Below are 57,671 nucleotides of genomic sequence, written 5' to 3' on the forward strand. Positions count from 1 at the left end.
GGTGCATTTGCCGACCCCGGATCGGGTCACGCGAATCGACGTGGTCAGCGCCCGCGACATGCTGGCGGCCTGTGAGGCAGCCATTCCGTGCGACCTTTTCATCGCCTCGGCGGCGGTTGCGGACTACCGCCCGGAAGTCGTCGCCCCGCAAAAGCTCAAGAAAGACCCTACGAGCGGTGACGGCCTGCTCCTGCAAATGGTGCGCAACCCGGACATCCTGGCCACCATCGCCACGCGTCCGGACCGTCCGTTCAGTGTCGGCTTCGCCGCCGAGACCGAGCACTTGCTGGACTACGCCGCACGCAAATTGAAAGACAAAAACCTCGACCTGATCGTTGCCAATGATGTCGCCAACCCGAGCATCGGCTTCAACAGCGAGGAAAACGCCTGCAGCGTGATCGACCGCGACCTGCACGCCACCCTTTTCGCCCAGACCAGCAAGGGCAAGATTGCCCGCCAACTGATCTCTTTTATCGCCCAACGGCTGAACCAGGTTTAATTTCCATGCACGCTTTGCAAGCCAAGATCCTCGATTCACGCATCGGCAACGAATTCCCACTGCCGGCCTACGCCACCCCAGGCTCCGCAGGCCTCGATCTGCGCGCCATGCTCAAGCAAGACACTGTCCTTGAACCGGGCCAGACCATTCTTATTCCGACCGGCTTGTCGATCTACGTAGGCGATCCTGGCCTGGCGGCGCTGATCCTGCCGCGCTCGGGCCTGGGCCACAAACACGGCATCGTGCTGGGCAACCTGGTCGGCCTGATCGACTCGGACTACCAGGGCGAATTGATGGTGTCGTGCTGGAACCGTGGCCAGACCGCGTTCAACATCGCTGTCGGCGAACGCATTGCCCAGTTGGTACTGGTGCCAGTGGTGCAGGCGCACTTCGAACTGGTACAGGAGTTTGATGAAACCCAACGCGGCGCAGGCGGTTTTGGGCATTCCGGCAGTCACTGACTAAGCTGAATCCGGCCGGGCGCCTTTGCCCGGCTCGACGCCACCGCAAGGCTTTTCAGGACGAAGAATGCGCGGACCTTATCAGCGAGATTTCCCTATTGAAATCAAAGCATTAAGCAGAAAGAAAAGCAGCGCCAGCACGCCGATGGCACTTTTGCACCACGAACTCTCTGCCGAAAACACCGTCATACCCTTCAGTTTGAGCCTGCCGGTCAGCCACATTAAGGCCAGCCTTGCCCCCTTCAGATGGAGTTTCCCCCCGCGATGAGTACCGCAGCCCGAGTAGCCCCGACATTCCCCGACAGCATTTTCCGCGCCTATGACATCCGTGGCGTGGTGCCAAAGACCCTGACTGCCGAAACCGCCTACTGGATTGGCCGCGCCATCGGCGCACAGAGCCTGGCCCAGGACGAGCCAAACGTGTCGGTCGGCCGTGACGGTCGCCTGTCCGGCCCGGAGCTGGTTGAGCAACTGATCCAGGGCCTGGCCGACAGCGGTTGCCATGTGAGTGACGTGGGCCTGGTGCCGACGCCGGCACTGTACTACGCGGCCAACGTACTGGCCGGCAAGTCCGGGGTGATGCTCACCGGCAGCCACAACCCGTCCGACTACAACGGTTTCAAGATCGTCATCGCCGGCGACACCCTGGCCAACGAACAGATCCAGGCCCTGCACGACCGTCTGAAGAACAACGACCTGACCAGCGGCAAGGGTACCGTCACCAAAGTCGATATCCTGCAGCGCTACTCTGACCAAATCACCGGCGACGTGAAACTCGCGCGCCGCCTGAAAGTGGTGGTGGACTGCGGCAACGGCGCAGCCGGCGTGATCGCCCCGCAGTTGCTCGAAGCCCTGAACTGCGAAGTGATCCCGCTGTTCTGCGAGGTCGACGGCAACTTTCCCAACCACCACCCAGACCCAGGCAAGCCGGAGAACCTGGTGGACCTGATCGCCAAGGTCAAAGAAACCGGGGCTGACGTGGGTCTGGCCTTCGACGGCGACGGCGACCGCGTGGGTGTGGTGACCAACACCGGCGAGAACGTATTCGCCGATCGCCTGCTGATGCTGTTCGCCCGCGACGTGGTGGCGCGCAATGCCAACGCCGAGATCATCTTCGACGTGAAGTGCACTCGCCGCCTCACGCCGCTGATCAAGGAATACGGCGGTCGCCCGCTGATGTGGAAGACCGGTCACTCGTTGATCAAAAAGAAAATGAAGGAAACCGGCGCCCTGTTGGCCGGCGAAATGAGCGGCCACGTGTTCTTCAAGGAACGCTGGTTCGGCTTTGACGACGGTATTTACAGCGCCGCTCGCCTACTGGAGATCCTCAGCAAGGAAAAATCCACGGCCCAGGAGCTGTTTCAGACCTTCCCGAACGATATTTCGACGCCAGAGATCAATATCCATGTGACCGAGGAGAGCAAATTCAGCATCATTGACGCACTGAAAGATGCGCAATGGGGCGAAGGCGCCAACCTGACCACCATTGATGGTGTGCGAGTCGATTACGCCAAAGGCTGGGGCCTGGTCCGCGCGTCCAACACCACACCGGTGCTGGTCCTGCGTTTCGAGGCGGATACCGAGGCTGAGTTGCAGCGCATCAAGGACGTGTTCCACGCCCAGTTGAAACGTGTTGCCCCTGATCTCCAATTACCGTTCTGATTTTTTACCGGAGCCCTGAATGACCCTCGAACGCGAAGCCGCTGCCAACACTGCCAAGGTCCTGTCCGAAGCGTTGCCTTACATCCGACGCTACGTCGGCAAGACGCTGGTGATCAAGTACGGCGGCAATGCCATGGAAAGCGACGAGCTGAAAACCGGCTTTGCCCGCGACATCGTGTTGATGAAAGCCGTGGGGATCAACCCGGTGGTGGTGCACGGCGGCGGCCCGCAAATCGGCGACCTGCTCAAGCGCCTGTCGATCGAGAGTCACTTCATCGATGGCATGCGCGTCACTGACGCGCAGACCATGGACGTGGTGGAGATGGTCCTCGGCGGCCAGGTCAACAAGGACATCGTCAACCTGATCAACCGCCATGGCGGCAGCGCCATCGGCCTGACCGGCAAGGACGCGGAGCTGATCCGCGCGAAAAAGCTGACGGTGACCCGTCAGACACCGGAGATGACCCAGCCGGAAATCATCGACATCGGCCAGGTGGGCGAAGTGGTAGGCGTCAACACTGACCTGCTGAACCTGTTGGTCAAGGGCGACTTCATCCCGGTGATCGCGCCGATCGGCGTGGGCGCCAATGGCGAGTCCTACAACATCAACGCCGACTTGGTAGCCGGCAAGGTGGCCGAAGCCCTGAAGGCTGAAAAGCTGATGCTGCTGACCAACATCGCCGGCTTGATGGACAAGCAAGGCAAGGTGCTGACCGGCCTGACCACCCAACAGGTGGACGACCTGATCGCCGACGGCACCATCTACGGCGGCATGTTGCCGAAGATCCGCTGCGCGCTGGAAGCGGTGCAAGGCGGGGTGGGTAGCTCGTTGATCATCGATGGTCGAGTGCCGAATGCGGTACTGCTGGAGATCTTCACGGATACCGGCATGGGTACGCTGATCAGTAATCGCAAGCGTCCCTAAACACTGAAAACAAAAAGGCCCCGCTCAATATGATTGAGCGGGGCCTTTTTTATGCACGCTGCTCCCCTGTGGGAGCGGGCTTGCCCGCGAAGGCGGTGGGTCAGACGCCAAACTGCTCGCGATATGCACGCACCGCCGGCAGGTGCTGCTTGAGCTGCGGATCATCTTCCAGGAACTGCAACACCTGGTTCAACGACACGATGCTCACGACTGGAATGCCGAAATCGCGCTCCACTTCCTGGATGGCCGACAACTCACCGTTGCCACGCTCCTGGCGGTTCAGCGCGATCAGCACGCCGGCGGCCTTGGCGCCGTCCTGGGAAGCGATGATCTGCATGACTTCGCGGATAGCGGTGCCGGCGGTGATCACGTCGTCGATGATCAGCACGTCGCCCTTGAGTGGAGCCCCGACCAGGCTGCCGCCTTCACCGTGGGCCTTGGCCTCTTTACGGTTAAAGCACCAAGGCAGGTCCTGCCCGTGATGCTCAGCCAGCGCCACGGCGGTCGCGGCCGCCAGGGGAATACCCTTGTAGGCCGGGCCAAACAGCACATCGAAGGAAATACCGCTTTCAACGATGGCAGCCGCATAGAAACGACCCAGCTGAGCCAGGGCCGATCCCGAGTTGAACAGGCCCGCATTGAAGAAGTACGGGCTGGTGCGCCCTGACTTGAGGGTGAACTCACCGAAGCGCAAAACCCCGCGATCGATGGCAAAACGAATGAAATCGCGTTGATACGCCTGCATGAAAAAAGCCTCAGATACCACGGATTTAGCTAATTAGGTAGACGGCGTGTATCATACACGCACGCGATTTTTGGGGCCATTTATGCGGATCATCAGTGTGAACGTTAATGGTATTCAGGCTGCAGTCGAGCGTGGTTTGCTCAGTTGGCTGCAAGCCCAGAATGCCGACGTCATCTGCCTGCAGGATACCCGCGCCTCCGCCTTTGAACTGGACGACCCAGCCTTCCAACTGGATGGCTACTTCCTTTATGCCTGCGATGCCGAAGTGCCCACCCAAGGTGGCGTGGCTTTGTATTCGCGGTTGCAACCCAAGGCGGTCATCAGCGGCCTCGGCTTCGAGACAGCCGACCGCTACGGGCGCTACCTGCAAGCCGATTTCGACAAGGTCAGCATCGCGACCTTGCTGCTTCCTTCGGGGCAGAACGGCGATGAAGACTTGAACCAGAAGTTCAAGCTAATGGACGATTTCGCCCGTTACCTGGATAAACAGCGACGCAAACGTCGCGAGTACATTTATTGTGGCTCGCTGTACGTGGCGCAACAGAAGCTGGATATCAAGAACTGGCGCGACAGCCAGCAATCCCCGGGTTTCCTGGCGCCGGAACGGGCCTGGATGGACGAGATTGTCGGCAACATGGGCTATGTGGATGCCCTGCGCGAAGTCAGCCGCGAAGGCGACCAGTACAGCTGGTGGCCGGATAACGAACAGGCTGAGATGCTCAACCTGGGCTGGCGCTTCGACTACCAACTGCTGACCCCGGGCCTGCGCCGGTTCGTTCGCAGTGCACGCCTGCCGCGCCAGCCGCGATTCTCGCAGCACGCGCCGCTGATCGTGGACTACGACTGGACATTGACCATCTGAGGTCTTTTCCCAGGCACAAAAAAACCGACATCGCTGTCGGTTTTTTTGTGCCTGTTCACTATTTGATCACTCGCCAGGTCAAGGGGTAGCGGTAAGCGATCCCCTTGTTGGCCTTGATGCTACCAATGATGGTCAGCACCACCGTGGCGATTGCCAGGGCAACCATCAGGAAAAAACCGATCACTGCGAAGGCCAGCACAATGCAAGCGATCCAGGCGATGGCGACGGTGATCTGGAAGTTCAGGGCTTCCTTGCCCTGATCATCAATGAACGGGTCCACTTCTTTCTTCATCTGCCACAGGATCAGTGGCCCCACGACGCTGCCGAAGGGGAACACGAAACCCAGAAACGCCGCGAGATGGCACAACATTGCGCCCTGGCGCACTTCGTAGGAAGGCGTCGGCACAGGCATTTGGCTGCTGTCATTCATGGCGCTTCTCCTTGAGGTGGGCTCAGTCAGCCAGGGCGGCGTTCTGCAGTTCGAAGATCTCTGTCATGCCTTTCTGGGCCAGGGCCAGCATCGCGTTCAATTCAGCCGGCTGGAACGGGGCGCCTTCGGCGGTGCCTTGCACTTCGATGAAACCACCGGTGCTGGTCATCACCACGTTCAGGTCGGTCTCGGCGGCCGAGTCTTCCAGGTAGTCCAGGTCCAGCACTGGCTCGCCCTGGTACATGCCCACCGAAACAGCGGCGATCATTTGCTTGAGCGGGTCACCGCCCTTGAGGCCGCCACGCTTCTTGATCACTTTCAGCGCGTCAACCAGGGCCACCATGGCACCGGTGATGGACGCAGTGCGCGTACCGCCGTCAGCCTGAATCACATCGCAGTCGACGTACAGGGTCACGTCGCCCAGCTTGGACATGTCCAGGGCGGCGCGCAGTGAACGGCCGATCAGGCGCTGGATTTCCAGGGTGCGGCCGCCTTGCTTGCCACGGCTGGCTTCACGCTGATTACGCTCGCCGGTGGCGCGCGGCAGCATGCCGTACTCGGCGGTCAGCCAGCCCTGGCCCTGGCCTTTAAGGAAGCGCGGCACGCCGTTTTCGACGCTGACGGTGCAGATCACCTTGGTATCGCCAAACTCGACCAGTACGGATCCCTCGGCGTGTTTGGTGTAGTTGCGGGTGATGCGGATCGAGCGGAGCTGATCGGCAGCGCGACCACTTGGACGTTTCATAGGGAACACCTGTACTGAGGACGAAAAACTGCCGAGCATTATAGAGCCGCGGGCCGATTCGGGGCACTGCTAAAAAATCCAGTTACGAATGCCCGGGTTTGGGCGCACTCGCCCCACTGCGCTACAATCCTGCGCCTTCCCAATCATCAGCCCGCATTTAAAGGGCTGCAACGCGAGGTACCTCCATGGTGCACAGCATGACCGCCTTTGCCCGCGTCGAAAAAGCCGGCGCACAAGGCACCCTGAGCTGGGAACTGCGCTCGGTCAACAGCCGCTACCTGGAGCCGCATCTGCGTCTGCCGGAATCGTTCCGCGACCTCGAAGGCGCTGTGCGTGAAGCGCTGCGCCAGGGCATTTCCCGCGGCAAGCTGGAATGCACCCTGCGCTTTACCGAAGAAACCACCGGCAAGCCGCTGCAGGTTGACCGCGACCGCGCCGCGCAATTGGTCGCCGCCGCCGAAACCATCGCCGGTCTGATCAAGCAGCCGGCCGCGCTCAACCCCCTGGAAGTGCTGGCCTGGCCCGGCGTGCTGGTGGCCGACGCCACCGACCCGCAGGCGCTCAACGCCGAAGCCCTCGCCCTGTTCAATCAGGGTTTGAAGGAGCTCAAGGCCGGCCGCGAGCGTGAAGGCGCCGAGTTGGCCCGCCTGATCAGCGAGCGCCTGACCTCGATCGAAGAAGACGTGGTCACCCTGCGCGAGTTGGTCCCGCAGATGCTTGCCACCCAGCGCCAGAAGGTCCTCGACCGCTTCACCGACATGAAGGCCGATCTCGACCCGGTGCGCCTGGAGCAGGAAATGGTGCTGCTGGCGCAGAAGAGCGATGTGGCCGAAGAACTGGACCGCCTGAGCACCCACATCCTCGAAGTACGCCGCGTGCTCAAGTCCGGCGGCGCCGCCGGTCGGCGCCTGGACTTCCTGATGCAGGAACTCAACCGCGAAGCCAATACACTGGGCTCCAAGGCTTTCGATCCGCGCAGCACCACGGCGGCGGTCAACCTCAAGGTGTTGATCGAGCAGATGCGCGAACAAGTACAGAATATTGAGTAAGGCAACCTCCATGACCCACAGCACCGGCACCCTTTACATCATTTCCGCGCCTTCTGGCGCAGGCAAGAGCAGCCTGGTCAAGGCCCTGACCGACGCTGACGAGCAGCTCCGCATCTCGGTCTCCCACACCACCCGCGCCATGCGCCCGGGCGAGGTGAACGGCGTGCACTATCACTTCGTCGAGCGCACCGAGTTCGTCAAGATGATCGAACACGGCGACTTCCTGGAGCGCGCCGAAGTGTTCGGCAACCTCTATGGCACTTCGCAAAGCCACTTGCAGCAGACCCTGGACGAAGGCCACGACCTGATCCTGGAAATCGACTGGCAAGGTGCCGAACAAGTGCGCCAGCTGATGCCCAAGGCACGCTCGATCTTTATCCTGCCGCCGTCGCTTGAAGCCTTGCATCAGCGCCTGACCAACCGCGGCCAGGACAGCGACGAGATCATCGAAGGCCGGATGCGTGAAGCCGTCAGCGAAATGAGCCACTACGTCGACTACGACTACCTGATCATCAACGACGATTTTGCCCACGCGCTGGACGATTTGAAGGCGATTTTCCGCGCCAATCAGCTCCAGCAAAAGCGTCAGCAACAGCGTTTCGGCAAATTACTCGCCGAACTGCTCGGTTGATTGGCTCTTCCCAAAACCGCTGCAAGGGCTTTACATTGGCGCTTGTAGCGGTTTTGCGAGGGCCTGCGAAAAATCAGCGCTTCCCTAAACGCTGGTGATTTTTTAAACTGTTTAGTCCGCTCGCCCAACCGGGCAGCGCGCATCTTGCATTCGCTCCGAGGAATACCATGGCCCGCGTAACCGTTGAAGACTGCCTAGAACACGTGGATAACCGCTTTGAGCTGGTCATGCTCTCTACCAAGCGTGCCCGTCAACTGGCCACTGGCGGCAAAGAGCCCCTGGTCCAGTGGGAAAACGACAAGCCTACCGTTGTGGCCCTGCGTGAAATCGCCGAAGGCCTGATGAGCTACGAGTTCATCGCCAACGCTGAAATCGTTGAAGACGAACCGCTGTTTGCAGCGTTCGAGGACGAGTCCAACGAGGCCGTCTAAGCCTATGCCTGGTCGACGTAGCACGGCGCGGGGTCACAGCCAACGGCAGGAGTTCACACTTTGCCGAGCATAGACGCCCTCGCCGATCGCTTATCGGCCTACCTCGGCCCAGACCAGGTCAACCTGGTCCGCCGAGCGTATTTCTACGCCGAACAAGCCCACGACGGCCAACGCCGCCGTAGCGGCGAGGCGTATGTCACCCATCCCCTTGCGGTGGCAAACATTCTTGCCGACATGCACATGGACCATCAGAGCCTGATGGCCGCGATGCTGCATGACGTGATCGAAGACACCGGCATCGCCAAGGAAGCGCTCAGCGCGCAATTCGGCGAAACCGTGGCCGAACTGGTCGACGGGGTCAGCAAACTGACCCAGATGAACTTCGAGACCAAGGCCGAGGCCCAGGCGGAAAACTTCCAGAAGATGGCCATGGCCATGGCCCGCGATATTCGCGTGATCCTGGTCAAACTGGCCGACCGGCTGCACAACATGCGCACGCTGGAAGTGCTGTCCGGCGAAAAACGCCGGCGCATTGCCAAGGAAACCCTGGAAATCTACGCGCCCATCGCCAACCGGTTGGGCATGCACGCCATACGTATCGAGTTCGAAGACCTCGGCTTCAAGGCCATGCACCCGATGCGTTCGGCGCGCATCTACCAGGCAGTCAAGCGCGCCCGGGGCAACCGCAAGGAAATCGTCAACAAGATCGAAGAGTCGCTGAGCCATTGCCTGGCGATCGATGAGATCGAAGGCGAGGTCAGCGGCCGGCAAAAGCATATCTACGGCATCTACAAGAAGATGCGCGGCAAGCGCCGGGCCTTCAACGAAATCATGGACGTGTACGCGTTCCGGATCATCGTCGACAAGGTCGACACCTGCTACCGCGTGCTGGGCGCTGTACATAATTTGTACAAACCCCTGCCGGGCCGTTTCAAGGATTACATCGCGATTCCCAAGGCCAACGGCTATCAGTCGCTGCATACCACGCTGTTTGGCATGCACGGGGTGCCGATCGAGATCCAGATCCGCACACGCGAAATGGAAGAGATGGCCAACAACGGCATCGCCGCCCACTGGCTGTACAAGTCCAGCGGCGACGAGCAGCCCAAGGGCACTCACGCCCGCGCCCGCCAGTGGGTCAAAGGCGTGCTGGAAATGCAGCAACGCGCCGGCAACTCCCTCGAATTTATCGAAAGCGTGAAGATCGACCTGTTCCCGGACGAGGTCTACGTGTTCACGCCCAAAGGCCGGATCATGGAGCTGCCCAAGGGCTCCACGGCGGTCGACTTTGCCTATGCGGTGCACACCGATGTGGGCAACAGCTGTATCGCCTGCCGGATCAATCGTCGTCTCGCACCGCTGTCCGAACCGCTGCAAAGTGGCTCCACGGTCGAGATCGTCAGCGCCCCGGGCGCACGCCCGAACCCGGCGTGGCTCAACTTCGTGGTCACCGGCAAGGCGCGCACGCACATCCGTCACGCGCTGAAATTGCAGCGCCGCTCCGAGTCCATCAGCCTGGGCGAACGCCTGCTGAACAAGGTGCTCAACGGTTTCGACAGCGCCCTCGACAAGATCCCGCAGGAACGCGTGCAAGCGATGCTCCACGAGTACCGCCAGGAAACCATCGAGGACCTGCTGGAAGATATCGGCCTGGGCAACCGCATGGCCTATGTAGTCGCCCGCCGCCTGCTCGGCGAAGGCGAACAGTTGCCAAGCCCGGAAGGCCCGCTGGCGATTCGCGGCACCGAAGGCCTGGTGCTCAGCTACGCCAAGTGCTGCACGCCGATCCCGGGCGACCCGATTGTCGGCCACTTGTCCGCAGGCAAAGGCATGGTGGTGCACCTGGACAACTGCCGCAACATCACCGAAATCCGCCACAACCCGGAAAAATGCATCCAGCTCTCGTGGGCCAAGGATGTCACCGGCGAATTCAACGTCGAGTTGCGGGTGGAGCTGGAACACCAGCGCGGCCTGATCGCCCTGCTCGCCAGCAGCGTCAACGCAGCCGACGGCAATATCGAAAAAATCAGCATGGACGAGCGCGATGGCCGCATCAGCGTGGTCCAGTTGGTGGTCAGCGTACACGACCGCGTGCACCTGGCCCGCGTGATCAAGAAACTGCGAGCCTTGACCGGTGTGATCCGCATCACTCGCATGCGCGCCTAACCCACATTACAAGGAGTCATTCATGACCAAGACCGTTATCACCAGCGATAAAGCCCCTGCCGCCATCGGCACTTACTCCCAGGCGATCAAGGCGGGCAACACCGTCTACATGTCCGGCCAGATCCCGCTGGACCCGAAGACCATGGAACTGGTGGAAGGCTTCGAAGCACAGACCGTACAGGTCTTCGAAAACCTCAAGTCGGTGGCTGAAGCAGCCGGTGGTTCGTTCAAGGACATCGTCAAGCTGAACATCTTCCTCACCGACCTGAGCCACTTCGCCAAGGTCAACGAGATCATGGGCAAGTACTTCGAACAGCCGTATCCAGCCCGCGCCGCCATCGGCGTTGCCGCCCTGCCAAAGGGTGCGCAGGTCGAGATGGACGCGATCCTGGTCATCGAGTAAAACACCCGGCGCAGCCCCCACAGGCTGCGCCGACTTCGTTTCAGAAGGATTTCATGATGCGCAAAGCGCTTGTAGCCTCATCAATGCTCGCCCTGTTGCTCGGCGGCTGTGCCAGTAACCCTGCCGACAGAGATGTGAGCGGCACCTGGATCAACCAGGTCGCCATCGATGCGGCAGCCAAGGGCGGCCCTTTGCGTGAAGCCCTGCAGAGCTATGGCCCGAACCTCGAGTGGGAGGTCAATACCAAGGCTTCACAGGCCCGCTACTACAACGGTTTTGAAGTAGCGGAAGGCAAGTTGCTGGGTGAACAGTCCGGCGCGTGGAGCGTGGATTTCTACGGCAGCTCCGCCACCGAACTCAAGCGCAAAGGCAAGCAACTGCTGCAAGTGGCCAACGACAACGAGCCCGAACAGCTGTTTGCCCGCGCCAAAGACCCGGCCCCGGAAGGTGCACCTTTGGGTGCCAACTTCGAGCGAGCGCTGTACGGAGCCTACCTGGGCGGCGACTGGAAGATCAGCGACGGCTTCGGCAGCGGCGCCATCGTGCAGTTCCAGGCTGACGGCAAGGTCGCCGGCCTGCCCAATGTGGACCGGTATTCGCTGTGCCTGGCCGGTGATTGCGCCTCAATGAGCGGTGGCTACGACAGCATCTGGCTGCAGCTCAACGGCCAGGGCAACCCGTGGATCTTTACCCGCAAAGGCAAGCAACTGGAAATCTTCCAGGCGATCAACACCGCGCAGGCGGATGAAGTGCCCTCGTTCACACCAGGCCCACGCCAATGGCTGCTTGAAAAGCAATAAGCAACCAAACATAGATCCAAATGTGGGAGGGGGCTTGCCCCCGATGGCGGCGCATCAGCCACTACAACGGTGTCTGACACACTGCTATCGGGTTTTGAGTTTCAGCCTTTGAGAATTGCTGCGTAGCCTTCGCGGAAGGTCGGGTAAGTCGGCGTCCAACCCAACGCCTTCACCCGAGCATTGCTGCACTGCTTGCTGCCCGCTCGCCGCACACTCGCATCCTCAGCCCACTCAGTCACACCCAGGTATTCGTGCAACCAGCCCACCACTTCGGCCAGTGGAGCAGGTGCATCGTCGACACCGATGTAGACCTTGTCCAGCGAGCCGCCCTCTTCCACATGGCGCAACAAAAAGGCGAGTAGCCCCGCCGCGTCGTCCGCATGAATGCGATTGCCATATAAAGGTGGATCGATTGCCACGCGATAGCCTTGGCGAACCTGGGTCAGCAGCCGTTCGCGACCAGGACCATAGATGCCGGTAAGCCGCACGACACTCGCCGGGATGCCGCTATTGAGCGCCACTTGCTCGGCTTCCAGCATCACCTGCCCGGAATATCCTTTCGATTGAGTCTCCGACGTTTCGTCGACCCACTCGCCATTCTGCTGCCCGTAGACGCTGCTGCTGGATACGAACAGCAGGTGCTTGGGTTCCTGGCCGTAGTCACTCAGCCACTCCAGCACATGTTTCAGCCCTTCTACATAAGCGGCGCGGTAGCCCGCCTCGTCGTGATCCGTCGCAGCCGCGCAGTACACCAGGTAATCCACCCCGCCAATCGGCCAGGTGTCGGGGCAATCCTTTTTGAACAGGTCACCGGCAATGCCGATCACGCCGTCGGGAAGCCGCGAAATATCACGGCGCAGGCCATATACCTCCCATTCCGAGGCAAGCAATTGGCTGGCCAGCCGGCTCCCCACATCGCCACATCCGGCAATCACAACAGAAGGCGCTGACATCACAAAACTCCGCACAGAAAGGTCTAGGTTAGCCTTCGCAGATGACAGACGGCCAGAAAAAGCACAAATAAAGTTACTGTATTACTTCTGTTAACAAGAATTACTTGCAATAATAACCACCCATTTGTCCTCGACCCCTGGGTCTGGAAGGACGATCACTCATTTTTTTACTCAGGTCCGGCCAGCATGACACGTAATACAACCCCCGCTTCGCCAACCAAGCTTCACAGCCCATCCCGCGCCTGGCGCGCGATTGCTGCGCTGCTGTTCAGCGTACTGCTGGCACCGACCGCCGCCTTCGCTGATGCCACCGCACCAGCCACCCCTGCGGCTGCCGAGCACAACACCGCGGCACCGGCAGCACCTGCCGCAGCACCCGCTGCCACCGACCCGGCCCAGGCCGCTGACCCTGCCGCCGCCGACGACACCGGCGTAGTGCTGGAAGAAGACAACACCCTGGGCATGGCCCACGACCTGTCGCCCTGGGGCATGTATCAGAACGCTGACGTGGTGGTAAAAGCCGTGATGATCGGCCTGGCCATCGCCTCGATCATCACCTGGACCATCTGGATCGCCAAAGGCTTCGAGCTGCTGGGCGCCAAGCGTCGTCTGCGCACCGAAATCGTCCACCTGAAAAAGGCCACCACCCTCAAGGAAGCCAGCGAAAGCGCGACCAAGAAAGGCACCCTGGCCAACACCCTGGTGCACGACGCGCTGGAAGAAATGCGCCTGTCGGCCAACACCCGCGAAAAAGAAGGCATCAAGGAACGTGTGGCCTTCCGCCTGGAGCGCCTGGTGGCAGCCTGCGGTCGTAACATGAGCAGCGGCACCGGCGTGCTGGCGACCATCGGTTCCACCGCGCCCTTCGTCGGTTTGTTCGGTACCGTGTGGGGCATCATGAACAGCTTCATCGGCATCGCCAAAACCCAGACCACCAACCTCGCCGTCGTTGCCCCAGGCATCGCCGAAGCCCTGCTGGCCACCGCCCTGGGCCTGGTTGCCGCGATTCCTGCGGTGGTGATCTACAACGTCTTTGCCCGTTCGATTGCCGGCTACAAGGCCCAGGTATCGGACGCGTCGGCGGAAGTCCTGCTGCTGGTCAGCCGCGACCTCGATCACCTGCCTACCGAGCGCAGCTCGCAACCGCACATGGTGAAAGTGGGGTAATCGGCCATGGGCCTGCATTTGAATCAAGGCGACGACGAACTCGTCGAGAACCACGAAATCAACGTCACGCCGTTTATCGACGTGATGCTGGTGCTGCTGATCATCTTCATGGTGGCGGCACCGCTGGCCACCGTGGACATCAAGGTCGACCTGCCCGCGTCCAGCGCCAAGCCAGCGCCACGGCCGGAGAAACCGATCTTCCTCAGCGTCAAGGCGGACCAACGCCTGTTCCTGGGTGAAGAAGAAGTCAAGGCTGAAACCCTGGGGCCGGTGCTCGACGCCAAGACCCAGGGCAAGAAGGACACGACGATCTTCTTCCAGGCTGACAAAGGCGTGGACTACGGCGACCTGATGAGCGTGATGGATGCCCTGCGGGCAGCCGGCTACCTCAAGGTAGGCCTGGTCGGACTCGAGACGGCAGCCAAGAAATGATCACGACGCGCCACAAACTGACGCGTTATGGCACCAGCCTCGCCGTCGTACTGGGCGTGCATGCCATCGCGATCGCTATCGCGCTTCACTGGTCGGCGCCGCGCACGGTGCAGTTGCCACCGGCTGCCATGGTCATCGACCTGGCACCGATGCCAGCCCCACCGCCGCCGGCACCGCCCAAGGTGGTCACGCCGCCGCAACCGCCTGCACCGGTGGAAGAGCTGCCCCTGCCGAAACTGGCCGAGGCACCCAAGCCGACGATCCAGGTGCCCAAGCCGGTCAAGCCCAAGCCCAAACCGCAGCCGCCCAAGCCGGTGGAGAAGAAAATCGAGCCGCCCAAGGAGAAACCTTCCGAGGATCCGCCGAGCGACGCTCCGCCGACCCAGGCACCGGCTGAAAAATCAGCCCAGCCCGTTCCTGGCCCATCGCCGCAACAGATCGCCGCCAAAGCGTCCTGGGAAGGCACCCTGCTGGCTCACCTGCAGAAGTACAAGAAGTACCCGCCAGGTGCCCAGGCACGTGGCAAGGAAGGCCTCAACCGCCTGAAGTTCGTGGTGGATGCCGAGGGTAACGTGCTGTCCTACGAGTTGGTGGGCCGCTCCGGCAACGCCGACCTGGACCGCGCCACGCTGGACATGATCCGGCGTGCCCAGCCGCTGCCCAAGCCGCCGGCAGACATGCTCAAGGGTGGCAGTATCGAGATCGTTGCACCGTTCGTGTACAACATCGAGAAACGTCGTCGCTGAGCCGCTCCCAATGGGCACCCTCGGGTGCCCATTGCATTTCCCCTCCCCCGTATTTCAAGCCTTGCAGGCCCGCAAGCTGAACCGTGACTGAATGTGAAACCAATGTCATGGTTCTTCACTTGTAACACTTCAATACACCACCAATCATGCGCGAACAATTCTCATTTGAGAGGCCTTTCGCCATGTCCTGCCCTCCCCGCCTGACGCTTGCCCTGCTCGCAATCGCTGGCGCCCCCTGCGCAGCCCATGCGGATCAACTGGTCAGCCTGACCGTGCAGAACCACACCTTCACGCCGGCCAGCTTCACCGTGCCGGCCGGCGAGCGCTTTCGCATCCAGCTCACCAATAACGACGACACCGTCGACGAATTTGAAAGCTACGACATGAAGTTCGAAAAGATCGTCGTGCCCGGCAACACTATTACCGTCTTCGCCGGCCCTATGCATCCAGGCACCTACAGCTTTTTCGACGACTACCATCCCGACCAGGCCAAAGGCACCGTCACCGTCGTCGCGGCCAAGGAGTAAGTCATGCTGGCCTGTCTGCTGATCGTGTTTCGTGAAGTGCTGGAAGCCGGCATCGTCATCGGTATCGTCATGGCCGCCACCCAGGGGCTGGCGCGGCGCAGTACCTACATCATCGGCGGCATCGCTGCCGGTGTTGGCGGCGCGGCGATCCTCGCGCTGTTCACCGGCGCCATTACCCAGGCCCTGGACGGTTTCGGCCAGGAAATCTTCAACGCCGCCATCCTTATCGTCGCGGTGTGCATGCTCGGCTGGCACAACCTGTGGATGAGCAGCCATGGCCGCGAACTCGCCACTCAACTGCGCGAAAGCGGCGCCGCGGTGCAACGCGGCGAGAAGACCCTGTGGGCACTGGCCATCGTGATCACCGTTGCCGTGCTGCGCGAAGGCTCGGAAATCGTGCTGTTCCTCTATGGCATCGCTGCATCCACCCACACCGAACCCCTGACGATGCTCATCGGCGGCATGCTCGGGATTGCCGGCGGCGGCGTGCTGTCGTGGCTGCTGTATCGCGGGCTGGTGGTGATCAGCCTCAAGCGTCTGTTCTCGGTCACCACGTGGATGATCGCCGTACTCGCGGCGGGAATGGCCGGCCGCGCCGCCGCGATCCTGGCCGGTATCAACCTGATCCCGGCCTGGGGCTACGAGTTGTGGGACACCTCCTGGCTGGTGTCCGACGCAAGCCTCACCGGTCGGGCGCTGCAAGCGCTGACCGGCTACACCGACCGCCCCCTGGGCGTTCAACTGTTTGCCTGGGTGACCACCCTTACCCTGTTGGTACTGGGTAGCCGCCTTGTGCAGTCGCGCACCACTCAATCGTCGTCACCCACCCTGGAGCGTCACCCATGAAACACCTGCACAAACCTGTGGCCGCTGCATTGGTCCTGACCAGCACCCTGGCTTTTTCTGCCTTCAGCCAAGCCCGTGAATACCCCATCGGCGGCCCGGTCCAGACCCACGACATGGAAATCGCCTCCTCGTACCTCACCGGAATCGAGATGGCGCCAATGCCACCGGGCATGGTCATGGACAAGGACTCGGTGCACCTTGAAACCGATGTGCATGCCACCGCTGACAACAAGTACGGACTGTCCAACGGTGAATGGGTACCTTACCTGAGCATCTCCTATTCCCTGGTCAAGGAAGGCGCTCCGGACTACAAGCAAATCGGCACGCTCCTGCCGATGGTCGCCAAAGACGGCGCCCACTATGCGAATAACGTGAAGATGGACGGCCCAGGCACCTATACCGTGGTGCTGCGCTACGAGAGCCCGCAGATCAATGGTTTCTTCCACCACGTCGACAAAGAAACCGGCGTACCCGAATGGTGGGGTCCTTTCACCGAGACCTTCACCTTCAAATACCCGCAGAAATAACCGGCAAAACACCTGCGGCACCCGATTAGCCGGTGTCGCAAACCCCATCGTGTCTGATAACGTGCGTCTATCGATTGCAGCCGGTATGCTTGGCCCGCAACCTCATGGACGCCCGCTATGACTCTTACAGAATTGCGCTACATCGTTACCCTCGCCCAAGAGCAGCACTTCGGCCACGCGGCCGAGCGTTGCCATGTCAGCCAACCGACGCTGTCGGTGGGCGTGAAAAAGCTTGAAGACGAACTCGGTGTGCTGATTTTCGAGCGCAGCAAGAGCGCCGTGCGCCTCACACCGGTGGGCGAAGGCATTGTGGCCCAGGCCCAGAAGGTACTGGAGCAGGCGCAGAGCATTCGCGAACTGGCCCAGGCCGGCAAGAACCAGCTGACCGCGCCGCTCAAGGTCGGCGCCATCTACACCGTCGGGCCTTACCTGTTCCCGCACCTGATCCCGCAACTGCACCGCGTCGCGCCGCAGATGCCGCTGTATATCGAAGAAAACTTCACCCACGTGCTGCGCGACAAACTGCGCAACGGCGAGCTGGACGCTATCATCATTGCCCTGCCGTTCAATGAAGCCGACGTGCTGACCCTGCCGCTCTACGACGAGCCGTTCTACGTGCTCATGCCGGCCTCGCACCCGTGGACACAGAAAGACACCATCGACGCTGGCCTGCTCAACGACAAGAGCTTGCTGCTGCTCGGCGAAGGCCACTGCTTCCGCGACCAGGTCCTGGAAGCCTGCCCGACCCTGACCAAGGGCAATGACGGCGCCAAGCACACCACCGTGGAATCCAGCTCCCTGGAAACCATCCGTCACATGGTCGCGTCCGGCCTGGGCATTTCGATCCTGCCGCTGTCGGCGGTGGACAGCCATCACTACGCCCCCGGCGTGATCGAAGTGCGCCCACTCACGCCGCCGGTGCCGTTCCGCACCGTGGCGATCGCCTGGCGCGCCAGCTTCCCACGGCCCAAAGCGATTGAGATCCTCGCCGACTCGATCCGCCTGTGTTCGGTCGCCAAGCCGACTGCCGCGAGCTAAGCCAGGGTATGACTGAGCTGTCGCAGGTGTCGGTGACGGCACTCAAGGGTGTCGGTGAAGCCATGGCCGAGAAGCTGGCCAAGGTGGGCCTGGAGAACCTCCAGGACGTGCTGTTCCACCTGCCCCTGCGCTATCAGGACCGCACCCGCGTAGTGCCCATCGGCCAGTTGCGCCCTGGGCAGGACGCAGTGGTCGAAGGCACCGTCAGCGGTGCCGATGTGGTGATGGGCAAGCGCCGCAGTCTGGTCGTACGCCTGCAGGATGGCACTGGCGGCCTGAGCCTGCGCTTCTACCATTTCAGCAACGCGCAGAAGGAAGGCCTCAAGCGCGGCACCCGCGTGCGCTGCTACGGCGAAGCGCGACCCGGCGCATCCGGCCTTGAGATCTATCACCCGGAATACCGCGCCATTACCGGTGACGAACCGCCGCCGGTCGACACCACGCTCACGCCGATCTACCCGCTCACCGAAGGCCTGACCCAGCAACGCCTGCGCCAACTGTGCATGCAGACGCTGACCATGCTCGGTCCGAAAAGCCTGCCTGATTGGCTGCCCCAGGAACTGGCCCGCGACTATCAACTGGCGCCGCTGGACGATGCGATCCGCTACCTGCATCACCCACCCGCCGACGCCGATGTCGACGAACTCGCGCTCGGTCATCACTGGGCCCAGCATCGCCTGGCCTTCGAAGAACTGCTGACCCATCAACTGTCCCAGCAACGCCTGCGCGAGAGCATGCGCTCCCTGCGTGCACCGGCAATGCCCAAGGCCACGCGCTTGCCTGCGCAGTACCTGGCCAACCTGGGTTTTGCGCCAACCGGTGCCCAGCAACGCGTCGGCAATGAAATCGCCTATGACCTGAGCCAGCAGGAGCCCATGCTGCGGCTGATCCAGGGCGATGTGGGCGCAGGCAAGACCGTGGTCGCCGCCCTCGCCGCCCTGCAAGCGCTGGAGGCCGGCTACCAGGTGGCGCTGATGGCGCCCACCGAGATCCTCGCCGAGCAGCATTTCATCACGTTCAAGCGCTGGCTCGAACCGCTGGGCCTGGAAGTGGCGTGGCTGGCCGGTAAGCTCAAGGGCAAGAACCGCGCGGCGGCACTGGAACAGATTGCCGGCGGCGCACCGATGGTGGTGGGCACCCACGCGCTGTTCCAGGACGAAGTGCAGTTCAAGAACCTGGCCCTGGTAATCATCGACGAACAGCACCGCTTCGGCGTGCAACAGCGCCTGGCGCTGCGCCAGAAAGGCGTCGGCGGGCGGATGAACCCGCACCAGTTGATCATGACCGCCACACCGATCCCGCGCACCCTGGCCATGAGCGCCTACGCCGACCTCGACACCTCGATCCTCGACGAACTGCCGCCTGGCCGTACGCCGGTCAACACCGTGCTGGTCACCGACACCCGGCGTGTGGAAGTGATCGAACGCGTACGCAGCGCCTGTGCCGAAGGGCGCCAGGCGTACTGGGTATGCACGCTGATCGAAGAGTCCGAAGAGCTGACCTGCCAGGCCGCCGAAACCACCTATGAAGACCTCACCAGCGCCTTGGGCGAACTCAAGGTCGGCCTGATCCACGGGCGCATGAAGCCGGCTGAAAAAGCCGCAGTCATGGCCGAATTCAAAGCTGGCAACCTGCAACTGTTGGTGGCCACTACCGTGATCGAAGTCGGCGTGGACGTGCCCAACGCCAGCCTGATGATCATCGAAAACCCCGAGCGCCTGGGCCTGGCGCAACTCCACCAGTTGCGTGGCCGGGTGGGCCGGGGCAGCGCCGCCAGCCATTGCGTGCTGCTCTACCACCCGCCGCTGTCGCAGATCGGTCGCCAGCGCCTGGGCATCATGCGCGAAACCAACGACGGGTTTGTCATCGCCGAAAAGGACCTGGAACTGCGCGGTCCCGGCGAAATGCTCGGCACGCGCCAGACCGGCCTGCTGCAATTCAAGGTCGCCGACCTGATGCGCGACGCCGACTTGCTGCCTGCCGTGCGCGATGCCGCACAGGCACTGCTGGAGCGCTGGCCGGACCACGTCAGCCCGCTGCTCAATCGCTGGCTCAGGCACGGGCAGCAATACGGCCAAGTGTGACGCCTGACGCACTTAAGCGACCAACAGTTGTACCAAGCTGGTTATACTTCGATGACTGTAAGAAATTGGATCAGGCCATGTCAGAAGTTGCCCTCGCCACAGCCCCACTGACCGCCCCGCCGGTCATTCGGGCTCTGCTCGCAAAACTCGCCATCCCCTACACGGAAGTCGCCGACCTCCCGGGCCTGAATCCTGCGCAGAAGGTCCAGGCAGTGCTGCTGGAAGATGCGGTAGGCGCCCTGATGGTGCTGTTCCCGCAGAACCAGTTGCTCGACCTCAACCGCCTCGCCGAACTCACCGGCCGCCGCCTGACCGCTGTATCGCCGGATCGCGTCAAGCGCATGCTCGACAAACATGACCTGAGCCTGTTGCCAGGTTTGCCACCCCTTACCAGCTCGCCCTGCCTGTACGAAGGCAGCCTGCTCGACGAGCCGAGCCTGCTGGTGCATTCGGGTGAAGCAGGCCTGTTGCTGGAGATTCCCAGCGACGCCTTCAAGACGATGCTCACCAAGGCCAGCGCCGGCCACTTCGGCGAGCCGTTGAGCAATATCCGCCCCAACCTCGACCGCCCCAACGATGACCGCGAGGAAATCACCCAGGCAATGCAGGCGTTCACCGCCCGCCGTATCCAGCAGCGCCTGGAAGCGACCATCGAGATTCCGCCCCTGGCCGACACCGCGCAGAAGATCATCAAGCTGCGCGTCGACCCAAACGCCACCATCGACGACATCACCGGCGTGGTCGAGACCGACCCGGCCCTGGCCGCCCAAGTGGTGAGCTGGGCCGCGTCGCCGTACTACGCCTCGCCGGGCAAGATTCGTTCAGTGGAAGACGCCATCGTGCGTGTGCTGGGCTTCGACCTGGTGATCAACCTGGCGCTGGGCCTGGCCCTGGGCAAGACCCTGAGCCTGCCCAAGGACCACCCGCACCAGTCGACGCCGTACTGGCACCAGTCGATCTACACCGCCGCCGTGATCGAAGGCTTGACCCGCGCCATGCCCCGCGCACAGCGCCCGGAAGCCGGCCTCACCTACCTTGCCGGCCTGCTGCACAACTTCGGTTATCTGCTGCTGGCCCACGTGTTCCCGCCGCACTTCTCGCTGATCTGCCGTCACCTGGAGGTCAACCCGCACCTGTGCCACAGCTATGTCGAGCAACACCTGCTGGGCATCAGCCGCGAGCAGATCGGTGCCTGGCTGATGCGCTACTGGGACATGCCGGACGAACTGTCCACCGCCCTGCGCTTCCAGCACGACCCGACCTACGACGGGCAATACGCCGAGTACCCGAACCTGGTGAGCCTGGCGGTGCGTTTGTTGCGTAGCCGCGGGATCGGTTCCGGGCCGGATGAAGCGATTCCGGATGCGCTGCTGGAGCGCCTGGGCTTGAGCCGTGACAAGGCTGAAGAAGTGGTGGGTAAAGTGCTGGATGCTGAAGTGCTGTTGCGCGAACTGGCGTCACAGTTCAGCCAGGGCTGAATCGATCGCCTGTCAGACCGCTATCGGGGGCAAGCCCCCTCCCACACTTGAAATGCATGCCCATGTGGGAGGGGGCTTGCCCCCGATGAATCCACCACGCTCTATTTCTTTTTCTTCGGCTTCAAGTACTTGGTCAACCCCTGGAACCAGATCACCAGCGCCGGGTTGCCCTTGATCTGGATCGACTTGTCCTGGATCCCCGTCATGAACGCCAGCTGCTTGTTCTTCGCCTGCATCGTGGCGAAGCCATAGGCGGCGTCTTTGAACGCGATGGCAAACGCCGGCGCCGGGTGAACACCCGAGCGGCTGGTGATGCGCTGGTCTTTGACGATGAAGTGACGGGCAACCTTGCCGTCGAGGGTCTGCAACTGGAACGCCAGGTCTTTATCGCCCAACTGTTGCTGGAAGGCAGGATTGGTGCGGCTGGCTTTGCCCATCATCAGGCCCAGCACCCACAGGAGAAGACGGAATTTCATGCACACGGCCTCGGTGTAATTATTGAGTGGCCGCAGCAGTTTAACGATTTGCAAAAAGAACGCCACCGATCTTGCGCATTAGCGGAAGATCGGCTGGCGTTTGACGCTTATAGCAGCATATTACTTAAACGTTTGGGCAAGGAACCGGCGCCCAGTCGGCCAGGTTCGGATCGCGGCAGCTGCCTTCGAGCTGAGCTTTACCGGCGCTGGCGACCTGCTTGCTTTCAGCTTGCTTGACCTGGGCAGTCTGGAAGGTCTTCTCGGTGCTCACCGCTTCTGTGGGTACGGTTGGCAGAACCGGCTTTTTCGGCGGTTTGGTGCCTGTGCCTTTCTTCTTGCCCGATGTCACAACAGGTGTTGTGTCGGCCTTGGCCACGGTGACCACGTCAGTACGCTGTACGCCAACCTGTTGCAGGTCTTTCTCGTAGGCCTGGGTGTAGTTGTTCAGGTCTTCGGCGGCTTTACCGTTGACCGCAACGATCAGGTCATTGGATTCCTTCAGGCCCGAGACGATTTCCGCCAGGCGCTTGCGGCCTTCGGTGTCGTTGACGGTCTTGGCTTTGCGATCAGCCACCAACTTGGTGAACGCGCTCTGGTAGCACTGCTGGGACGCCTTGGCGTACGCCGTGCTGCGGTCGATGTCGGAGACGCTTTTGTTCACATCAGCCGCATATGAGGCAATACGCTGGTTGTCATCGGCGATCTGCTTCTGACGTTCGGTGTAGTAACCCGCTGCACCGCCGGCCAGGGCGCCGCCCGCAGCACCGATGGCCGCATTACGGCCACGTTTTTCCTTGTCGCCGGTCAGGGCGCCGAGCAGGGCACCGCCGGCAGCGCCGATGGCCGCACCGGTCACGACCGACTTGGTCATGTTCGAGTCGGTGGCGCGCAGGTGCTGCACGGGCTCATAGCAGTTGGGGTAGTACTCGACCTTGGTGCTCGACGCGACCTTGGAGGCCGGCGATGTGGCGCAACCGGTCAGCACAGTGCTGAAGCCAGCCGCGATCAGCAGCAAGTGACGCTTGGAAACCGCCTTACGGGAAAAAAGCATAGGTGTGTTCTCTTTTAAGTTTGACTTGCCCAGCACGGCCCACCGCCGCCTGAGTCCCTTCCAAGCTCGCTATACAGCCAGCGCTCATCGCTGACCGCTCGCTGCGAGCAATTCCTTCAAGATCGTTGCCGGGTCGGCCCGCTGTTGCTTGCGGTAGTTGCCGACATGGCGAACGAACAGTGTTGCGCGCGTCACCAGGCTCTTGCCGAGCACCGGCTTGCGATCCAACTCTTCCTTGATCCGTTGAAACTGCGCCTGGATCACCGCATCGGTGTAGCGCGTGCCGGTGGCCAGGTTGTCGATATAGATCGCCACTGCGCCGTCGAGGGCGCTGCGGCCATTGGTAATGGCCATCTCGAACAGTTGCGCGCTGGCCGCGTCCTTGTTGTCCAGGGCCTGCTGGCGACTCTTCTGCAGGTTGGCCAGGCGGATGTTGTAGTTGGCGATGGTCTCGGCCACCAACGCGGCCGACTGAATCAGGTTGCCCGCCGCTTCTTCGCGTTGCTGGGCGATCAGCGAGACGTTGCGCTTGAGCTCTTCGTTGACCAGCCCCAGCTCGGCTTGCAGTTTGGGATCGACGCTGGCGGCGATGATGCTGTCCAGGCGCTTGGTCGGGTCCTGGGCGTCGTCGATGGCGTCGGTCAGCGAGGCCAGGCGGCCCTCTTTCTGCCATTGGGCGAACAGCTCCTTGTAGCGCGAACGTGGCGCCGACAGCGCGCCGATCGCCACGCGGAAACCAGTGGTCTCGTTGCTCTGCTCGGTGCCATCGGCGGCAAACAGGGGGTATTCGCGGCGCATGCCGGTGAACAGCGTGCCCTCGCCTTCCAGGTAGTTGCCGCCCTTGACCACAAAGCCACCGTAGGTGCCCTGGCGGCGCCCGGCGTGGACCAGTTGGAACGATTCCTGGACCATTTCCGCGGCGTTGCCGATCACGTCGAACATACCAATCGGATTGGGCAATTTGGTACCAATGGGCATCAGGCGCGCAGCCTGGCCGGTACCACCGGCGACCTGGTTGAACACCGCGTAATCACTGAGCGGGCCGTCGCTGTCGCTGCCGTCGACACGGCGCGGGAACAGGCGCCCTTCCAGGTCCTGGCGGCTCACCGCATGACCGCCGCGCGCAGCGAACTCCCACTCCACTTCGGTGGGCAGGCGCACAAAACCCAGTCCGCCGTCATCCGCCGAGGAACCACGGCCACTCACCGGCAGCAAGTCGCGGTGGTATTTCATCAGCCAGGCGCTGTACACCGCCGAGAAGCGCTCGGCTTCAAAGCGCGACAGTTTCACCTTGGGCAGGCGCCCGGCCATGCCGGTCGGCGCATCGCACGCCGGCGCCGGTTCGCCACTGGCCAGGGACTGCGCCTGGGACATCACCTGGGCGTACTGGCGCGCGGTCACCTCGTACTTGCCGATGAAGTACAGCATGGGCTTGAGCGGAGTCTTGGCGTCGGTCTTCGGCATCAACGGCGCGATGACTTTGTTCCAGTCCTTGGGCAGGTCCTTGAGGGTGAACTGGCCATTGATGAAGTCGCGACGGTAGCCGGAAATAAACGATTGCTGATAACCCGCCTCGCCTTCGGCAAAGGGGTAGCCGAGGCTGATCTCGCGGTCATCCAGGGTGCCCTGGGCCAACACGTAGGCGTAGCGGAACACCATGTTGCCTTCACAGGGCAACGGCAGGCTGACGTCGCCTTCCAACGGCTTGGGGTTGTCGAGCTTGTCACTCGCCTCATCGGCCCAGGCCATCGAGGCCAGGGTCAGCGCCACACAGGCGCCCAGCAACTTATACATCTCTGATTCCTTCAGAAGCCTGGATCCGCGCCACTCGCCAACCACCACACGCCGCCGCCACGGCGCTGACGCCGAGGACTGCAACCAGGGCCAGGCCGTAATGGCGCGCCAGCAGGTGGCTGGCGTATTCGCCCGGCACCTGCACGAATAATTCATTCAAGCCCGACTCGGCCAGGCCATACAGCCCGGCACTGAGTACGGCGGCGAAACCCGCGCTGTACAGCGCCTGCACCACCACGAATAACAACAACCCACCGGTGGAAAACCCCAACAGGCGCAACACTGATAACTCCCGCCGCTTACGCGCGACGCAGGCCAGGGCGCCGGCAAAAATGGCCGCAAACGCCCCCGCCAACGCCAGCCCGCAGATCACCCAGAACACGATCGACAGGTTGCGGCTCAACGACTGCACCTGCGCGATGGTCTGCGCCTGGGTCGACACCAACAGGTTCTGCCCCGCGAAGTACACCCGCAGCGGCTCCACATCGGTAAGGTTGCGGGCATACAGGCGGAACGCCGGGTACACGCGCTGCTCACTGACGCCTGCAGCCTCCCCGTCCCAACCCAGGGCTGGCACTGCGCGGCCATCGCGGTAATCTTCCGCCGCTTCCAGCAAACCCAGGTCGGCAAACAAACCGTCACGAGCAAAGGCTTCCAGCGGCAACACCGCCAGCACCTGCACGCGCGTGCGCTGGGCTTCGACGCGCCCGGCCACTTGTCGTGCAAAGCTGGTTTCCAGCCAATCGCCAGGCCGCGCCGCCAGCTTTTCGGCGGCGGTGTGGCTCAGCACAATCTGGTCCAGGCCCTTGGGCACCGGCAGGCCGGCCAGCAGTGGGTCACCGGACGCGGTCGGCAGCATCTCCAGGGCCAACGTGCCCACTTGCGCCGTCGCCGCAATCTGCCGCGTACGCGGTATGGCGAACGCCACCTCACTGCGCTTGCCCAGTTGCTCGATAAACGCACTGCTGAATCGACCACCGCCCAGCGGAATAATTTCACGGGTGGCGGGGTCGGTCTGCAAACGTTCGGTCAAACTGCTAACCAGTCCAAATTTCAGGCCGAATAACACCAGCAGCGGCGCGATCACCGCCACCAGCGCCAGCACCGAACAGGCCGACAGCCAGGCATCGTTGCGGTAATCCTGCCAGGCCAGCGACGCCACCAGACCGATGCGCATCAGCACACCTCCCCGAGGGTGGCGGTGACGCCGCCATCGGTGTCGCGACGGCAACTGATGCGTCGCACCTGCAAGCCACTGGCGCGGGCCAGGGGCTCGTCATGAGTGGCGATCACACAGGCCGAACGGTGTTCACGGGCCTGGGCCAGCAATGCGTGCATCACGCGCTCGGCATTCAGGGGGTCGAGGGACGCCGTCGGCTCGTCCGCCAGCACCAGTTGCGGCGCATGGGCCAGGGCGCGGGCACAGCTGACGCGCTGGCGCTGCCCCACCGACAGCGTCGCCGGTTTCTTGGCCAACTGGTCGCTGATCTCCAATTGCTCGGCCAGGCGCGCCACGCTGCCATCGTCCTTCAAGCCCAGCAGTTGCCGGGACAAGGCGATATTGCCGCGCACATCGAGAAAGCCCAGCAGCCCGCCGGTTTGCAGCACATAGCCCAAGTGCTGGCTGCGCAGCGCGGCCAATGCGGATTGCCGATCAGCGCGCCACAGCCCGGCAATGTCCTGCTGATAAAACTCGAACTGCCCGACCTGATCCGGCGCCAAGACCAGCGCCAGCAGGTCGAGCAAGGTGCTTTTGCCGCAACCGCTGGGCCCGACAATCGCCACTTGCTCGCCCGCACGCAGCGCCAGCGCCGGGATCACCAGGCTATAGCGCTGGCTACCGACGCCCCGGCTCTTGTGCACCGCGTTCAGGGTGAGCATCACGGCAACGTCGACAACGGAACGCGGTACAACGCATCGCCCGGCTCGGCATCGCCGAAACGGACCCAGTTGGCCAGGTCATTGTGGAAGGTTTCGTAGAGGCGGATTTTCGAGTCCAGCTCGTCAATAAAGTCTTCCTGCTCGGCCACGCTCAACGACAACCACAGGTCCTGGGTCATGTTCAGCGATTTGCTGCGGTACGGCAGGCCTTCGAGGTATTCGCCGAGAATGCCGCCGTCGGCCAGATTGCCGCCCTTGCGCAGGGCCTGCGGGTCCCGGCTCATGTAGGCCGAGGCACTGGCGATTTCCTGGAAGAAGTCCTTGGGCGAGGTCTGGGTCTTGCGCGCCGCGTCGACGATCAGCTTCAGTGACTGCTGCAGATCGTTGAGCTGCAACTTGGTCAGCATCACGCACACCTGGAACGCGGGCAGTGCCGGGTTGGTCAGGTCGCGGTCGGCGGTCCAGGCGCTGACCAGTTGCGGCGCCTGGCTCGCGGTTTTGCGGCCGAGGAAATCCATGTGCATGGCATAGCCGACCGCTGCGGACTTATCCGCCAGGCTCGGTGCGCTGCTCAGCAACGGCACCGGCTGCGGCGTGTTGCTGCGCACCTGATGCACAAGGTTGGCGAACACCGTGCCGATCTCATCCACCCGCTCGCCGAGCTTGCGCACATCGCCACCGGGCACCGCGGTGTACAGGTCGCCAATCTGCGGGTTGGCGTCGGCAGTGAGGATGCGGTACTGGCTCTCGGCACCGGCGTGGGTTTTCTTGCCGGCGTCGGTGCGCAGGTGCAAGGCGTAGATCTTGATCTGCTTGCCCAGCGCGGCCTGGCGCACTTCGGCTTCGTTCATCTGGGTGGCGGCGAACGGGTCATTCTTGCGCAGCGCACCGGCGTCGGTAACCAGCAGGATGATGCGCCCGCCATAACCGGACCAATCCATGCCGTCTACCGCCTGCATAACCCCGGCGAACGCATCTTCGTTGAAGGAGTGGCTGGACACGGTGGACGCCTTGACCTGGCGCGCCATGTCGAGGAAGCGTTGCGGATCGCGGCCCTGATCGAGGCTGATCAGAGTCTTGGCCACGTATTCCAGGCCCGGGGTTTTCTTGATGCTGCTGCGAAAACCGACCATGCCGAAGCTGACACTGTCCAACTCGCCGCGCTCGGCGATGCGGGTTTGCAACTCGTGCACCACATCGCGGATCTGGTCGATATAGGGCTGCATCGACACGGTGGTGTCCACCACCAGCACCACGGCCGTGCGGAAGGCATCGGCGTTGGCATTCATCACCGGCGTCGCGGGTTTGGCGGCCGCGCTGCTGCCGGGGTCGATGGAGGCGACATTGAGTAACTGCACCGGTTGGCCGTTTTCGTCGAAGCTCTCTTTGGAGTCGAAGATCGGCAACAGGTAGAACTGGTTCTGCGGGACGGCGCTGGCGGCAGGCTCCAACGCGAGGATCTGGCTGTTGTCTTCGCTGTTTTTCTGCGCCTTGGCCAGCACGCCTTTGGCGGCGGAAGGGTCAGCCAGCAGTTTTTCCACTTCGCCGGATTGGCGCAGGAACATCACCGGCGCCCGGCCCGAGCGCTCGGTGAATTTCAGCACCAGGCTCTGCTTCCAGTCGCTGACTTGAGACGCAGGCAACCAACCGTCGCTGCGCCCATCGGTGGCGGCGCCGACACGCACCCACGGGCTGCCGTCGACGTCCTTGCGCTGGTACACATAAAGCACGGAAAACGCCGGCAGGGCCTTGCCTGGCGCGCTGCCCGCATCGGTCGAAAGCTTTGCGCCCGGCTTGCTGAGCACGCGCTGGAACAGGGTCTTCTTGCCGGCCATGAGCAACGGGCGTTGGCCGCCATCCGCTTCGGCGACCGCTGGCGGCGGTGGCGTGACTTTCGGCACCTCGGCAGCGGGCGGTTTGACCACCGGCTCGTCGCTACCGCTCAACCACCAGTAGCTCGCACCGCCAATCGCCAGTGCAACCGCCACTGCAACCGCCGCCAGCGCCAACACCGGCCCACGGCGCTGCTCGCTGTGCTGGGTCGGCGGAACCACCGGTTGGCGCACCGGCTGGGGTTTATCACTGGGAATCTCGATGGACTCCGGGGTAATGCCCGCCAGGTCGAAACTCATCGGAATCGGCAACGGCCGCACCAGGGTGGCTTCCGGAGAGTCCGCCGGCAGGTTGTCCAAGGCGCGCAACAGCGCCGCCGCATCCGGGAAACGCTCAGCCGGGTCCTTGGCCAACAGCTTGCGCAGCACGTCCTGATAACGGCCATGGTGCACCGGCAGTTCCGGCAGCGGTTCGGTCAGGTGCGCCAGCGCCGTGGAGAGTGCATCGGTGCCGGTGTAAGGCAGCTTGCCGACCAGAATCTCGTACAGCACCACGCCCAGCGCATACAGGTCGGCGCGGCCATCGATCTCCTGGCCCCGCGCCTGTTCCGGGCTCATGTAGCTGGGGGTGCCCACGGCAAACCCGGCCTGGGTGAATTGCGTGCGGTCATCCAGCGACTTGGCGATACCGAAGTCGGACAGCACCGCCGTGCCATCGGCGCGAAACAGGATGTTCGCCGGTTTCACATCGCGGTGCACCAGGCCCTGGGCGTGGGCATAGCCCAGCGCCGAGGCGATCTGGCGGATCAGCGTCACACCCTGCTCCGGTGTCATGCCGGCGGCGATGCGCTCCTTGAGGGTGCCGTTGGGCAGGTATTCCATGGCCATGTAGTACAGCTCACCGACATTGCCGATGTCATGGATGGTCACCGTGTGCGGGTGCGACAAGCGCGCCAGGGTCTTGCCCTCGCGCAGGAAGCGCTCGCAGAATGTTGGATCGGCCGCCAGCGCCGCCGCCATCACCTTCAACGCCACCTTGCGCTCCAGCGAGCGCTGCGTCGCCAGGTACACGCTGGCCATGGCGCCTTCGCCGATCTCGCCTTCGATGTCATAACCGGGGATGACGATGTTCATGGCGATACCTTCACGACAATGGCGGTGATGTTGTCCGGCGCGCCACGGTTGAGCCCCAGGTGCACCAGGCTGCGCACGATTTCGTCCGGCGCGTCGTGGCTGAGCACATCGCGGATTTCATGGTCTTCGACGGTCTTGTTCAGGCCGTCGCTGCACAGCAGGTAGCTGTCACCGGGGGCGATCAGCAGGTCGACCACCGCCAGGTCCAAGTGGGCTTCCACACCAATCGCACGGGTGACGATGTTGGCGCGCGGGTGCGTACGCGCGTCGGCTTCGCTGAGCAGGCCGCTGTCCTGCAGGTCCTGGACGTAGCTGTGGTCGCGGGAGATGCCTTCGAGCACGCCGTCGCGCAGGCGGTACAAGCGACTGTCGCCGGCCCACAGGCACACACCGCGCAGGCCACGGGCGGCCAGCACCACCACGGTGCTGCCCATCATGGTCACGCCACGGTTGGCGGTTTCTTCGCGCACGGCTGCGTTGATGCGCAGCAGGTCATTGCGCAGCGCTGCCGTGTATTCATCCAGGGAGCGCCCCACCGGCACGCTGCGCAGGCTGTCGACGATCAGGCTGCTGACATAGTCGCCGGCCGCATGCCCGCCCATACCGTCGGCCACTACCCACAGGCGGTTTTCCGGCAGGTCCAGGCAGGCGTCTTCGTTGACCTGGCGGACCATGCCCACATGGCTTTTGCTCGCGGATTTGTACGTCGACCCCATCTACACCACACCTTCTTGTCCGAGCAAAAACTGCGCAAAATCGCTGGCGGCAGGCAGGCCCTGACACCGCAGCAAACCAGGGGAAATACGTTGCGAACCACGCCCCCACCACAGGCTCGCGCCGTCGCAGGCCTGTTCGGCCAGGGCCGTCATGCGCTGGTGCGGCACGGTCGCGGCCACCCGTTGCAGGCCGGCGAAACGGCTGTCCACGGTACGCGGCTCACTCGCCGGCAAGCCCAGGCCATCGAGGCCTTCGTTGAAACCTTCAAAGGTCGCACCGGTATCCAGGGTGCTGAGCAACAGCGCCTCGGCCTGCTCGAACCAAGTGTCCGGCCCGCCCACCAGGGAGGCCGGATTGGTGTCGTGATCGAGCAACGCCACCACCGCCAGCGGGAAGTAGCGCCCCACCCGATCGATGCTCGGCATCACCACGCCCGCCGCCGCATCCGGCCCGCACACGCCCGACGCCAGCACAAAGCGCCACAGCGGGCTGACCAGGTAAGTATTTAGCCATTCACCGCCGAGGCTGTTCTGACTGGCCAGCAAACCCGCCGCCAGCCAGCTGTCCCACGGGCCGATAAAGCTCTGGGGCAAGGCGCGGCTGACAAAGTCGCCACGGCTGGCCAACTTGCCGTAGAAACCCAGCGTCGTCATAGCCGCTCCGGAAGGCTGAAGCCACTGAGCACGCGGCTCTTGAACGGGTTGAAGGCACTGTTGGCGCGCAACTCGTAGGCAATGCTCGCACCGTCGACGCGCAGGCGCAGGTTGAAGCGGTCCGGTGAATTGCCGGCGGTAAGATCCGACTGCTCCAGCAAGCGGAACCACGCCCACGGCCCGTCCAGGGTCACGCCGGAACGGCCACTGGCCGAGGGCGGCATGATGGAAATCCGCACCACGCCAATGCTGCCGGGGTTCGGCCATTGCATCGCCACCGGGCGGCTGGGGCCGTGGTCGTAGCTCAGTTGCTGGCCGTCCAAGTCCAGCAGGAACTGGGTGATGGTCGGGTCCATCGACACTGGCTTGAGTTCAAACCGCACGATTGGCTGGGTGCCACCGGAGCGGAAGAACGCATCGCGGATCGTCGCGGCACGCTGGAAGGTTTGCAGCACGCCCGGAGCAATCCCCAGCTTCTGCGCCGCGCCCGGCTGCCAGCGCCAGGTCTGCGCGGACGTATCGACGTAAGGCTGCAGGTATTTGCGGAAGTAGTTGTCCATCACTCCGCCCACGCCGAAGAACTGGCCGAAGTCATCCAGGGTGGCGTCCCGTGCACTGCCCGGCGACATCGGGTAACGCCCGGCGAGGGACTGGCGATACACGTTGACCACTTCGCTGACCCAGGCTGCGTTCAATTGGTTGCGCACGCCGCCCATCATGCTGTTGGTGGTGGAGTTGACCACCGACTTGACCATGCCTTGCACCAGCGGCGGCTGGCGCTCGGCATTCAGACTGACCCGAGTCGCCGCAGCCGCCGCCTGGTTCTTCGCCTCGCCGAGCAACGCATCGCCGCTGGCGCCGACCATGGCGCTGACCTGCACATACAGCGCGTTCATGTCGGTGAGCAGGCCGTCGATAGCCGCCGGTTCGCCTTCGTTCTTGCTGACAATGCTGTTGAGCTGGGCGAAGTGCGCGGTCACCGGATCCTCCGCCGCCGCAGGCGCATTGGCCGTCGGTTGCTCCTGGCCGAGCAGGCTGCCCAGGCGCTCCTTGAGCTTGTCGACGCCCCCTTCTACCGGCACGCCTTTGGCGGCCAGTTGCCGCTCTTCGGCTTGCAGGTCGGTTTCCTTGGCCACCGCCACCAGCAGTTTTTTCAGCGGCGAGGTCGGGCCGGAAATCACCCGCAGTACATCGGCCGCCTGGGCCACGCTGGTGATCGGCACAAAGTCGATGTCCGCCAGCAACGCATCCCACTGGCGCTGGTAATCCTGGAAATACAGGCGCCGCACATCGGCGGCCAGGCTCACTACGTTCTGCTGGTCAGCCTGTTCGTTGCCCAACACCCACTGTTCTTCAGCGAGGGTGCCGGTCTGGTTCAGGCTGCTCAGCAGGAACGCCTGGCGATAGCCCTTGGCGGTGAAGAAGCCACTCAACGGCTCGCCCAGCGGCTTGCCGCTCTTGCGGCTGAACACCAGCGCGGCGTCACGGCCGGCGGCTTCGTTGAGGCGAAAGTCCGGGATGCCCTCGGGCAGTTTCTGGCGCTTGACCCGGTCATATACGCGCTGGGCCACTGGCAGTTGTTGCAACTGACGGCGCAGGTCGTCGATCAGCCGTTGATCCAGGCGTGCGTTCGGCGGGTGGCGTTCGAACAGCGACTGCAAGTGCCCGGCCAATGCCTGGCGCTGATCCGCCGGCAGGTCGCGGGGCAGGTTGCGGTCCCAGTCCAGGGCGATCCAGGCCTTGATGAAGTCAGGGTCGTAATGCTCGGCGTCAGCCAGCATCAGGTAAGCCTTGAGGCCTTCGTAGAGGAAGTCGGAATTGCCGCCGCCGTGCAGTTGTTCTTCGATGCGCGTCACCAGGCGTGGCGCGAACACCGCGATCAGCAGCTTGCGGTAGACGCTGGCGGACTCGGCTTCAAGCATATCGCCCTGATACAGCCCCAGGCCTTCGGACCAGCTCGGCGAATCGCCCGCCAGGTTTTTCACGGCGTTGAGCAACGGCAGCACGGCGAGCACTTCGCGCTGCGCCGGGCTCAGGTTCTGTACGGCCTGGCCCAGCGGCGCGACTTTCTGGTCGACTTGGGCGATGTAGGCCTGGTTGGCGCGGTAACTCACCCACCACAGGCCGCTGACCACCACGACCAATGCCACAGTGGCGGCCAGCACACCCCGCGCAATCCACTTGCGCCGCCGCTCGACCTTCGGGTTCACCCCCACCAGGCCACGCTCGGCAAACGCCACGGCGGTGAAGAGTTTTTCGATGAAGTAGCTGCGCCCGGTGCCGCTCTGGCGCGCCAAATGCTGGCGGTCCAGGTTCATGCTCTGGGCCATGGCGCCGATCAGGCGGTCAATCGGGCTGCCTTCCTGGGTGCCGCTGGTGAAGTACACGCCGCGCAGCAACACGCGCTCTTCAAAGGCATTGGGTTTGAACACGCCTTCGAGGAAGCTTTGCAGGCAGTCCTTCAACGCGCCGAACTGCTGCGGGAAGCCGTAGATCAGGTCGCGCCGCGCCGGGTCGCGCTCCTGTTGCAGGCGTTCGACCAGGCGTTCGTTGAGGCGCTGTTCCAGCCCGGCGAACTCGCTTTGCAGGTGTGCCAATGGGCTGTCGCTGTTTTTGCCATCGTCCAGGGCAAAGGTCATGCCCCACACCTGGGCGCGTTCCTCCTTGCTCAGGTTGTCGAAGAACTCCATGAAGCCCGGCACCAGGTCGAGCTTGGTCAGCATCAGGTAGATCGGGAAGCGCACGCCCAGTTGGGTGTACAGCTCCTGGATACGCAGGCGGATGGCAGCGGCGTGGGCGGCGCGTTCGGCATCGGTGCCCAGCAACAGGTCCGACAAGCTGATGGCGATAAACGCACCATCGATGGGGCGACGCGAGCGCTGCTTTTTCAGCAGGTCGAGGAAGCCCAGCCAGGCGGCCTTATCCACCGTGGAGTTGCTGTCCTGGGTGGTGTAGCGGCCGGCGGTGTCGAGCAGCACGGCTTGATCGGTAAACCACCAGTCGCAGTTGCGCGTACCGCCGACGCCACGCACGGCGCCGGCGCCCAGTTGCGCGGCCAACGGGAAATGCAGGCCGGAATTGACCAGCGCGGTGGTCTTGCCCGAACCCGGCGGGCCGATGATCACGTACCACGGCAGCTCGTAGAGGTTGCGGCGCTCATCACCACCGAGCTTGGCCTTTTTCAGCAGGGCCAGGGCCTCGTCCATGCGCTGGCGCAGGGTGGTGAGTTCTTCGGCGGTGGCGACGCTGTTGGGGTCGGCCGGGGTTTCGGCGGCCAGGCTGCGCATCACTTCGGCGGCCTGACGCCGGGCCTGGATGATGCGGAACACGCGGTAGGCCAGCCATACCGCGAATACCAGGACGATCAGCGCCCAGCGCCGGCCTTCCGGTACCAGCACGTCGAGCAACGGCCCGACAAACCAGATGATCAGGCTCAGGGCAATCAAACCCAGCACGGGGATCACCCAGCGAATCATGAAACTGAAAAACGCCTTCACTCGACGCCCTCCGCCAATACGGTGATTTCAACCCGACGATTGCGGGCACGGCCTTCGGCGGTGGCGTTGGTCGCCACCGGCTCGGTGTCGCTGCGGCCCTCGGCACTGAAGCGCTCGGCCTGGCCGGTCTTGGCCGCCAGGATCTCCAGCACCGACTTGGCCCGCGCTTCGGACAGCGCCCAGTTGGACGGGAAGCGCAGCGTGGCAATCGGGCGGTTGTCACTGTGCCCGGTCACCCGCACCTGGCCCTTGACCTTGCGAATGGCGTCGGCGATACGCAGCATCAGCGGCTGGTAGTCGTCGACGATGCTGGAACTGGCGGAGGCGAACAGCTCATCGCCACGAATGGTCACCACGGAACGGTCGACCGCATCCTCCACCGCCACGCGGCCGGCCTTGATGTCTTCCACCAGGAAGCCCGCCAGGCGCGGGCGCTCGATGACTTTGGGCTGCGCCACCGGACGGTCGATGGCTTGCACCGGAATCTCGCCCAGGGCATGGATATTCTTGAACACCGGTTCGGCATCCGACGCCAGCTTCATGCGCAAGCCAAACAGCAACGCCAGTAACAACGCCAAGCCGATGGCCACGGCGATCCACGGCGGCATGAATTGCGCCAGGCGGTCGCGGGCCACGGTCACGCCGCGCCAGTGCGGCGACAGCTCACGCTCATGCTCGCCACGCGCACTGCGAATGGCTGCAGCAGTGCGTTCGCGCAGGGTCTCCAGCTGGCTGCGACCGTCGTTCATCACGCGGTAGCGGCCTTCGAACCCCAGGCACATGCACAGGTACAACAGTTCCAGCAGATACAGACGTTCCCGTGGGCTTTGCAGGCAGTGGTCCAACAGTTGGAAGACTTTTTCGCCGCCCCAGGCCTCGTTGTGCACGGTGATCAGCAGGCTCTGCTTGCCCCAGTCACTGGTGCTGCCCCAGGGCGTGCTCAACACCGCCTCATCCAGCGCGGTGCACAGCGCGTAACGCGCCAGCAGCACTTCGTTACGAGCGATGCCAGCGGCTTCGGCACGCTCTTCGAACTGGCGCAGGTAGGCCAGCAATTGTGCGCGCAAGCTGGCCGGCGCCGGGTGGGCGATGGTGTTGCGCAGGCGCGTCAGCAGCGCCAACAGCGGACCGGCGGCACTTTCCAGCGGGTTGAGGCCGTGGCTCTTGCCGGTGAGCATCGGTGCGGCCGGCATGGCCAGGGGCGAAGGTTCGGCACGCACAGGCTCCGGCGCCCGGCCACCCGGACGCGGCATGAACTGGGTGCGGTCATCATCATTGGGATGCATCGCGGATTATCCTCGGATCGCCCAGAAGGCCAGGTTCAAGCCCGGGAACTGCCCGGCGATATGGAAGGCAAAACCGCCGGAATTGCCCAGTTGTTGCCAATGCTCGCTGCCGCGATCAAGCTCGTAATACGTCGAGCCTGCGTGGTACGGCAGTTGGCGTGGCGCCACCGGCAGAGGCAACAGGCCAATACCCGGCAGTTGCAGGTTGACCAGGTCGCGGATGTGCTCCACCGAGCCGACTTTGCTCTGCTGGCCGAAGCGTGCGCGCAGGGTTTCGCCGGGCACATCGGCGCGCACCACCAGGATGAAACTGGCGTTGTCGAGCAGAGTCTTGTCGGCCAGCATCGCCACGTGCACGCCATAGGCTTTCTCGACAATCGGGATCGGTGTGGCCTTGCTGTCGATCAGCATCGACAACGCTTCACGCAATGCCGCCATCACCGGCGCGAAGCTCAGGGCCAGGTCATCGTGCTGATACTGCGGGTATTCCTGGGGGCGACGACCGGAGGTGGAGAAGGTCGAGAACTCGCCGGCCAGGCTGACCAGCTCGCTGAAGAAGCGCTCCGGGTGCAACGGGCTCAACTGGCTCAAATGCTGGACCAGCGGTTGGGCGCGGTTGACCAGTTGCAGCAGCATGAAGTCGGCAATCTCCGACGCGCCACCGGCGCCCGATGCCACCACCCGCCCCGCCAGGGCTTCGCCGCGCTGGTGCAGCAGGCCGAGCAGTTCGCTGCGAAAGGCGGTGAGCGGTTTGCTCGCGGCCACATCCAATACCGGCGGGATGTAGGTGTCATCGAGCACCAATGCGCGGTCGGCACGTTTTTCCTTGATGCGCACCAGGCCCACGGCGGCGTAATCGCTGATGCCATCCTGGGCGGTGAGCAGGCGCAGGGCGCGGGAACCCACGGCCACCGGGGCGCGGTTTTCGAAAGGTGCGTTGTCATCGCGTACTTCGCGCACCTGGCTCACATAACGCGCAGCCTCCAGGGCTTCGCCTTCATCCACGGTATCGCGGGCGCCGGCGCGCTTGAGCGGCAGGGCCAGGTACACCAGGCCGTCGCGCAGGTTGTCATCGATATTCAGCGGGCTTGGCGCCAGGTCATCCTGGGGGATATTAAACGGCGTGCCGTCGGGCAGCAGGCCACGCGCCGACACGATCGCCAGCTTGCCCTGGGCCAGCAGGCCCTGGTCGATCAGCAGCTCGGAAAAACCCCAGGCGCCGGCGGACAACGGGCGACTGCGGGCATCGATCAGGTTTTCCAGGTAACGGTCATGCTGCTGGAAGTGCTGCGTTCCGATGAACATGCCTTCCGACCAGACCACGCGATTGTTCCAGGACATGGGGGCTCCGATTGCTTCTTATTGGGCAGGGCTGGATGGGGTGACCACGACGTCGGCGCGCACGGCACGCACATCGAGGCTGATCTGGTATTCGGTGTACTGGCGCGCGGGCACGTTGATCACCGTGCGCCATTGCGCGCGGTCCAGCTCGCGATAGCCCACCAGCAGGCCGATCTGGCGCGTGGACGGGTCGAGGTCACGCTGGATGCTCAATTGCTCGCCGGGTTGCACCATCACTTCGTCCTGGTCCAGCAGGTCCAGGCCCAGTGTGGATTGCGCACGGTCCGCCAGAGCGAAGTAATCGGAACGGGCGAAGGTGGCGGCGTTTTTCAGTTCGAAGATGCGCACCCTTACCGGGGCGGCCTGGCCGTTGGCACCGGGGTTGAGCCCGCTGATCGCATGGAAGTGCAGCTCGACGGCGGCCGTATCCACTTCGGCCTCGGCGGCTGTTTCGGGTTTGGCGGTGTCTTTGGCACACGCCGTCAGCAAAAGCAGTGTGGCGACTGCGAGTAAAAACCTGGGAATCATCCTGCGTCCTCAATGACGTACTTAGCTATCCGTTAAATCCATGTGCTGCGGTTCAGCGTCGCTGTCGTGCGCTGTGTTCTTCGTAGGCCCGGCTGAATTCGCGGCCGAACAGGTCCTGGAAATCTTCCTGGGCCTCGCGGGAAATATTGCTGTAGAGCTCGGTGAACTGCTGCCAGTACTGGGCCTGGCGCGAACCGTTGAAAAGGCTCGACAGCCCGCCGGGCTTGCCCATGCGTTCTTCCAGCTGCGCCGGTTCAAAGCGGCTGAGCAGGTGCTTGATGGCCGCTTCCACGCCGGCCATCACCGCCAACTGGTGGGCGCGCAGGTCGTTGAAACTGTCGCGTACGGCGAGGTCGGGTGCCATAAACGCCTGGTTGCCGTGGCGCAGGAGCAGCAGTAACGCTTCGTCAGCATTCGGGGCGAATTTCAACGGATTGTTTTCTGCCGGCTGGATCATGGTCTGCTGCATGCGGAACTCGCCCTTGAGGCTGGCGCGGGCCCGCAGCACGTCGATCAGGCCTTCGACCATCAGGCGGTAGCTGCGGCCGATATTTTCCATCTGGGCCTCGGCCTGGGCTTTGTCCAGGCGCAGTTGGTCCAGGCCCGCACCACGCAGGAAGGCTTGCAGAAGGTCCGGTTGCTGGCTTTCCGCCACGGGCGGCGGGGGCTCGACCACCGGGGGCGGCTGGATGACCGGTGGCGGCGCAGGTGGCGGCGCAGCGCTGACGACGGGTGCTGGCGTGTCGCCAAACAGGTCCCAGTCTTCGGGAATCACCGCGCCCGACACCACCGGCGGTGCCACTACCGGCACAGCCACCGGTGTCGGCGGGCGGAAGTCATGTTGCTCGGAAGGCACGTGGTCCGGCACGGTCGGCGGCGGTACGGCGGTAGGACTGAGGAAGTCGAACAGGTCCGGCAGCGTGTCCATCGATGAAGCGCCCTGGAATTGCGGCGCAATCACCGGAACAGGCGCGGGCTTATTCGACACGGCGCCCATCAGCGCTTCGAAACTGTTCGGCGACTCGCCGGCAAACGGCTGGCTGTCGACGGCCTGTACGTTGAAATCGATACGCGCCTGGATCTCGTAATCGCCGATGCGGATCAGCTCGCCATCTTGCAACAGCTCGCTATTACCCCTGCGCAAACGAATGCCGGCGTTAACCAACTCCACTCCGTTGGTACTGTTATCAGTTAAATAATAACGGCCATCTTTGTACTGAATAACGCAGTGCTGCGAGGAGACCAGACGCTCAGGATCAGGCAATACCCAGTCATTATCCGAGCTGCGGCCGATAGCCATCGAGCCCTGATTCATGGACTTTTCGGAGCACTGCCCAGGGGTAATCTTGTGATAACTAGTGATAGTCAAACACAGCGACATCTTGCCTCCTTGCTGATACTTCGCGCGCGGTCGATTCCCGGGACAGCGCTTCCCGGGATATCCCCATCAGGTCGAGCAATCGACCGTCCAAAACCTGCCAATACCAGCATGATCGCTGATCTTAACTGGGCTCTATGACAAAAATCCTGTCCCGGTACGTCGTTCGACCCACCAGTCGCACAGGTTGTTAAGCACCGCACATCTGTCACAGAGGGCGAATAGCTTACCTTGACAAGGCATAAGTACTACACCAAAAATGCACAACTTCTTGAATACCGATGATGGCACATTAGTGGCATCTTGCTTATATGACCAAGAAAACATGCAAAGTTCCTTGCGCAACTAATGCATGAATTGCCCGCTATCTAACGGGCTGATAGGGAGATCAAATACAGTGGATGTGCCGTTGCTGCTCACCGCCGTTTCCGCGACTTCGCCCTGTGGCGAAGACATGGAATATGACGCGCAATTTCTGCAATTGGAGCGTGATGCCAAGGGCCAACCCGAGCGCAGCATGGGCGACTCGATCCTGCCCGCTGAACCGCCGGAATGGCGCAGCATCCAGCAGCAAAGCCTCGACTTGCTCGCGCGCAGCAAAGACCTGCGCATCACCCACTTCCTGTTGCAAAGCGCCCTCGCCCTCCAAGGCGTGGCCGGCCTGGCCGAAGCGCTGACGCTGATCGATGCGCTGCTGCGCGATTACTGGGCCGACCTGCACCCGCGCCTGGACGCCGACGACGATAACGACCCTACCGTACGCATCAACGCCCTCACCGGCCTGACCTGCGACACCAACATCCGCCTGCTGCGCGAAAGCATCCTCACGCGCTCGCGCACCTTCGGCCCCGTGAGCCTGCGCGCGGCGCTCAACGCCAGTGGCCTGTTGAGCTTCCCCGATGAACAACTCGGCGCGCAGCAGCTCAACGCCGCGTTCCTCGACAGCGACCCCGAGCAGCTACAGGCCACCCGCGACGCTCTGATTACGGCGCGTGCGGCGTGCGAAGCGATCGAACAACAGGTCAATGATCAGGTCGGTTCCGCCCAGGGCGTGGACCTCAGCGCCTTGAAGCAGCCGCTCAAGCAGGCGTTGCAGATACTCAATCAAGCGGTGCCCGGCGCCGCCGGCAGCAGCGAACCCGAGGCCGTCAGTGACGACAATGCCCCCTCGGCCGACTTCGCCGCCGCCCCCGCAGCACCGCGTCCCGTTGGCGATATCGCCAGCCGCGACGATGTGCTGCGCAGTCTCGACAAGATCCTTGCGTACTACACCCGGCACGAGCCTTCGAGCCCGCTGCCGGTGCTGTTGAACCGGGCGAAGAATCTGGTGCACGCCGACTTTGCGGCCATCGTGCGCAATCTGATTCCCGACGGCATGTCCCAATTTGAAAACCTGCGCGGGCCGGACGGCGAGTAAGCCATCCGACTGTGCAGTAACAACACCGTCGCTCAAGCGACCAGGAGCAGCAACGTGGCGAAGCAAAGTTCTCAGAAATTCATCGCGCGCAACCGTGCGCCTCGAGTGCAGATCGAGTACGACGTCGAGCTCTACGGCGCCGAGAAAAAGGTCCAGCTGCCCTTCGTAATGGGCGTGATGGCCGACCTCGCCGGCAAGCCTGCCGAGCCGTTGGCGCCGGTGGCCGACCGCAAGTTCCTTGAAGTGGACGTCGACAACTTCGACTCGCGCCTCAAGGCCATGCAGCCGCGCGTGGCGTTTCACGTACCGAACGAACTGACCGGCGAAGGCAACCTGAGCCTGGACATCACCTTCGAAAGCATGGACGACTTCAGCCCGGCCGCCGTGGCACGCAAGGTCGACTCGCTGAATCAACTGCTCGAAGCCCGCACCCAGCTGGCCAACCTGCTGACCTACATGGACGGCAAGACCGGCGCTGAAGAAATCATCATGAAGGCGATCAAGGATCCGGCACTGCTGCAAGCACTTGCCAGCGCGCCTAAGCCTGCAGGGGACCAGTAATCATGACTGACAATACCGCCCGCGAAGGCTCCCAGATCCTGGGCACCCAGACCGAAGAAGCCAGCGAGTTCGCCAACCTGCTGCTGCAGGAATTCAAGCCCAAGACCGAGCGCGCCCGCGAAGCCGTGGAAACCGCCGTGCGCACCTTGGCCGAACAGGCCCTGGCGCAAACCGACCTGGTCTCCAATGACGCGATCAAGTCGATCGAATCGATCATCGCTGCCATCGACGCCAAGCTGACCGCCCAGGTCAACCAGATCATCCATCACCCGGACTTCCAACAGCTGGAAAGCGCCTGGCGTGGCCTGCACTACCTGGTCAACAACACCGAGAGCGATGAGCAGCTCAAGATCCGTGTGCTCAACATCTCCAAGCCGGACCTGCACAAGACCCTGAAGAAATTCAAGGGCACCGCGTGGGACCAGAGCCCGATCTTCAAGAAGATGTACGAAGAAGAATACGGCCAGTTCGGCGGCGAACCCTACGGCTGCCTGGTGGGCGACTACTACTTCGACCAGTCGCCACCCGACGTGGAACTGCTGGGCGAACTGTCGAAAGTCTGCGCCGCCATGCACTCCCCGTTCATCGCTGCCGCTTCGCCGACCGTGATGGGCATGGGCTCGTGGCAAGAGCTGTCGAACCCACGCGACCTGACCAAGATCTTCACCACCCCGGAATACGCCGGCTGGCGTTCGCTGCGTGAATCGGAAGACTCGCGCTACATCGGCCTGACCATGCCGCGCTTCCTGGCGCGCCTGCCGTACGGCGCCAAGACCGACCCGGTGGAAGCCTTCGCCTTCGAAGAAAACACCGACGGTGCCGACAGCTCCAAGTACACCTGGGCCAACGCCGCGTACGCGATGGCGGTGAACATCAACCGTTCGTTCAAGCACTACGGCTGGTGCTCGCGCATCCGTGGCATCGAGTCTGGCGGTGAAGTGGAAAACCTGCCGGCCCACACGTTCCCGACCGATGACGGTGGCGTGGACATGAAGTGCCCGACCGAAATCGCCATCAGCGACCGCCGTGAAGCGGAACTGGCGAAAAACGGTTTCATGCCGCTGCTGCACAAGAAAAACACCGACTTCGCCGCGTTCATTGGCGCGCAGTCGTTGCAGAAACCGGCCGAGTACGATGACCCGGACGCCACCGCCAACGCCAACCTGGCCGCGCGCCTGCCGTACCTGTTCGCCACCTGCCGTTTCGCTCACTACTTGAAGTGCATCGTGCGCGACAAGATCGGTTCCTTCAAAGAGAAGGACGAGATGCAGCGCTGGTTGCAGGACTGGATCCTCAACTACGTGGACGGTGACCCGGCTCACTCCACCGAAACCACCAAGGCCCAGCACCCATTGGCTGCCGCCGAAGTGATCGTGGAAGAAGTCGAAGGCAACCCTGGGTACTACAACTCCAAGTTCTACCTGCGCCCGCACTACCAGCTCGAAGGGCTGACGGTGTCGCTGCGCCTGGTATCCAAGCTGCCTTCGGCGAAAAGCGCGTAAACCACCGATGAGCTAGCTCTTCTGTGGGAGGGGGCTTGCCCCCGATGGCATCACCGGGGTGTAACTGACACACCGAGGTGCCTGCATCGGGGGCAAGCCCCCTCCCACACAAAAGCACTGCCCATTTGGAGTTAATCAAATTCAGTGGCCCACGCCACACAGGGAGAAAACATGGCTGTTGATATTTTCATCAAGATCGGCGACATCAAGGGCGAGTCCATGGACAAGGCCCACAAGGACGAAATCGACGTGCTGAACTGGAGCTGGGGCATGGCCCAGTCCGGCAACATGCACGTGGGCGGCGGTGGCGGCGCGGGCAAGGTGAACATCCAGGACCTGTCGCTGACCAAGTACGTCGACAAGGCTTCGCCGAACCTGATGATGCACTGCGCCAGCGGCAAGCACATCGACAAGGTCAAGCTGACCGTGCGCAAGGCCGGTGGCGAAAGCCAGGTCGAGTACATGGTGATCAACCTGGAAGAAGTGCTGGTGACCTCGCTGAGCACCGGCGGTTCGGGCACCGATGACCGCCTGACCGAGAACGTCACCCTGAACTTCGCCCAAGTGATGGTCGACTACCAGCCGCAGAAAGCCGACGGCACCAAAGACGGCGGCGCGATCAAGTTTGGCTGGAACATCCGTTCCAACACCAAGCGCTGATAGCCCTGGTGGCCGTGGCGCCATGCCACGGCCCCTGGTTTTTTGTCCCTCTCGCAACCCGTCCGTGGAGCTGCTTTGGTGGTAACTGAAATCGCTTCCCGCGACCGTCTGCAACCGTCCCTGTTGGACCGGCTGACGGACGACGATCCAACCAATCCCAAGGAAAGCGCCGACAAACGCGTGCTGTCCCTGACCCAATTGAAAGCCTCGGTGCTGCGTGACCTGGCGTGGCTGCTCAACACCACGTCGTTGCTCGATGCCGATGCCACACTGCACACTCCAGCCGGCACCTCGGTGGTCAATTACGGCCTGCCGGCGCTGGCGGGCAACAGTGTTTCCAGCGTGGATATCAAGGCGCTGGAAGCCCTGATCTACCAGGCCATCGCCACCTTTGAGCCGCGCATCCTGCGCCACACCCTGCGTGTCAAAGCCCGTGTCGGCCATGGCGAAATGAACCACAACGCCCTGAGTTTCGAGATCGAAGGCGACCTGTGGGCCCAGCCGGTGCCGTTGCGCCTGTTGCTGCAAACCGACCTCGACCTGGAATCCGGCCACGTACGCGTGGTCAATGCCGACCAGCGGAGGCGCCCATGAACCCGCGCCTGCTGGAGCTGTACAACCAGGAACTGCACCACGTGCGCGAAAGCGCCGCCGAGTTCGCCAAGGAATACCCGAAGATCGCCAGTCGGCTGACCCTGTCCGGTATGGACTGCGCCGACCCGTACGTCGAACGCTTGCTCGAAGGCTTTGCCTACCTCACGGCCCGCGTGCAGCTCAAGCTCGACGCCGAGTACCCGACCTTCACCCACAACCTGCTGGAAATCGCCTACCCGCACTACCTGGCACCGACACCGTCGATGACGGTGGTGCAGTTGCAGACCGACCCGGACGAAGGCTCGCTGGCCAGTGGTTTCCCGCTGCCCCGCGACACCGTCCTGCGCGCCGCCCTGGGCCGCGAAACCCAGACCTGCTGCGAGTACCGCACCGCTCACCCGGTGACGCTGTGGCCGCTGCAGGTGAGCAACGCCGAGTACTTCGGCAACCCTGCCGCCGTATTGGGACGCTTAGCCGCCAGTGAGTCGAAAGCCAAGGCCGGTCTGCGCCTGACCCTGCGCACCGGCGCCGAGCTACCGTTCAACAGCCTCGACCTGGACAGCCTGCCGCTGTACCTCAGCGGCGCCGACGAGCAACCGTTCCGTCTCTACGAGCAACTGCTGGGCAATGCCTGCGCGGTGTTCGCACGCAAGCCCGGTGGCGATTGGGTCGAGCGCCTGCCGCAAGATGCGCTGCGCTCCCGTGGTTTTGATGACGCCGACGCCGCGATGCCGGTCGTCGCACGCGCCTTCCAGGGCTATCGCCTGCTGCAGGAATACTTCGCCCTGCCCCACCGCTTCCTGTTCGTCGAATTCGCCGAGCTGAGCCGTGCGGTCAAGCGTTGCGACGGCCAGGAGCTGGAACTGATCGTGCTGTTCGACCGCCACGAACCGAGCCTGGAAGGCAGCGTCGGCGCAGCGCAGTTCCTGCCGTTCTGCACCCCGGCGATCAACCTGTTCCCCAAACGCGTGGATCGTATCCACTTGTCCGACCGGGTCAATGAACACCATGTGATCGCCGATCGCACACGGCCGATGGATTTCGAGATTCACTCCCTGAGCGGCATCACCGGCCACGGCACCGGGCCGGAGCAGCCGTTTTTGCCGTTCTACGCGGTGCGCGACCCGTCGCGCTATGGCCGCGACCAGGCGTACTACACCGTGCGTCGCGAGCCGCGCGTACTGTCCAGCGACCAGCGCCGCAACGGGCCGCGCTCCACCTATGTGGGCAGCGAAACCTTTGTCAGCCTGGTGGACAGCCGGCAGTCGCCGTACCGCCACGATCTGCGCCAGCTCGGCGTGACCGCACTGTGCACCAACCGCGATCTGCCGTTGTTCATGAGCGTGGGCAACGGCAAGACCGACTTCACCCTGGCCGACAGCGCGCCGGTATTGTCGGTGCGCTGCGTGGCAGGCCCCAGCCGCCCGCGCCCCAGCCACGCCCATGACGCCAAGGCCTGGCGCCTGATCAGCCAGCTCTCGCTCAACTATTTGTCCCTGAGCGAACAGGGCCAGGGCGCCGGCGCCTTGCGCGAACTGCTGCGCCTGTACGGCGACAGCAACGACGCCGCGCTGCAATTGCAGATCGAAGGCCTGCGCGAGGTCAGCAGCAAAGCCGTGACCCGACGCCTGCCGATGCCCGGCCCGATCGTGTTTGGCCGGGGCCTGGAGATCACCCTGGAATTCGATGAAAACGCGTTTCGCGGTACCGGCGTGTTCCTGCTCGGTGCGGTATTGGAACGCTTCCTGGCACGCTACGTGTCGATCAACAGTTTTACCGAGACGGTGATCCGTACCACCGAACGCGGCGAGATCATGCGATGGAAAGCCAAGCCCGGACGTCGTCCGACCCTGTGAGTACCCTGGATGCGATGCACCAGGAGCCCTGGGAATACGATTTCTTCCAGGCGCTGCGGCGTATCGAGTGCGAATCGCCGGAGCTGCCGCGCCTGGGCCATTCCCTGCGCCTGGCGGATGACCCGCTGCGCCTGGGGCAACAGGCCGATTGCACCTTCGCCCCGGCCACGCTGGCCTCGGTCGACCCCGGCGGCGACGGCAAGCCGGCGCGCCTGGAGCAGTTCTTCTTCGGTCTTGGCGGCCCCAACGGCCCGCTGCCGCTGCACATCACCGAGTACGTGCGCGAGCGTCAGCGCAACAACGCCGACAGCACCAGCAAGCAGTTCCTGGATGTGTTCCACCATCGCCTGCTCAGCCTGTTTTACCGGGCCTGGGCCGAGGCGCGGCCGACCGTCAGCCACGACCGCCCGGACGATGACTACTGGTCGGCACGCCTCGCCGCGCTGAGCGGCCGGGGCATGCCGAGCCTGCTGAATCAGGGGCTGATCCCGGATACCGCCAAGCTGCACTACAGCGGCCACCTGTCGGCGCAAACCCGCTACCCGGACGGCCTGAAGGCGATTCTCAGCGAGTATTTCGGCCTGCCGGTAGAGATCGAAGAGTACGTCGGCCAATGGCTGGAACTGCCCGAACGCAGCCGCGTGAGTGTGAGCGCCAACCGCCTGGGCGTGGACTTTTGCCTGGGCAGCTTCGTGTGGGACCGCCAGCACAAATTCCGTATCCGCCTGGGCCCGCTCACGCTGGATGACTACATGGGCATGCTGCCCGGCCACCAGCCATTCAACGAACTGGTGGCGTGGGTGGCCGAGTACCTGGGCCATGAACTGGACTGGGACCTGAACCTGGTTTTGCAACAACCCGAAGTCCCGGCGCTGCAACTCAACGGCCAGTTCCGCCTGGGCTTCAACACCTGGCTCGGTAAACCCGAGCATGACGCCAACGACCTAATCCTGGCCCGGCACTACGCCGACCACGCCACCACCTCAAGGAATCCAGAGCATGGGTGAAATCAGTCGCGCCGCACTGTTCGGCAAACTCAACAGCGTGGCCTACAAGGCCATCGAAGCCGCCACCGTGTTCTGCAAACTGCGGGGCAACCCGTATGTGGAACTGGCCCACTGGTTTCACCAGTTGCTGCAACTGCAGGACTCGGACCTGCACCGCATCATCCGCCAGTTCAACGTCGAGCCGGCACGCCTGGCCCGTGACCTTACCGAAGCGCTGGACCGCCTGCCGCGTGGCTCGACGTCGATCACCGACCTGTCGTCCCATGTGGAAGAAGCCGTCGAGCGCGGCTGGGTCTACGGCAGCCTGATGTTCGGCGAAAGCCAGGTGCGCACCGGTTACCTGGTGCTGGGCATTCTCAAGACGCCGAGCCTGCGTCACGCGCTGCTGGGTTTGTCCGCCGAATTCGACAAGATCAAGGCCGAGGCCCTGAGCGAACGCTTTGATGAATACGTGGGCGACTCGCCGGAAAACGCGCTCAGCGCCAGCGACGGTTTCAACGCCGGCGCCGTGCCGGGCGAAGCCAGCGGCGCGATGGCGCCGAGTGCGATGGGCAAGCAGGAAGCGCTCAAGCGCTTCACTGTCGACCTGACCGAACAGGCGCGCAGCGGCAAGCTCGATCCGATTGTTGGCCGCGATGAAGAGATCCGCCAACTGGTCGACATCCTTATGCGCCGCCGCCAGAACAACCCGATCCTCACCGGTGAAGCCGGGGTGGGCAAGACCGCCGTGGTCGAAGGCTTCGCTTTGCGCATCGTCGCCGGGGACGTGCCGCCCGCGCTGAAAGACGTAGAGCTGCGCAGCCTCGATGTGGGCCTGCTGCAAGCCGGCGCCAGTATGAAAGGCGAGTTCGAACAGCGCCTGCGCCAGGTTATCGAAGACGTCCAGGCCTCGCCGAAGCCGATCATCCTGTTTATCGACGAAGCGCACACGCTGGTGGGCGCCGGTGGCGCCGCCGGAACAGGTGATGCCGCCAACCTGCTCAAGCCGGCCCTGGCCCGTGGCACCTTGCGCACCGTGGCCGCCACCACCTGGGCCGAGTACAAGAAACACATCGAGAAAGACCCGGCCCTGACTCGCCGCTTCCAGGTCGTGCAAGTCGCCGAACCGTCGGAAGACAAGGCGCTGCTGATGATGCGCGGCGTGGCCTCGACCATGGAAAAACACCACCAGGTGCAGATCCTCGACGAAGCCCTGGAAGCTTCGGTGAAGCTGTCCCACCGCTACATCCCGGCGCGCCAGTTGCCGGACAAATCCGTGAGCCTGCTGGACACCGCCTGCGCCCGCGTCGCCATCAGCCTGCACGCGGTGCCGGCGGAAGTGGACGACAGCCGTCGTCGTATCGAGGCGCTGGAAACCGAGTTGCAGATCATCGCTCGCGAACATGCCATTGGCATTGCGATTGGTGCGCGCCAGACCAATACAGAGGCGCTGTTGAGCGCTGAGCGTGAGCGTCTGGCGACCTTGGAAAGCCGCTGGGCTGAAGAGAAAACCTTGGTGGACGAGTTGCTAGCCACCCGTGCAACGCTACGTGAAAAGGCGGGCGTCGTGGACAGTGGCAACGATGAACTGCGCGCCCAACTGGTCGACCTGCAACAGCGCCTCACCGTCCTGCAAGGCGAAACCCCGCTGATCCTGCCCACCGTGGATTACCAGGCCGTGGCCTCGGTGGTCGCTGACTGGACCGGCATTCCGGTCGGCCGCATGGCGCGCAATGAGTTGGAGACGGTGCTCAACCTCGACCAGCACCTGAAAAAACGCATCATCGGCCAGGACCACGCCCTGCAGATGATCGCCAAGCGCATCCAGACCTCCCGCGCCGGCCTCGACAACCCGAGCAAGCCGATTGGCGTGTTCATGCTGGCGGGCACCTCGGGCGTGGGCAAGACCGAAACCGCCCTGGCCCTGGCCGAAGCCATGTACGGCGGCGAACAGAATGTCATCACCATCAACATGAGCGAATTCCAGGAAGCCCACACGGTGTCGACCCTCAAGGGTGCGCCTCCAGGCTATATCGGCTACGGCGAAGGCGGCGTGCTGACCGAAGCGGTGCGGCGCAAGCCCTACAGCGTGGTGCTGCTGGACGAGGTGGAAAAAGCCCACCCGGACGTGCATGAGATCTTCTTCCAGGTGTTCGACAAGGGCGTGATGGAGGACGGCGAAGGCCGGGTGATCGACTTCAAGAACACCCTGATCCTGCTGACCACCAACGCCGGCACCGAGCTGATTTCCCAGGTGTGCAAAGACCCGGCGAACATCCCGGAGCCGGAAGACATCGCCAAGGCCCTGCGCCAGCCGCTGCTGGAGATTTTCCCGCCGGCTCTGCTCGGCCGTCTGGTGACCATTCCGTACTATCCGCTCAGCGACGAGATGCTCAAGGCGATCACCCGCCTGCAACTGAACCGCATCAAGAAGCGTGTGGAGAGCACTCACAAAGTGGCCTTCGACTACGACGACGCGGTGGTCGATTTGATCGTCTCGCGTTGCACCGAAACCGAAAGCGGCGGGCGCATGATCGACACCATCCTGACCAACAGCCTGCTGCCGGACATGAGCCGTGAATTCCTCACGCGCATGTTGGAGGGCAAGGCGTTGGCGGGGGTACAGATCAGCAGTCGGGATAATGAATTGCACTACCAGTTCAACGATTGACCTGACGGAATACTGCTCAACATGTGGGAGGGGGCTTGCCCCCGATGGCGGTGAATCAGTCACCTGATGCATCCACTGACACACTGCTATCGGGAGCAAGCTCCCTCCCACATTGGATTGGGTTCCTTCAGTTATTAGGGTATTTCGATGCTATTCAACCAAGCCTCACGCCTGGCCAAAATCACCAGCCCCCTCGGGCCGGATGTACTGCTGCTCAATGAAATGGGCGGCGGCGAAGAGCTGGGGCGGCTGTTCAACTACGAGCTGCAACTGACGTCCCTGGATGCCAACATCGACCTCAACCAATTGCTCGGCAAACCCATGAGCGTGGGCCTGCAGTTGGCGGACGGCGGTGAACGGCACTTCCACGGCATCGTCGCACGGTGCAGCCAGAACATCGACCAGGGCCAGTTCGCCAGTTACCAGGTGACGCTGCGCCCGTGGCTGTGGTTGCTCAGCCGTACCTCCGATTGCCGGATTTTCCAGAACCTGAGCATCCCGCAGATCATCAAGCAGGTGTTCCGCGACCTGGGTTTTTCCGATTTCGAAGACGCCCTGAGCCGGCCATACCGCGAGTGGGAATACTGCGTGCAGTATCGCGAGACCAGCTTCGATTTCGTCAGCCGCTTGATGGAACAGGAAGGCATCTACTATTTCTTCCGCCACGAACAGGACCGCCATGTGCTGGTGCTGGCCGACGCCTACGGCGCCCACACCACGGTGCCGGGCTACGCGTCGGTCCCGTATTACCCTAAGGACGAGCAGCAGCGCGAACGCGACCACATGCACAACTGGCACCTGGCGCAGGAGGTGCAGCCCGGTTCGCTGGAGCTCAACGACTACGACTTCCAGCGCCCCAGCGCCAGCATCGATGTGCGCTCGGCCATGCCACGCCCGCACACCGCCGGCGACTACCCGCTGTACGACTACCCCGGCACCTACGTGCAAAGCGAGGACGGCGAACACTACGCACGCACCCGCATCGAAGCCCTGCAGACCCTGCATGAGCAGATCGAATTCAGCGGCAATGCGCGGGGTTTGGGTTCGGGGCATTTGTTCAGCCTCACCGGCTTCAGTCGCCAGGACCAGAACCGTGAATACCTGATCATCGGCTGCCGCTACTACATCGTCCAGGAAAGCCTGGAGAGCGGCGGCGGCTCGGGCTCGGCACAGTTCGAAAGCAGCCTGACCTGCATTGACGCCCAACAGAGTTTCCGCCCGCTGGCCATCACCCACCGCCCTATCGTCAAAGGCCCGCAGACCGCGCTGGTGGTTGGCCCCAAGGGCGAGGAAATCTGGACCGACCAGTACGGCCGCGTCAAGGTGCACTTCTACTGGGACCGTCACGACCAATCCAACGAGAACAGCTCGTGCTGGATTCGCGTGTCGCAATCCTGGGCCGGCAAGAACTGGGGCTCGATGCAGATCCCACGGATCGGCCAGGAAGTGATTGTGAGCTTTCTGGAAGGTGATCCCGACCGACCGATCATCACTGGGCGGGTGTACAACGCCGAGCAGACCGTGCCCTACGACCTGCCGGAAAACGCCACCCAGAGCGGCATGAAAAGCCGCTCGAGCAAGGGCGGCACGCCGGCCAACTTCAATGAAATCCGCATGGAGGACAAGAAGGGGCTGGAGCAGTTGTATATCCATGCCGAGCGTAATCAAGACATCGTGGTCGAGGTGGATGAGAGCCATTCGGTGGGGCATGACCGCAACAAGAGCATCGGGCATAACGAGACGGTGACGATTGGCAACAACCGCCTGCGTGTCGTGCGCAGCAACGACACCGTACTGGTGGGCGGCGCCAAATCGGACAGCGCCGCCACGCACTACACGATCGAGGCCGGCGAGAGTATTCGCCTGGTGTGCGGCGACAGTGTGATCGAGCTCAAGGCCGGTGGAGACATCAACCTGACCTGTGGCTCGTTCAATCTGTTTTCCAGCGGCAGCAGCAAGATCCAGACGAAAGGAAAACTGGACATCAACCTGGGCAGCGACAAGGGCACATCGCCCGGCGCCCAAGGTGTGCAAAGCACGATCAAGTCCGCCGTCGAATCAAAATTTTCCGGCAAGCCCGGCGCTGATCAATAACGAGATTTCCCCACCATGAATTACGTAATTAACGAAGCCCAATTCACCCTGCCAGATGCCGAGGTGCAGGACACCTCAATCAATATTCTCAAGTTCGCCAGCCTGGGTACCACGCTGGTGGTCAGTCGCAGCCCACTGGCGGAGGGCGAGACCTTGCACAGCAACTTCGAGGGCCAGCTTAAGAAGCTTGAACAGCAAGTCAAAGACCTTCGTTATTCGCCAGCGCAAGCTATCAAGGTGGGGCCGGCGCAGGATATCGATGCCTTTGAGGTGCAGAACCGTTTCAATAAAGGCAGCGACAACATTTACCAGTATCAGTTGGCGATGCAGATACCCGGCACACGTCGCTTGATCGCCCTCAGCTACGTAAAGACCCAGCCCTTGGGGTCTGCCGAGGCAGCGCATTGGGCAACACTGAAAAACACCCTCACCTTTCTCGCCACGCCCTGAGTCGAAACTGAGCAATGAGTGAAGACCTCTGGGCCGCCCGCGAAGGCGACGCACTGCTGCACACCTCGGTGATGGCCGATATTCTCGGCGGTGTACTGGAAGTGGCCGCCTATGCGGCAATCACCTACGTGGGCTGCCTCGCGGTCGCGGCGGCGGTTGCTATAACAACCGGCGCAACCATCGCCACCGGTGGCGTTGCATTGGTTTTGGTCGTGGGTGCGGTCGTCGGGATCACCGCGGGGCTTACAGGGGCCGATCTGAAAATATCCAGTTGGTGCGAGTCAGCTGCCAATTGGGTGTTTCCACCGGTGATCGACGCCTTCATTACCAGTGGTTCAGACAACGTTTTCATCAACGGGAAAAAGGCTGCACGAGCGGCTGGCAAGATGACCGCTGTGCCGGTGGCCCCCAGTGAGCCACCAGAACCGAGCTTTCTGGACATGGCCGGGGAGTTTTTCTCTCAACTGTGGCGACCGACCGTCGCCTCACCCGCTCCCGGCACCGAGCCTTGCCGACTGGACACCGTTGCGTGCAACAAGCACCCGCCGATGCCCTTGCAATTCATTGCAGAGGGCTCAAGCTCAGTGTTCATCAATGGGCAACCTGCAGCGCGAAGCGGCGATCGCAGCACCTGTGACGCCAAGGTAGGGACAGCCCAGGGTCTGATCTCGCCGGATGTGCGCATCGGTGGTGAGACCATCGTGGTGCAGGAAATTCGCAGCGGAAAAACGCCCGGCGTAGGCCTGGCGATTGCTGTGGTGATGGCGTTGCGAGGCAACCTGAAGTGTTTCTGGAGCAAGCTGCCGTGCCTGGTCGGAGGTTTGTTGGTAGGAGGTGCCGTCTCTTACGCAACCAGCAAGATCACCTCTGCGCTCAAGAGCGCCACAAATGGCTCGCCCAATCCGGTTCACAGCGCGACCGGGGCCAAGATCCTGGGCGGGGACGAGGAACTCGACTTCATCCTCCCGGGCTTGCTCCCGATAGATTGGCAGCGTTTCTACAGCAGCCTCGACACACGCCGGGATGGCCTCTTTGGCGCCAGCTGGAGCGTTGCGTATGAGGTGTCGATCGAGATAGAGGCAGACGATAACCTGTTCTACATCGATGAGCAGGGGCGCCGCCTGGAGATCGGTTATATCCCCTTGTCCGGTGGAGCCTTCGATCCGGGCGAAGGCCTTGCGGTCAGGCGCAGCGGTGACGGCGCAATATTGATCGAGAGTATCGACGGCCTGTATCGACTGTTCGAAGCCGACCCGCTAAACAGTTCGCGGATGCGCCTGCATCTGCTGGGTGATCGCAATGAAGGGCGGATCTTTCTCGACTACGACACTCAGGGGCGGCTGTATCGCCTACGCGACACCCATGACTTGATGCACGTAGAGCTGAGCTACTCGGCCGAACACCCACGGCGCGTGAGCGAAATCGAACGACGTTACCTGCACCAGCAACATTTCGAAGCGCGCAGCGATGTGCTCGTCAGTTACCGCTATGACAGTCACGGCGACCTGGCTGAAGTCTTGGACGGGCAAGGTACGACCCTTCGACGCTTTGCTTATGACAATTGCCGGCGAATGGTCGAACACCAATTGCCCGTTGGCCTGCGCTGCTTCTACCAATGGGGTGCAGTGCCCGGGCCGCACGGCGAGGAGTGGCGCGTGAGCCGCCACTGGACAGACGCTGGCGATGAGTACACCTTCGACTACGATCTCTACGCTGGTATTACCCGTGTGACCGACGGCCTGATGCGCGTCAGCACACGGCATTGGAACCCGCAGTACCAGATCACTCGCTACGTCGATAACCTGGGCCATACGTGGCAGTTCGAGTGGAACGAAGATCGCCAGTTGCTCGGTGCGATTGACCCGCAAAACGGCCAGTGGCGCTTCAACTATGACGCGTCCGGCAACCTGAGCACGGTGATCGATCCATTGGCCAGGACCAGTAGCACGCAGTGGCTGGCGCACTGGGCATTGCCCCAAGTGGAAACTGATCCGGCGGGCAACAGTTGGCATTATCGCTACGACCAGCGAGGCAACTGCATCGAAGAAATCGACCCACTGGGCAACCGTACTTGCTATGTCTATGACGGTTTCGGTCAGCCGGTGCGCATCATCGATGCCACGGAAAAAACCAAAGTGCTGCATTGGAACGAGTGGAGCCAACTGGTCGAAGCGGTGGATTGCTCGGGTTATCCCACTCGTTATCAGTACGACGCCTTTGGCAATCTGGTGGTGCAAACCAATGCAGAAGGCGAGTCGGTGCGCTACCGGTACGGCCCTCGAGGGCTGCTCTTGGAGAGCCAACTCCCGGATGGCCGTGTGGAACAGTTCCAGCGCAGCGCCAGCGGTTATCTGACGGCCCATGTCGATCCCGCCGGTAGCACCACGCGCTACGCCTATGACACACGCGGCCTGGTCAAGCAACGCTGGGATGCGCATAACCGCACGGTCATGTTTGATCACGACGCCTACGGGCGACTGCGCAAGCTGACCAATGAGAACGGCGAAAGCTACCGCTTCGAGTGGGATGCGGCCGACCGCATGGTGCAACAGCAAGACCTCGACCAGAGTCGGCGCTGCTACACCTATGATCCGCTGGATGATGTCGTCGCCGTGGACTATCTGCCGGGGACGGAAGGCGAACCGGTAGCGCCGTTCTCACACCAGTTTCAACGAGACCCAATCGGACGCCTGGTCAGTAAAGTCACCGCAGACGGCATCACCGTTTACGAACATGATCTGAACGATCAACTGGTCAGCGTCACGTCCACCGCGCCTGACGGTCGACAGCATCGACTGGACTTCAGCTACGATGCGCTTGGGCAACTGCTGCAGGAGCAAAGTACAGCGGGCTCCCTACAGCATTGCTACGACGAATTGGGGAACCTGATTCAGACCCGGTTGCCCGACGGTCGATGGCTGAACCGACTCTACTACGGCAGCGGCCACCTGCATCAGTTAAATCTCGACGGAAAGGTCATCAGCGACTTCGAGCGTGATCGTTTGCACCGCGAAGTACAGCGCACTCAAGGCCAACTCAAGACAAGTACCACATACGACCGCAGTGGCAGGATTCGCTCACGGCAGCGCCGCAGTATTGACCAACCGTGGCAGTTGCCGCCGTTGGTCGAGACTGGCTACAGCTACGATTCCAGCGATAACCTGATCGGGCGTCGTCGCATCGGCCGTATTCACGATCGCCAAGAGCACTTGGGTTACGACAGCACCGACCGCATTCTTGTCTGCCACCACGTCGGAAAGAGCGAAACCTACGCCTATGACGCCGCAGCCAACCTGCTGGATAGCGGGCATCAAGGGGGACTTGTACGACATAACCGGCTGCTCACCTATCAGGACAAGCGTTATCGATACGATGCCATGGGCCGTATGATCGAAAAACGCAGCGGCATGCGTGGTTTTCAGCGCTTTGCCTATGACGCGGAAAGTCGGCTGGTTGAAGTGCGAAATGAGAGCGGCAGCGTGGTCAGGATGACCTATGACCCACTGGGTCGACGCGTCGAAAAAAACGAATATGACGACGATGGCTATCCGCTGGGTCAGACACGTTTCACCTGGGATGGTTTACGCCTGTTGCAAGAGCATAAGCACAGCCAGACGAGCCTTTATGTTTATGAAGGGGAAAGCTACGAGCCTCTGGCCCGAATAGACGGTACCGGGTCGCTTGAAAAAATTCGCTATTACCACAATGATCTGAACGGCCTCCCTGAGCAGCTTACCGAGGCCGATGGACACCCCCTCTGGCAGGCCAGTTACCAAGTGTGGGGCAATACCTCCGAGGAAGTGCGCGAGCCTTACTACATTGAAGAGCAGAACCTACGATTCCAGGGACAGTACCTGGACCGGGAGACGGGGCTGCATTTCAATACATTTCGGTTTTATGATCCGGATATAGGGCGCTTTACAACGCCGGACCCTGTTGGGCTGGCAGGAGGTTTTAACCTTTATCAGTATTCTCCTAATCCTTCCGGATGGATCGATCCGTTGGGATGGGCACCTTGCGGTTCAACAACAGCCAAGCTTCAGGCACACGCCAATGCCGCTAGAAAGGCTGTTTACAGTAACCCTCAACGGTCGTTGACCCCGAAACAGAGAGCAGCAGTAAAACGAGCCTATGACAGAGGTGATCTCGGACAAGCACGATCACGCTATCGCCGGTATGTAGGGCAGAGAATAGATGCAGACTTCAAAAACAGAGTAAAAAATGACCCGTCACTGGGGCATTTGGAGGTATCCAAATCAGGGCAACGCCTACCCGATGTGTATGAAACTAAAACTAAAACCTGGTGGGATCTCACGACGAAGGCTGATTGGAAAAGGGGCACGCATCAGCGGCGTTACGGGGACTGGGGCAATGGTTATGAAGGAATATTATGGTGAGTGAAAAAACTCCATCAAAGGTACTGTCCGGCGTTGAGCAGGACGGACTTGTTTTGCCTAAAAAAACGCGCTTTGAAAACGAGCTCATCAGTGGTTGCAAACTGAAAAACGCGAACCTCTGCGATCCGATTTTTGACCAATGTGTTTTGGAAAATTGCGACTTTGAGAAAGCTGACTTTTCCGGCTCGCGATTCTTCAATAAAACATCCTTGACCCGTTGCTCGTTCAAGAATGCGGATTTTCAGGCATCCGGCTTCAGCAATAGCAAATTCGAAAACTGCACGTTTGTGAAATGCAACTTCCGTGAAGCATCCTTGAAGGATTGCACCTTTGTCAGCTGCACCTTTTCTCAGTGCAAAATCATTGATAACTCGTTTAACGCAAAAAATATAACCAACATTAAATTCATTGGAAAACTCCAGGAAGTCCGTTTTATATCAGATCAGCCCCACACCCCAATTTCTGTCGACTTTGAACTTTGCAAACTTGACTATGTAACCTTTGAAAACTGCAACCTGGAAAACATCATACCCCCCGCCGAGGCCAAACACGTTTTCTTTAAGGATGTGGCAGCCCGCGCAAAAAAAGCACTCACAGTGATCTCTGCGGAACCTGAAAGCCAGATCAACAAAATATTAAAGCGACGACTGTTAAAACTCACAACTCAACGAGGTGCAGTTTTCAACACTGACAATCTGGAAGAATATGAAGGCGCAGAATTCACCGCACGATTTATTTCACTTCTCCAGGATTCTTAAACAGCACAGTACAGTTGAAGCCTTTGATCGTGCACGCTATTTCAACACTGGCCAAGATGATTGACCCGCCCAGTGAGGAGTGGGAATTTGTTGATATCGGGGAAGGTGGCGCTGATGTCGTCAAGGCAGTGGAAGAGCAAGTCGACGCTCTAAAACGCGATTAGACGAACTGGCTTGAATTGGCATACGTATCAATACCCCACAAAAAATGGGCACCCGATCCAGTCGGCGTGCCCATCTCTCCTACCACCCCGCCCCCTTCGAGACGGTAACGCTATTACGCGTTGACAGTGTCTTTCAGCGATTTACCCGGCTTGAACGCAACCGTGTTGCTCGCCTTGATCTTCACCGGCTCACCGGTTTGAGGGTTTTTGCCAGTGCGAGCGCCACGGTGGCGTTGCAGGAAGGTGCCGAAGCCAACCAGGGTGACGCTGTCCTTGCGGTGCAGGGCGCCGGTGATTTCTTCGAGAACGGCGTTGAGGACGCGGTTGGCCTGTTCTTTAGTGAGATCGGCTTTTTCAGCGATGGCGGCTGCGAGTTCTGGTTTACG

The 57,671-nt window shown here is 62.2% G+C and carries 50 protein-coding genes and 1 pseudogene (2 of these 51 cut by a window edge); 33 read left to right on the top strand and 18 right to left on the bottom strand.

Features of this window, described 5'->3' with window-relative positions:
- The 5 genes and pseudogenes from coaBC to argB all read left to right on the top strand — a co-directional run.
- Positions 1-499, top strand: partial view of a bifunctional phosphopantothenoylcysteine decarboxylase/phosphopantothenate--cysteine ligase CoaBC gene (coaBC, locus tag BM110_RS22520; RefSeq protein ID WP_016970585.1) — the 3' portion only. It extends 710 nt beyond the left edge of the window; the window shows 499 of its 1,209 coding nt (coding positions 711-1,209); the start codon falls outside the window, past its left edge; it ends in the stop codon at positions 497-499.
- A 5-nt stretch (positions 500-504) separates the two neighbouring features.
- Positions 505-960 (top strand): dUTP diphosphatase, encoded by a 456-nt coding sequence (dut, locus tag BM110_RS22525; protein WP_093120397.1) that lies wholly within the window; start codon positions 505-507, stop codon positions 958-960.
- A gap of 67 nt (positions 961-1,027) precedes the next feature.
- Positions 1,028-1,228, top strand: coding sequence for a hypothetical protein (locus tag BM110_RS22530; RefSeq protein ID WP_083351513.1), 201 nt, complete (start codon positions 1,028-1,030; stop codon positions 1,226-1,228).
- Positions 1,201-2,622: pseudogene (locus BM110_RS22535) on the top strand (phosphomannomutase/phosphoglucomutase); the annotation flags it as partial. The gene BM110_RS22530 and the pseudogene BM110_RS22535, both read left to right, overlap by 28 nt.
- Positions 2,623-2,641: 19 nt before the next feature.
- Complete coding sequence (gene argB / locus BM110_RS22540; protein WP_058424243.1) at positions 2,642-3,547, top strand: acetylglutamate kinase; 906 nt, start codon at positions 2,642-2,644, stop codon at positions 3,545-3,547.
- Positions 3,548-3,647: 100 nt separating this feature from the next.
- On the opposite strand, the gene pyrE is transcribed toward argB, so the two are convergent.
- Positions 3,648-4,292, bottom strand: coding sequence for an orotate phosphoribosyltransferase (gene pyrE, locus BM110_RS22545; RefSeq protein ID WP_028618476.1), 645 nt, complete (start codon positions 4,290-4,292; stop codon positions 3,648-3,650).
- A gap of 82 nt (positions 4,293-4,374) precedes the next feature.
- Here pyrE and BM110_RS22550 point away from each other — a divergent pair, with 82 nt between their 5' ends.
- Positions 4,375-5,154, top strand: coding sequence for an exodeoxyribonuclease III (locus BM110_RS22550; protein WP_003195493.1), 780 nt, complete (start codon positions 4,375-4,377; stop codon positions 5,152-5,154).
- Between the two features lie 58 nt (positions 5,155-5,212).
- Here the strand turns inward: BM110_RS22550 and BM110_RS22555 are convergent, their stop codons facing one another.
- Positions 5,213-5,584: a DUF4870 domain-containing protein gene (locus BM110_RS22555; RefSeq protein WP_071488075.1), complete on the bottom strand. Its 372-nt coding sequence runs from the start codon at positions 5,582-5,584 to the stop codon at positions 5,213-5,215.
- 22 nt (positions 5,585-5,606) lie between these two features.
- Positions 5,607-6,329: a ribonuclease PH gene (gene rph, locus BM110_RS22560; protein WP_016975928.1), complete on the bottom strand. Its 723-nt coding sequence runs from the start codon at positions 6,327-6,329 to the stop codon at positions 5,607-5,609.
- Between the two features lie 185 nt (positions 6,330-6,514).
- Between rph and BM110_RS22565 the strand changes: the two genes are divergently transcribed.
- The 6 genes from BM110_RS22565 (at position 6,515) to BM110_RS22590 (ending at position 11,809) form a co-directional block, all read left to right on the top strand.
- Positions 6,515-7,378 carry a YicC/YloC family endoribonuclease gene (locus tag BM110_RS22565; protein WP_093120383.1) on the top strand — a complete coding sequence of 288 codons (864 nt, stop codon included), beginning with the start codon at positions 6,515-6,517 and terminating at the stop codon, positions 7,376-7,378.
- A 10-nt stretch (positions 7,379-7,388) separates the two neighbouring features.
- Positions 7,389-8,009 carry a guanylate kinase gene (gene gmk, locus BM110_RS22570; RefSeq protein ID WP_093514203.1) on the top strand — a complete coding sequence of 207 codons (621 nt, stop codon included), beginning with the start codon at positions 7,389-7,391 and terminating at the stop codon, positions 8,007-8,009.
- Positions 8,010-8,176: 167 nt separating this feature from the next.
- The gene (rpoZ, locus tag BM110_RS22575) at positions 8,177-8,440 is read left to right on the top strand and encodes a DNA-directed RNA polymerase subunit omega (RefSeq protein ID WP_003176920.1); all 264 of its coding nucleotides are present in this window, start codon (positions 8,177-8,179) and stop codon (positions 8,438-8,440) included.
- Between the two features lie 60 nt (positions 8,441-8,500).
- Positions 8,501-10,606, top strand: coding sequence for a bifunctional GTP diphosphokinase/guanosine-3',5'-bis pyrophosphate 3'-pyrophosphohydrolase (gene spoT, locus BM110_RS22580; RefSeq protein WP_058424246.1), 2,106 nt, complete (start codon positions 8,501-8,503; stop codon positions 10,604-10,606).
- 22 nt (positions 10,607-10,628) lie between these two features.
- On the top strand, positions 10,629-11,009 hold the full coding sequence (locus tag BM110_RS22585; RefSeq protein ID WP_003176922.1) for a RidA family protein: 381 nt from the start codon (positions 10,629-10,631) through the stop codon (positions 11,007-11,009).
- A gap of 56 nt (positions 11,010-11,065) precedes the next feature.
- The gene (locus BM110_RS22590; protein WP_093120380.1) at positions 11,066-11,809 is read left to right on the top strand and encodes a hypothetical protein; all 744 of its coding nucleotides are present in this window, start codon (positions 11,066-11,068) and stop codon (positions 11,807-11,809) included.
- Positions 11,810-11,910: 101 nt separating this feature from the next.
- On the opposite strand, the gene BM110_RS22595 is transcribed toward BM110_RS22590, so the two are convergent.
- On the bottom strand, positions 11,911-12,762 hold the full coding sequence (locus BM110_RS22595) for an SDR family oxidoreductase (protein WP_092241666.1): 852 nt from the start codon (positions 12,760-12,762) through the stop codon (positions 11,911-11,913).
- A 186-nt stretch (positions 12,763-12,948) separates the two neighbouring features.
- Between BM110_RS22595 and exbB the strand changes: the two genes are divergently transcribed.
- From exbB to BM110_RS22640, 9 genes are all read left to right on the top strand, one after another.
- Positions 12,949-13,929, top strand: coding sequence for a tonB-system energizer ExbB (gene exbB, locus BM110_RS22600; protein ID WP_092241664.1), 981 nt, complete (start codon positions 12,949-12,951; stop codon positions 13,927-13,929).
- A gap of 6 nt (positions 13,930-13,935) precedes the next feature.
- A complete protein-coding gene (gene exbD / locus BM110_RS22605; protein WP_003195519.1) occupies positions 13,936-14,361 on the top strand; it encodes a TonB system transport protein ExbD in 426 nt (141 codons plus the stop codon).
- Positions 14,358-15,107 carry a TonB family protein gene (locus BM110_RS22610; RefSeq protein ID WP_071488079.1) on the top strand — a complete coding sequence of 250 codons (750 nt, stop codon included), beginning with the start codon at positions 14,358-14,360 and terminating at the stop codon, positions 15,105-15,107. The genes exbD and BM110_RS22610 overlap by 4 nt, the downstream gene beginning before the upstream one ends.
- Positions 15,108-15,289: 182 nt before the next feature.
- The gene (locus BM110_RS22615; RefSeq protein WP_071488080.1) at positions 15,290-15,634 is read left to right on the top strand and encodes a cupredoxin domain-containing protein; all 345 of its coding nucleotides are present in this window, start codon (positions 15,290-15,292) and stop codon (positions 15,632-15,634) included.
- Between the two features lie 3 nt (positions 15,635-15,637).
- Positions 15,638-16,480 carry an FTR1 family iron permease gene (locus tag BM110_RS22620; RefSeq protein WP_092241662.1) on the top strand — a complete coding sequence of 281 codons (843 nt, stop codon included), beginning with the start codon at positions 15,638-15,640 and terminating at the stop codon, positions 16,478-16,480.
- Positions 16,477-17,007, top strand: coding sequence for an iron transporter (locus BM110_RS22625; RefSeq protein ID WP_071488082.1), 531 nt, complete (start codon positions 16,477-16,479; stop codon positions 17,005-17,007). Before BM110_RS22620 ends, BM110_RS22625 begins: the two co-directional genes overlap by 4 nt.
- Before the next feature lie 117 nt (positions 17,008-17,124).
- A complete protein-coding gene (locus tag BM110_RS22630; RefSeq protein ID WP_016975936.1) occupies positions 17,125-18,045 on the top strand; it encodes a hydrogen peroxide-inducible genes activator in 921 nt (306 codons plus the stop codon).
- A gap of 8 nt (positions 18,046-18,053) precedes the next feature.
- Positions 18,054-20,129, top strand: a complete 2,076-nt coding sequence (recG, locus tag BM110_RS22635) for an ATP-dependent DNA helicase RecG (RefSeq protein WP_092242371.1) — start codon at positions 18,054-18,056, stop codon at positions 20,127-20,129.
- 77 nt (positions 20,130-20,206) lie between these two features.
- Positions 20,207-21,607, top strand: coding sequence for an aminoacyl-tRNA deacylase and HDOD domain-containing protein (locus tag BM110_RS22640; protein ID WP_092241659.1), 1,401 nt, complete (start codon positions 20,207-20,209; stop codon positions 21,605-21,607).
- 101 nt (positions 21,608-21,708) lie between these two features.
- Here the strand turns inward: BM110_RS22640 and BM110_RS22645 are convergent, their stop codons facing one another.
- The 13 genes from BM110_RS22645 to tagH form a co-directional block, all read right to left on the bottom strand.
- Positions 21,709-22,083, bottom strand: coding sequence for a hypothetical protein (locus BM110_RS22645; protein WP_003195530.1), 375 nt, complete (start codon positions 22,081-22,083; stop codon positions 21,709-21,711).
- Positions 22,084-22,207: 124 nt separating this feature from the next.
- Positions 22,208-23,134: a type VI secretion system-associated lipoprotein TagQ gene (gene tagQ, locus BM110_RS22650; protein ID WP_071488084.1), complete on the bottom strand. Its 927-nt coding sequence runs from the start codon at positions 23,132-23,134 to the stop codon at positions 22,208-22,210.
- An 84-nt stretch (positions 23,135-23,218) separates the two neighbouring features.
- On the bottom strand, positions 23,219-24,928 hold the full coding sequence (locus BM110_RS22655) for a formylglycine-generating enzyme family protein (RefSeq protein WP_071488085.1): 1,710 nt from the start codon (positions 24,926-24,928) through the stop codon (positions 23,219-23,221).
- The gene (locus tag BM110_RS22660) at positions 24,921-26,105 is read right to left on the bottom strand and encodes an ABC transporter permease family protein (protein ID WP_093514204.1); all 1,185 of its coding nucleotides are present in this window, start codon (positions 26,103-26,105) and stop codon (positions 24,921-24,923) included. Before BM110_RS22660 ends, BM110_RS22655 begins: the two co-directional genes overlap by 8 nt.
- Positions 26,105-26,809, bottom strand: a complete 705-nt coding sequence (locus BM110_RS22665; protein ID WP_093514205.1) for an ABC transporter ATP-binding protein — start codon at positions 26,807-26,809, stop codon at positions 26,105-26,107. Before BM110_RS22665 ends, BM110_RS22660 begins: the two co-directional genes overlap by 1 nt.
- The gene (locus tag BM110_RS22670; RefSeq protein WP_071488088.1) at positions 26,809-29,775 is read right to left on the bottom strand and encodes a serine/threonine-protein kinase; all 2,967 of its coding nucleotides are present in this window, start codon (positions 29,773-29,775) and stop codon (positions 26,809-26,811) included. The genes BM110_RS22665 and BM110_RS22670 overlap by 1 nt, the downstream gene beginning before the upstream one ends.
- Positions 29,772-30,491, bottom strand: a complete 720-nt coding sequence (locus tag BM110_RS22675; protein WP_092241650.1) for a PP2C family protein-serine/threonine phosphatase — start codon at positions 30,489-30,491, stop codon at positions 29,772-29,774. The genes BM110_RS22670 and BM110_RS22675 overlap by 4 nt, the downstream gene beginning before the upstream one ends.
- A complete protein-coding gene (gene tagF, locus BM110_RS22680; protein WP_093514206.1) occupies positions 30,492-31,145 on the bottom strand; it encodes a type VI secretion system-associated protein TagF in 654 nt (217 codons plus the stop codon).
- Positions 31,142-34,642 (bottom strand): type VI secretion system membrane subunit TssM, encoded by a 3,501-nt coding sequence (gene tssM / locus BM110_RS22685; RefSeq protein WP_092241648.1) that lies wholly within the window; start codon positions 34,640-34,642, stop codon positions 31,142-31,144. Before tssM ends, tagF begins: the two co-directional genes overlap by 4 nt.
- Positions 34,639-35,928: a DotU family type VI secretion system protein gene (locus BM110_RS22690; RefSeq protein ID WP_071494633.1), complete on the bottom strand. Its 1,290-nt coding sequence runs from the start codon at positions 35,926-35,928 to the stop codon at positions 34,639-34,641. The genes tssM and BM110_RS22690 overlap by 4 nt, the downstream gene beginning before the upstream one ends.
- A 6-nt stretch (positions 35,929-35,934) precedes the next feature.
- The gene (gene tssK / locus BM110_RS22695) at positions 35,935-37,269 is read right to left on the bottom strand and encodes a type VI secretion system baseplate subunit TssK (RefSeq protein ID WP_071488093.1); all 1,335 of its coding nucleotides are present in this window, start codon (positions 37,267-37,269) and stop codon (positions 35,935-35,937) included.
- Positions 37,270-37,287: 18 nt separating this feature from the next.
- On the bottom strand, positions 37,288-37,797 hold the full coding sequence (gene tssJ, locus BM110_RS22700; RefSeq protein ID WP_092241644.1) for a type VI secretion system lipoprotein TssJ: 510 nt from the start codon (positions 37,795-37,797) through the stop codon (positions 37,288-37,290).
- A gap of 52 nt (positions 37,798-37,849) precedes the next feature.
- Positions 37,850-39,178: a type VI secretion system-associated FHA domain protein TagH gene (gene tagH / locus BM110_RS22705; protein WP_093514207.1), complete on the bottom strand. Its 1,329-nt coding sequence runs from the start codon at positions 39,176-39,178 to the stop codon at positions 37,850-37,852.
- Between the two features lie 394 nt (positions 39,179-39,572).
- Here tagH and tssA point away from each other — a divergent pair, with 394 nt between their 5' ends.
- The 12 genes from tssA (at position 39,573) to BM110_RS22765 (ending at position 57,121) form a co-directional block, all read left to right on the top strand.
- Positions 39,573-40,592 carry a type VI secretion system protein TssA gene (gene tssA / locus BM110_RS22710; protein ID WP_071488096.1) on the top strand — a complete coding sequence of 340 codons (1,020 nt, stop codon included), beginning with the start codon at positions 39,573-39,575 and terminating at the stop codon, positions 40,590-40,592.
- Between the two features lie 54 nt (positions 40,593-40,646).
- On the top strand, positions 40,647-41,153 hold the full coding sequence (gene tssB / locus BM110_RS22715) for a type VI secretion system contractile sheath small subunit (protein ID WP_010207547.1): 507 nt from the start codon (positions 40,647-40,649) through the stop codon (positions 41,151-41,153).
- Positions 41,154-41,155: 2 nt separating this feature from the next.
- Positions 41,156-42,655, top strand: a complete 1,500-nt coding sequence (tssC, locus tag BM110_RS22720; RefSeq protein ID WP_058424268.1) for a type VI secretion system contractile sheath large subunit — start codon at positions 41,156-41,158, stop codon at positions 42,653-42,655.
- 171 nt (positions 42,656-42,826) lie between these two features.
- A complete protein-coding gene (locus BM110_RS22725) occupies positions 42,827-43,315 on the top strand; it encodes an Hcp family type VI secretion system effector (protein ID WP_005792512.1) in 489 nt (162 codons plus the stop codon).
- 78 nt (positions 43,316-43,393) lie between these two features.
- The gene (gene tssE, locus BM110_RS22730) at positions 43,394-43,909 is read left to right on the top strand and encodes a type VI secretion system baseplate subunit TssE (RefSeq protein ID WP_005792513.1); all 516 of its coding nucleotides are present in this window, start codon (positions 43,394-43,396) and stop codon (positions 43,907-43,909) included.
- Positions 43,906-45,765 carry a type VI secretion system baseplate subunit TssF gene (gene tssF, locus BM110_RS22735; RefSeq protein WP_093514208.1) on the top strand — a complete coding sequence of 620 codons (1,860 nt, stop codon included), beginning with the start codon at positions 43,906-43,908 and terminating at the stop codon, positions 45,763-45,765. The genes tssE and tssF overlap by 4 nt, the downstream gene beginning before the upstream one ends.
- Entirely contained in the window at positions 45,729-46,772 is a 1,044-nt protein-coding gene (tssG, locus tag BM110_RS22740; RefSeq protein ID WP_058424270.1) for a type VI secretion system baseplate subunit TssG, read from the top strand. Before tssF ends, tssG begins: the two co-directional genes overlap by 37 nt.
- Positions 46,765-49,422, top strand: coding sequence for a type VI secretion system ATPase TssH (gene tssH / locus BM110_RS22745; protein WP_093514209.1), 2,658 nt, complete (start codon positions 46,765-46,767; stop codon positions 49,420-49,422). The genes tssG and tssH overlap by 8 nt, the downstream gene beginning before the upstream one ends.
- A gap of 147 nt (positions 49,423-49,569) precedes the next feature.
- Positions 49,570-51,516 (top strand): type VI secretion system Vgr family protein, encoded by a 1,947-nt coding sequence (locus BM110_RS22750; protein WP_092241638.1) that lies wholly within the window; start codon positions 49,570-49,572, stop codon positions 51,514-51,516.
- A 15-nt stretch (positions 51,517-51,531) separates the two neighbouring features.
- Positions 51,532-51,966: a DcrB-related protein gene (locus BM110_RS22755; protein WP_092241636.1), complete on the top strand. Its 435-nt coding sequence runs from the start codon at positions 51,532-51,534 to the stop codon at positions 51,964-51,966.
- Between the two features lie 14 nt (positions 51,967-51,980).
- A complete protein-coding gene (locus tag BM110_RS22760) occupies positions 51,981-56,363 on the top strand; it encodes an RHS repeat-associated core domain-containing protein (protein ID WP_093514210.1) in 4,383 nt (1,460 codons plus the stop codon).
- The gene (locus BM110_RS22765) at positions 56,360-57,121 is read left to right on the top strand and encodes a pentapeptide repeat-containing protein (protein ID WP_175538862.1); all 762 of its coding nucleotides are present in this window, start codon (positions 56,360-56,362) and stop codon (positions 57,119-57,121) included. Before BM110_RS22760 ends, BM110_RS22765 begins: the two co-directional genes overlap by 4 nt.
- Before the next feature lie 277 nt (positions 57,122-57,398).
- On the opposite strand, the gene BM110_RS22770 is transcribed toward BM110_RS22765, so the two are convergent.
- Positions 57,399-57,671: the 3' portion of an HU family DNA-binding protein gene (locus tag BM110_RS22770; RefSeq protein ID WP_003176958.1), read on the bottom strand. Its footprint extends 3 nt past the window's final position; 273 of the gene's 276 nt are visible here — the last part of the coding sequence; the start codon falls outside the window, past its right edge — the gene reads right to left on this strand; it ends in the stop codon at positions 57,399-57,401.

Source organism: Pseudomonas sp. NFPP28 (assembly GCF_900115535.1).
Lineage (GTDB): Bacteria > Pseudomonadota > Gammaproteobacteria > Pseudomonadales > Pseudomonadaceae > Aquipseudomonas > Aquipseudomonas extremorientalis.

Coding starts and splice junctions, on each gene's coding strand:
- dut (WP_093120397.1), top strand. CDS start 505: ATGCACGCTTTGCAAGCCAAGATCCTCGATTCACGCATCGGCAACGAA.
- BM110_RS22530 (WP_083351513.1), top strand. CDS start 1,028: ATGCGCGGACCTTATCAGCGAGATTTCCCTATTGAAATCAAAGCATTA.
- argB (WP_058424243.1), top strand. CDS start 2,642: ATGACCCTCGAACGCGAAGCCGCTGCCAACACTGCCAAGGTCCTGTCC.
- pyrE (WP_028618476.1), bottom strand. CDS start 4,292: ATGCAGGCGTATCAACGCGATTTCATTCGTTTTGCCATCGATCGCGGG.
- BM110_RS22550 (WP_003195493.1), top strand. CDS start 4,375: ATGCGGATCATCAGTGTGAACGTTAATGGTATTCAGGCTGCAGTCGAG.
- BM110_RS22555 (WP_071488075.1), bottom strand. CDS start 5,584: ATGAATGACAGCAGCCAAATGCCTGTGCCGACGCCTTCCTACGAAGTG.
- rph (WP_016975928.1), bottom strand. CDS start 6,329: ATGAAACGTCCAAGTGGTCGCGCTGCCGATCAGCTCCGCTCGATCCGC.
- BM110_RS22565 (WP_093120383.1), top strand. CDS start 6,515: ATGGTGCACAGCATGACCGCCTTTGCCCGCGTCGAAAAAGCCGGCGCA.
- gmk (WP_093514203.1), top strand. CDS start 7,389: ATGACCCACAGCACCGGCACCCTTTACATCATTTCCGCGCCTTCTGGC.
- rpoZ (WP_003176920.1), top strand. CDS start 8,177: ATGGCCCGCGTAACCGTTGAAGACTGCCTAGAACACGTGGATAACCGC.
- BM110_RS22585 (WP_003176922.1), top strand. CDS start 10,629: ATGACCAAGACCGTTATCACCAGCGATAAAGCCCCTGCCGCCATCGGC.
- BM110_RS22590 (WP_093120380.1), top strand. CDS start 11,066: ATGCGCAAAGCGCTTGTAGCCTCATCAATGCTCGCCCTGTTGCTCGGC.
- BM110_RS22595 (WP_092241666.1), bottom strand. CDS start 12,762: ATGTCAGCGCCTTCTGTTGTGATTGCCGGATGTGGCGATGTGGGGAGC.
- exbB (WP_092241664.1), top strand. CDS start 12,949: ATGACACGTAATACAACCCCCGCTTCGCCAACCAAGCTTCACAGCCCA.
- exbD (WP_003195519.1), top strand. CDS start 13,936: ATGGGCCTGCATTTGAATCAAGGCGACGACGAACTCGTCGAGAACCAC.
- BM110_RS22610 (WP_071488079.1), top strand. CDS start 14,358: ATGATCACGACGCGCCACAAACTGACGCGTTATGGCACCAGCCTCGCC.
- BM110_RS22615 (WP_071488080.1), top strand. CDS start 15,290: ATGTCCTGCCCTCCCCGCCTGACGCTTGCCCTGCTCGCAATCGCTGGC.
- BM110_RS22620 (WP_092241662.1), top strand. CDS start 15,638: ATGCTGGCCTGTCTGCTGATCGTGTTTCGTGAAGTGCTGGAAGCCGGC.
- BM110_RS22625 (WP_071488082.1), top strand. CDS start 16,477: ATGAAACACCTGCACAAACCTGTGGCCGCTGCATTGGTCCTGACCAGC.
- BM110_RS22630 (WP_016975936.1), top strand. CDS start 17,125: ATGACTCTTACAGAATTGCGCTACATCGTTACCCTCGCCCAAGAGCAG.
- recG (WP_092242371.1), top strand. CDS start 18,054: ATGACTGAGCTGTCGCAGGTGTCGGTGACGGCACTCAAGGGTGTCGGT.
- BM110_RS22640 (WP_092241659.1), top strand. CDS start 20,207: ATGTCAGAAGTTGCCCTCGCCACAGCCCCACTGACCGCCCCGCCGGTC.
- BM110_RS22645 (WP_003195530.1), bottom strand. CDS start 22,083: ATGAAATTCCGTCTTCTCCTGTGGGTGCTGGGCCTGATGATGGGCAAA.
- tagQ (WP_071488084.1), bottom strand. CDS start 23,134: ATGCTTTTTTCCCGTAAGGCGGTTTCCAAGCGTCACTTGCTGCTGATC.
- BM110_RS22655 (WP_071488085.1), bottom strand. CDS start 24,928: ATGTATAAGTTGCTGGGCGCCTGTGTGGCGCTGACCCTGGCCTCGATG.
- BM110_RS22660 (WP_093514204.1), bottom strand. CDS start 26,105: ATGCGCATCGGTCTGGTGGCGTCGCTGGCCTGGCAGGATTACCGCAAC.
- BM110_RS22665 (WP_093514205.1), bottom strand. CDS start 26,809: ATGCTCACCCTGAACGCGGTGCACAAGAGCCGGGGCGTCGGTAGCCAG.
- BM110_RS22670 (WP_071488088.1), bottom strand. CDS start 29,775: ATGAACATCGTCATCCCCGGTTATGACATCGAAGGCGAGATCGGCGAA.
- BM110_RS22675 (WP_092241650.1), bottom strand. CDS start 30,491: ATGGGGTCGACGTACAAATCCGCGAGCAAAAGCCATGTGGGCATGGTC.
- tagF (WP_093514206.1), bottom strand. CDS start 31,145: ATGACGACGCTGGGTTTCTACGGCAAGTTGGCCAGCCGTGGCGACTTT.
- BM110_RS22690 (WP_071494633.1), bottom strand. CDS start 35,928: ATGCATCCCAATGATGATGACCGCACCCAGTTCATGCCGCGTCCGGGT.
- tssK (WP_071488093.1), bottom strand. CDS start 37,269: ATGTCCTGGAACAATCGCGTGGTCTGGTCGGAAGGCATGTTCATCGGA.
- tssJ (WP_092241644.1), bottom strand. CDS start 37,797: ATGATTCCCAGGTTTTTACTCGCAGTCGCCACACTGCTTTTGCTGACG.
- tagH (WP_093514207.1), bottom strand. CDS start 39,178: ATGTCGCTGTGTTTGACTATCACTAGTTATCACAAGATTACCCCTGGG.
- tssC (WP_058424268.1), top strand. CDS start 41,156: ATGACTGACAATACCGCCCGCGAAGGCTCCCAGATCCTGGGCACCCAG.
- BM110_RS22725 (WP_005792512.1), top strand. CDS start 42,827: ATGGCTGTTGATATTTTCATCAAGATCGGCGACATCAAGGGCGAGTCC.
- tssF (WP_093514208.1), top strand. CDS start 43,906: ATGAACCCGCGCCTGCTGGAGCTGTACAACCAGGAACTGCACCACGTG.
- tssG (WP_058424270.1), top strand. CDS start 45,729: ATGGAAAGCCAAGCCCGGACGTCGTCCGACCCTGTGAGTACCCTGGAT.
- tssH (WP_093514209.1), top strand. CDS start 46,765: ATGGGTGAAATCAGTCGCGCCGCACTGTTCGGCAAACTCAACAGCGTG.
- BM110_RS22750 (WP_092241638.1), top strand. CDS start 49,570: ATGCTATTCAACCAAGCCTCACGCCTGGCCAAAATCACCAGCCCCCTC.
- BM110_RS22755 (WP_092241636.1), top strand. CDS start 51,532: ATGAATTACGTAATTAACGAAGCCCAATTCACCCTGCCAGATGCCGAG.
- BM110_RS22760 (WP_093514210.1), top strand. CDS start 51,981: ATGAGTGAAGACCTCTGGGCCGCCCGCGAAGGCGACGCACTGCTGCAC.